The 57,671-nt window shown below is 61.8% G+C and carries 49 protein-coding genes and 4 pseudogenes (2 of these 53 cut by a window edge); 31 read left to right on the top strand and 22 right to left on the bottom strand.

Annotated features, from left to right (window positions below; genetic code table 11):
* From ACZ9H4_RS33400 to ACZ9H4_RS33385, 4 genes are all read left to right on the top strand, one after another.
* Positions 1-719 carry the 3' portion of an FAD/NAD(P)-dependent oxidoreductase gene (locus ACZ9H4_RS33400; RefSeq protein WP_476122514.1) on the top strand. 694 nt of this gene lie to the left of the window's left edge, so 719 of the gene's 1,413 nt are visible here — the last part of the coding sequence; its start codon lies beyond the left edge, outside the window; it ends in the stop codon at positions 717-719.
* Positions 716-1,870, top strand: a complete 1,155-nt coding sequence (locus tag ACZ9H4_RS33395; protein ID WP_408153520.1) for an NAD(P)/FAD-dependent oxidoreductase — start codon at positions 716-718, stop codon at positions 1,868-1,870. The genes ACZ9H4_RS33400 and ACZ9H4_RS33395 overlap by 4 nt, the downstream gene beginning before the upstream one ends.
* A gap of 11 nt (positions 1,871-1,881) precedes the next feature.
* Positions 1,882-2,313: a helix-turn-helix domain-containing protein gene (locus ACZ9H4_RS33390; protein ID WP_408153518.1), complete on the top strand. Its 432-nt coding sequence runs from the start codon at positions 1,882-1,884 to the stop codon at positions 2,311-2,313.
* Positions 2,314-2,715: 402 nt separating this feature from the next.
* On the top strand, positions 2,716-4,245 hold the full coding sequence (locus ACZ9H4_RS33385) for an ABC transporter substrate-binding protein (RefSeq protein ID WP_476122521.1): 1,530 nt from the start codon (positions 2,716-2,718) through the stop codon (positions 4,243-4,245).
* A gap of 20 nt (positions 4,246-4,265) precedes the next feature.
* Here the strand turns inward: ACZ9H4_RS33385 and ACZ9H4_RS33380 are convergent.
* Positions 4,266-4,642, bottom strand: a pseudogene (locus ACZ9H4_RS33380) (thiamine pyrophosphate-binding protein); the annotation flags it as partial.
* Between the two features lie 557 nt (positions 4,643-5,199).
* On the opposite strand from ACZ9H4_RS33380, the gene ACZ9H4_RS33375 reads away from it, so the two are divergent.
* From ACZ9H4_RS33375 to ACZ9H4_RS33320, 12 genes are all read left to right on the top strand, one after another.
* Positions 5,200-6,834, top strand: coding sequence for a methyl-accepting chemotaxis protein (locus ACZ9H4_RS33375; RefSeq protein WP_476122520.1), 1,635 nt, complete (start codon positions 5,200-5,202; stop codon positions 6,832-6,834).
* A gap of 600 nt (positions 6,835-7,434) precedes the next feature.
* Complete coding sequence (locus tag ACZ9H4_RS33370) at positions 7,435-8,205, top strand: GntR family transcriptional regulator (RefSeq protein ID WP_408153516.1); 771 nt, start codon at positions 7,435-7,437, stop codon at positions 8,203-8,205.
* 136 nt (positions 8,206-8,341) lie between these two features.
* On the top strand, positions 8,342-9,985 hold the full coding sequence (locus ACZ9H4_RS33365) for a gamma-glutamyltransferase family protein (RefSeq protein ID WP_408324715.1): 1,644 nt from the start codon (positions 8,342-8,344) through the stop codon (positions 9,983-9,985).
* A gap of 112 nt (positions 9,986-10,097) precedes the next feature.
* On the top strand, positions 10,098-11,408 hold the full coding sequence (oxlT, locus tag ACZ9H4_RS33360; protein WP_476122513.1) for an oxalate/formate MFS antiporter: 1,311 nt from the start codon (positions 10,098-10,100) through the stop codon (positions 11,406-11,408).
* A 139-nt stretch (positions 11,409-11,547) separates the two neighbouring features.
* Entirely contained in the window at positions 11,548-12,501 is a 954-nt protein-coding gene (locus tag ACZ9H4_RS33355; RefSeq protein WP_476122512.1) for a LysR family transcriptional regulator, read from the top strand.
* 127 nt (positions 12,502-12,628) lie between these two features.
* Positions 12,629-13,606, top strand: a complete 978-nt coding sequence (locus ACZ9H4_RS33350) for an isopenicillin N synthase family dioxygenase (protein ID WP_476122511.1) — start codon at positions 12,629-12,631, stop codon at positions 13,604-13,606.
* A complete protein-coding gene (locus ACZ9H4_RS33345; RefSeq protein ID WP_476122510.1) occupies positions 13,603-14,505 on the top strand; it encodes an alpha/beta fold hydrolase in 903 nt (300 codons plus the stop codon). The genes ACZ9H4_RS33350 and ACZ9H4_RS33345 overlap by 4 nt, the downstream gene beginning before the upstream one ends.
* On the top strand, positions 14,502-15,668 hold the full coding sequence (locus tag ACZ9H4_RS33340) for a BMP family ABC transporter substrate-binding protein (RefSeq protein ID WP_476122509.1): 1,167 nt from the start codon (positions 14,502-14,504) through the stop codon (positions 15,666-15,668). The genes ACZ9H4_RS33345 and ACZ9H4_RS33340 overlap by 4 nt, the downstream gene beginning before the upstream one ends.
* A gap of 13 nt (positions 15,669-15,681) precedes the next feature.
* Positions 15,682-16,713, top strand: coding sequence for an aromatic ring-hydroxylating dioxygenase subunit alpha (locus ACZ9H4_RS33335; RefSeq protein WP_476122508.1), 1,032 nt, complete (start codon positions 15,682-15,684; stop codon positions 16,711-16,713).
* Positions 16,703-17,872, top strand: coding sequence for a Rieske 2Fe-2S domain-containing protein (locus tag ACZ9H4_RS33330; protein WP_476122507.1), 1,170 nt, complete (start codon positions 16,703-16,705; stop codon positions 17,870-17,872). Before ACZ9H4_RS33335 ends, ACZ9H4_RS33330 begins: the two co-directional genes overlap by 11 nt.
* 7 nt (positions 17,873-17,879) lie before the next feature.
* Complete coding sequence (locus ACZ9H4_RS33325; RefSeq protein ID WP_408144650.1) at positions 17,880-18,536, top strand: glutathione S-transferase family protein; 657 nt, start codon at positions 17,880-17,882, stop codon at positions 18,534-18,536.
* Positions 18,537-19,134: 598 nt separating this feature from the next.
* A complete protein-coding gene (locus ACZ9H4_RS33320; protein ID WP_476122506.1) occupies positions 19,135-19,362 on the top strand; it encodes a hypothetical protein in 228 nt (75 codons plus the stop codon).
* Here ACZ9H4_RS33320 and ACZ9H4_RS33315 read toward each other — a convergent pair.
* Positions 19,359-20,126 (bottom strand): N-acyl homoserine lactonase family protein, encoded by a 768-nt coding sequence (locus tag ACZ9H4_RS33315; RefSeq protein WP_408144648.1) that lies wholly within the window; start codon positions 20,124-20,126, stop codon positions 19,359-19,361. The two genes, ACZ9H4_RS33320 and ACZ9H4_RS33315, sit on opposite strands and share 4 nt — an antisense overlap.
* A gap of 586 nt (positions 20,127-20,712) precedes the next feature.
* Here ACZ9H4_RS33315 and ACZ9H4_RS33310 point away from each other — a divergent pair.
* Both ACZ9H4_RS33310 and ACZ9H4_RS33305 read left to right on the top strand, forming a co-directional pair.
* Entirely contained in the window at positions 20,713-20,976 is a 264-nt protein-coding gene (locus ACZ9H4_RS33310; protein WP_476122505.1) for a hypothetical protein, read from the top strand.
* A 163-nt stretch (positions 20,977-21,139) separates the two neighbouring features.
* Positions 21,140-22,186 carry a LacI family DNA-binding transcriptional regulator gene (locus ACZ9H4_RS33305; RefSeq protein WP_476122504.1) on the top strand — a complete coding sequence of 349 codons (1,047 nt, stop codon included), beginning with the start codon at positions 21,140-21,142 and terminating at the stop codon, positions 22,184-22,186.
* A 121-nt stretch (positions 22,187-22,307) separates the two neighbouring features.
* Here the strand turns inward: ACZ9H4_RS33305 and ACZ9H4_RS33300 are convergent, their stop codons facing one another.
* The gene (locus ACZ9H4_RS33300; RefSeq protein ID WP_408144642.1) at positions 22,308-23,207 is read right to left on the bottom strand and encodes a LysR family transcriptional regulator; all 900 of its coding nucleotides are present in this window, start codon (positions 23,205-23,207) and stop codon (positions 22,308-22,310) included.
* Between the two features lie 170 nt (positions 23,208-23,377).
* Between ACZ9H4_RS33300 and ACZ9H4_RS33295 the strand changes: the two genes are divergently transcribed.
* Entirely contained in the window at positions 23,378-24,349 is a 972-nt protein-coding gene (locus ACZ9H4_RS33295; protein WP_476122503.1) for an amidohydrolase family protein, read from the top strand.
* Positions 24,350-24,376: 27 nt separating this feature from the next.
* Here the strand turns inward: ACZ9H4_RS33295 and ACZ9H4_RS33290 are convergent, their stop codons facing one another.
* The 5 genes from ACZ9H4_RS33290 to ACZ9H4_RS33270 form a co-directional block, all read right to left on the bottom strand.
* Positions 24,377-24,847, bottom strand: coding sequence for a RidA family protein (locus tag ACZ9H4_RS33290; protein ID WP_408324696.1), 471 nt, complete (start codon positions 24,845-24,847; stop codon positions 24,377-24,379).
* A gap of 37 nt (positions 24,848-24,884) precedes the next feature.
* Positions 24,885-25,985 (bottom strand): alanine racemase, encoded by a 1,101-nt coding sequence (locus ACZ9H4_RS33285; RefSeq protein WP_408324694.1) that lies wholly within the window; start codon positions 25,983-25,985, stop codon positions 24,885-24,887.
* A 35-nt stretch (positions 25,986-26,020) separates the two neighbouring features.
* Positions 26,021-26,962 (bottom strand): glutamate cyclase domain-containing protein, encoded by a 942-nt coding sequence (locus ACZ9H4_RS33280; protein ID WP_408144635.1) that lies wholly within the window; start codon positions 26,960-26,962, stop codon positions 26,021-26,023.
* Between the two features lie 47 nt (positions 26,963-27,009).
* The gene (locus tag ACZ9H4_RS33275) at positions 27,010-28,311 is read right to left on the bottom strand and encodes an MFS transporter (RefSeq protein WP_408144633.1); all 1,302 of its coding nucleotides are present in this window, start codon (positions 28,309-28,311) and stop codon (positions 27,010-27,012) included.
* A gap of 645 nt (positions 28,312-28,956) precedes the next feature.
* Complete coding sequence (locus ACZ9H4_RS33270; RefSeq protein ID WP_408144632.1) at positions 28,957-29,391, bottom strand: winged helix-turn-helix transcriptional regulator; 435 nt, start codon at positions 29,389-29,391, stop codon at positions 28,957-28,959.
* Positions 29,392-29,912: 521 nt separating this feature from the next.
* Between ACZ9H4_RS33270 and ACZ9H4_RS33265 the strand changes: the two are divergent.
* Positions 29,913-30,107, top strand: a pseudogene (locus tag ACZ9H4_RS33265) (class II aldolase/adducin family protein); the annotation flags it as partial.
* Here ACZ9H4_RS33265 and ACZ9H4_RS33260 read toward each other — a convergent pair.
* Positions 30,105-30,521, bottom strand: a pseudogene (locus tag ACZ9H4_RS33260) (MFS transporter); the annotation flags it as partial. The pseudogenes ACZ9H4_RS33265 and ACZ9H4_RS33260 sit on opposite strands and share 3 nt — an antisense overlap.
* Positions 30,522-30,638: 117 nt before the next feature.
* On the opposite strand from ACZ9H4_RS33260, the gene ACZ9H4_RS33255 reads away from it, so the two are divergent.
* Positions 30,639-31,457, top strand: coding sequence for a TetR/AcrR family transcriptional regulator (locus tag ACZ9H4_RS33255; RefSeq protein ID WP_408144630.1), 819 nt, complete (start codon positions 30,639-30,641; stop codon positions 31,455-31,457).
* A 195-nt stretch (positions 31,458-31,652) separates the two neighbouring features.
* On the opposite strand, the gene ACZ9H4_RS33250 is transcribed toward ACZ9H4_RS33255, so the two are convergent.
* Positions 31,653-32,816: an MFS transporter gene (locus ACZ9H4_RS33250; protein WP_408144628.1), complete on the bottom strand. Its 1,164-nt coding sequence runs from the start codon at positions 32,814-32,816 to the stop codon at positions 31,653-31,655.
* A gap of 440 nt (positions 32,817-33,256) precedes the next feature.
* Between ACZ9H4_RS33250 and ACZ9H4_RS33245 the strand changes: the two genes are divergently transcribed.
* The 4 genes from ACZ9H4_RS33245 (at position 33,257) to ACZ9H4_RS33230 (ending at position 37,378) form a co-directional block, all read left to right on the top strand.
* Positions 33,257-34,255 (top strand): aldo/keto reductase, encoded by a 999-nt coding sequence (locus ACZ9H4_RS33245; RefSeq protein WP_476122502.1) that lies wholly within the window; start codon positions 33,257-33,259, stop codon positions 34,253-34,255.
* 16 nt (positions 34,256-34,271) lie between these two features.
* Entirely contained in the window at positions 34,272-34,583 is a 312-nt protein-coding gene (locus ACZ9H4_RS33240) for a high-potential iron-sulfur protein (RefSeq protein ID WP_476122501.1), read from the top strand.
* A 75-nt stretch (positions 34,584-34,658) separates the two neighbouring features.
* On the top strand, positions 34,659-35,117 hold the full coding sequence (locus ACZ9H4_RS33235; protein WP_476122500.1) for a (2Fe-2S)-binding protein: 459 nt from the start codon (positions 34,659-34,661) through the stop codon (positions 35,115-35,117).
* A complete protein-coding gene (locus tag ACZ9H4_RS33230) occupies positions 35,114-37,378 on the top strand; it encodes a xanthine dehydrogenase family protein molybdopterin-binding subunit (RefSeq protein ID WP_476122499.1) in 2,265 nt (754 codons plus the stop codon). Before ACZ9H4_RS33235 ends, ACZ9H4_RS33230 begins: the two co-directional genes overlap by 4 nt.
* 96 nt (positions 37,379-37,474) lie before the next feature.
* Here ACZ9H4_RS33230 and ACZ9H4_RS33225 read toward each other — a convergent pair whose 3' ends face one another.
* From ACZ9H4_RS33225 to ACZ9H4_RS33205, 5 genes are all read right to left on the bottom strand, one after another.
* Positions 37,475-38,089 carry an ankyrin repeat domain-containing protein gene (locus ACZ9H4_RS33225; protein WP_408144618.1) on the bottom strand — a complete coding sequence of 205 codons (615 nt, stop codon included), beginning with the start codon at positions 38,087-38,089 and terminating at the stop codon, positions 37,475-37,477.
* Positions 38,090-38,166: 77 nt separating this feature from the next.
* Complete coding sequence (locus ACZ9H4_RS33220) at positions 38,167-39,621, bottom strand: catalase (protein ID WP_476122519.1); 1,455 nt, start codon at positions 39,619-39,621, stop codon at positions 38,167-38,169.
* A gap of 413 nt (positions 39,622-40,034) precedes the next feature.
* A complete protein-coding gene (locus tag ACZ9H4_RS33215; RefSeq protein WP_476122498.1) occupies positions 40,035-40,463 on the bottom strand; it encodes a hypothetical protein in 429 nt (142 codons plus the stop codon).
* Between the two features lie 268 nt (positions 40,464-40,731).
* A complete protein-coding gene (locus ACZ9H4_RS33210; protein ID WP_476122497.1) occupies positions 40,732-42,126 on the bottom strand; it encodes a heavy metal sensor histidine kinase in 1,395 nt (464 codons plus the stop codon).
* A complete protein-coding gene (locus tag ACZ9H4_RS33205; protein WP_408144612.1) occupies positions 42,123-42,794 on the bottom strand; it encodes a heavy metal response regulator transcription factor in 672 nt (223 codons plus the stop codon). The genes ACZ9H4_RS33210 and ACZ9H4_RS33205 overlap by 4 nt, the downstream gene beginning before the upstream one ends.
* A 706-nt stretch (positions 42,795-43,500) precedes the next feature.
* On the opposite strand from ACZ9H4_RS33205, the gene ACZ9H4_RS33200 reads away from it, so the two are divergent.
* The gene (locus ACZ9H4_RS33200; protein WP_408144610.1) at positions 43,501-43,812 is read left to right on the top strand and encodes a DUF4148 domain-containing protein; all 312 of its coding nucleotides are present in this window, start codon (positions 43,501-43,503) and stop codon (positions 43,810-43,812) included.
* Between the two features lie 300 nt (positions 43,813-44,112).
* On the opposite strand, the gene nfsB is transcribed toward ACZ9H4_RS33200, so the two are convergent.
* Positions 44,113-44,766, bottom strand: coding sequence for an oxygen-insensitive NAD(P)H nitroreductase (gene nfsB, locus ACZ9H4_RS33195; protein WP_476122496.1), 654 nt, complete (start codon positions 44,764-44,766; stop codon positions 44,113-44,115).
* A gap of 56 nt (positions 44,767-44,822) precedes the next feature.
* Entirely contained in the window at positions 44,823-45,830 is a 1,008-nt protein-coding gene (locus ACZ9H4_RS33190; protein WP_408144606.1) for a zinc-binding alcohol dehydrogenase family protein, read from the bottom strand.
* Positions 45,831-45,959: 129 nt separating this feature from the next.
* Here ACZ9H4_RS33190 and ACZ9H4_RS33185 point away from each other — a divergent pair, with 129 nt between their 5' ends.
* The gene (locus tag ACZ9H4_RS33185) at positions 45,960-46,880 is read left to right on the top strand and encodes a LysR family transcriptional regulator (RefSeq protein ID WP_476122495.1); all 921 of its coding nucleotides are present in this window, start codon (positions 45,960-45,962) and stop codon (positions 46,878-46,880) included.
* Positions 46,881-47,237: 357 nt separating this feature from the next.
* On the opposite strand, the gene ACZ9H4_RS33180 is transcribed toward ACZ9H4_RS33185, so the two are convergent.
* From ACZ9H4_RS33180 to ACZ9H4_RS33160, 5 genes are all read right to left on the bottom strand, one after another.
* Entirely contained in the window at positions 47,238-48,554 is a 1,317-nt protein-coding gene (locus ACZ9H4_RS33180; RefSeq protein ID WP_476122494.1) for an MFS transporter, read from the bottom strand.
* 304 nt (positions 48,555-48,858) lie between these two features.
* Complete coding sequence (locus ACZ9H4_RS33175) at positions 48,859-50,508, bottom strand: methyl-accepting chemotaxis protein (RefSeq protein ID WP_408144770.1); 1,650 nt, start codon at positions 50,506-50,508, stop codon at positions 48,859-48,861.
* A 289-nt stretch (positions 50,509-50,797) separates the two neighbouring features.
* The gene (locus ACZ9H4_RS33170; protein ID WP_408144602.1) at positions 50,798-51,736 is read right to left on the bottom strand and encodes a dihydrodipicolinate synthase family protein; all 939 of its coding nucleotides are present in this window, start codon (positions 51,734-51,736) and stop codon (positions 50,798-50,800) included.
* 46 nt (positions 51,737-51,782) lie between these two features.
* On the bottom strand, positions 51,783-52,511 hold the full coding sequence (locus ACZ9H4_RS33165; protein ID WP_408144600.1) for a ribonuclease activity regulator RraA: 729 nt from the start codon (positions 52,509-52,511) through the stop codon (positions 51,783-51,785).
* A 25-nt stretch (positions 52,512-52,536) separates the two neighbouring features.
* Positions 52,537-53,322: an SDR family oxidoreductase gene (locus tag ACZ9H4_RS33160; protein WP_408324828.1), complete on the bottom strand. Its 786-nt coding sequence runs from the start codon at positions 53,320-53,322 to the stop codon at positions 52,537-52,539.
* A 123-nt stretch (positions 53,323-53,445) separates the two neighbouring features.
* On the opposite strand from ACZ9H4_RS33160, the gene ACZ9H4_RS33155 reads away from it, so the two are divergent.
* From ACZ9H4_RS33155 to ACZ9H4_RS33140, 4 genes and pseudogenes are all read left to right on the top strand, one after another.
* A complete protein-coding gene (locus ACZ9H4_RS33155; RefSeq protein ID WP_408144596.1) occupies positions 53,446-54,324 on the top strand; it encodes a LysR family transcriptional regulator in 879 nt (292 codons plus the stop codon).
* Between the two features lie 531 nt (positions 54,325-54,855).
* Positions 54,856-55,863 carry a YVTN family beta-propeller repeat protein gene (locus tag ACZ9H4_RS33150; protein WP_476122493.1) on the top strand — a complete coding sequence of 336 codons (1,008 nt, stop codon included), beginning with the start codon at positions 54,856-54,858 and terminating at the stop codon, positions 55,861-55,863.
* 68 nt (positions 55,864-55,931) lie between these two features.
* Positions 55,932-56,939, top strand: coding sequence for a sterol desaturase family protein (locus ACZ9H4_RS33145; RefSeq protein ID WP_408144592.1), 1,008 nt, complete (start codon positions 55,932-55,934; stop codon positions 56,937-56,939).
* Between the two features lie 314 nt (positions 56,940-57,253).
* Positions 57,254-57,671 (top strand): annotated as a pseudogene (locus ACZ9H4_RS33140) (tyrosine-type recombinase/integrase) (it continues 793 nt past the right edge of the window).

Raw genomic sequence — 57,671 nt, 5'->3', positions numbered from 1 at the left:
ATCAGCGTGGCGTCGAAGGCGTCAGTTACCGGGATTGGAGCGGCACCGTGCAGCGGATCGTGTGCGACGCCGTCGCGCTCGGCTATCACCTGCGCCCGGAGACGCAACTCGCGGATCTGGCCGGCTGCGCGTTCACGTTCGATGCGTCGACACATCAATGGTTGCCTCAACTCGACGACATCGGCCGTAGTTCGGTCAAAACGGTCTACCTCGCCGGCGATGGCGTACGCGTGCTCGGCGCCGACGGCGCGGAAGCGGCCGGCGCGCTCGCGGCGCTGGCGGTATTGAAAGATCTCGGTCGACCGGTCGATGCGGCGCGCGTCGACGCGTTGACGCGCGAGCGAGCGAAGATGGACCGCTTTCGCGCCGGTCTCGCCGAAGCGTTTCCGTGGCCCGCGCAGCAGGCCGCCCATTTGTCGGACGACACGATCGTGTGCCGTTGCGAAGGCATCACCGCAGGCGAGCTGCGTCGCGTGACGCTCGAAGAAGGCGCGCGCGAAGCGAATCGCGCGAAGGCGTTCAGCCGCGTCGGCATGGGACGATGCCAGGGGCGATATTGCGGCCATGCGGCAGCGGAGGTGATTGCCGCCGCAGCCGGTGTGCCGCTCGGCAAGGTTGGCCGGTTGCGCGGCCAGGCGCCGGTCAAGCCGTTTGCGATTTCGACTATTCCGGTGAGCGCCATGACGCCTGAATCCACTGAGGTAGCGGAGGGAAAATGAGCCGGATCGATGCGGATGTGGTGATTGTCGGCGGCGGATTCATGGGTGTTGCCGCAGCGTTTTTCTTGCGCCGGCGAGGCCGCTCGGTGGTGCTGCTCGAACGTGGCCTCGTCGGTCAGCAGGCGAGCGGCACGAACTTCGGCAACGTGCGTCGGCAAGGACGCTTTCTGCCGCAATTGCCGCTGGCGAACCGGTCGCGCGAGATTTGGGGCAAGTTGCCCGAACTGATCGGCCATAGCGGTGAATTTCTGAAGTCCGGTCATGTGCGCGTGTGCTACCGGCAGGAACAGGACGACGCGTTCGAGATCTATGCGCGCGAAGCGGCGCAATACGGGCTCAAGCTCGATCTGTATCGTGGCGCGCAGATGCGCGCGATGTTTCCGTTTCTCGGTGACGAAGTGCTGTCCGCCTCGCATTCGGTGCAGGACGGTCACGCGAATCCGCGTCTCGCCGCGCCCGCATTCGGACGCGCCGCGGCGCGCGCCGGCGCTCGCATCGAAGAGAACACCGAAATCGCCAGCGTCGAAAAAGACGGCGATCTGTTTCGCGCGACCAGCACCGATGGCCGCACGTTCTGCGCGCCGAACCTGCTGATTACCGCGGGTGCGTGGGGCAGTCAGTTGAGCACGCAATTCGGCGAGCCGGTGCCGATTGCCATTCACGGTCCGCAAATGGCCGTGACCGAGCCGATGCCTTATGCGATCGGTCCGGTGGTAGGCGTGTCGTCGCCGTTCATCGAGGAAGTCCTGTATTTCCGGCAGGTGGAGCGCGGCAATATCGTGATCGGCGGATGTGCGCGCGGCCCGGCCTATCTCGACGAACGGCGCGCGAAAGTGTTGCCGGAAAGCACGTTGCTGCAATTCCGACAGATGGCACGCCTTGCACCGGCGTTGACGCGGCTGAACATCATTCGTGTGTGGAGCGGCGTCGAAGGTTATATGCCCGACGATCGTCCGATCATGGGACGCAGTGGCAAGGTCGACGGGCTGTATTACGCGTTTGGTTTCTGCGGTCACGGCTTCCAGTTGGGACCCGGCGTCGGCGACGTGATGGCCGAGCTGATCGACACGGGCGCGACCAGTACGCCGATCGATCCGTTCGCGATCCAGCGTTTCGCCACGACGGCGAGCGCCGTGCCGGTCGCGGCCTGACGGGTACGGCTATGGCGAAGAAGCTCGATGATGCGGCGGGAGGCTTGCCGGCTACGCCGATGGTGTTTGCGCCGGTTGTTCCGGTCCCGGCTTCGACGGCCACGTCCGATCTGCAGCGGACGACTTCGCGCGCCGTCGAGCGGGCGGTCGCGTTTATAGAAACATCTTTCGCGCAGCCCGTGAGCCTGACGATGCTCGCCACGCTCGCCGGACTGAGCGTTTCACGCTTCGCGACGCTGTTCAGGCAGGAAGTGGGCATCTCGCCGCATCGCTACCTCTGTCTCGTGCGTGTGCGGCATGCGCAACGCTTGCTGCGACATGGGACGCCGCCGTCGGTCGTGGCGACCGAGGTCGGGTTCTTCGATCAAAGTCATCTGGGCCGCCACTTCAGGCGGACTGTCGGCGTGACGCCCGGCGATTACGTCGTGCGTCCTTCGGCCTGACGAAACGATCGGGTCGAGGAAGAGGACCGCGCGAGCGAATGCAGCCCGCGTCGCCGTGCGAGCGCTGCCGATGGTCCCGCCATTCACCCGCGCTCGCCGAGCGCACAGCTATTTATGCTGAAGAGCGCTACCAAAACCACTTGCGCCGCCTGTATGCCCAGCATTAACGGGATTTCTCTTTAATTTGACGATGCTTAAATCCGTCTAGCCCGCGCGCTTTCTGCTTCACGTGCGCGTCGCTATCGCAGGGGCCTCGACGGGCCTGGCGGCCTTGACATGCATGACGCCAGGCATCGACGCAGCCCGACCACCGCAGGGTAGAAATGGATTTGTTCCACTTTGGACCAAGGAGCAGGCACCGTGAGCGACGAAAACAAACCGGGCGGCTTTAGCCGTCGTGACATGATGCGGGTATTGGCAGCGGGCGGCATGCTCGCCACCGGTGCGGGCGGGATGCTGGCGGGGGCGTCGAGTGCCTTTGCCGATACGCCGAAGAAGGGCGGCAGGATTCGCGCCGCGTACGACGCAAGCTCGACCGCGGACACGCTCGACCCGGCCAAGGGCTCGACCGGCACCGATTACATCCGCTTCTTCATGTTCTATAGCGGGCTCACGCAGTTCGACGCCAGCCTGACACCGCAACCCGCGCTGGCCGAATCGTTCACCAGTAGCGATGCGAAGGTCTGGATCATCAAATTGCGCAAGGGCGTGACGTTCCACGACGGCAAGGCGCTCGATGCCGCCGACGTCGTGTACTCGTTGATGCGACACAAGAATCCTGCGACCGGGTCGAAAGTGAAGTCGGTCGCCGATCAGTTCGACGACATCAAGGCGACCGGTCCCGACGAAATCCAGATCACGCTCACGCAGCCCAACGCCGACCTGCCGTCGATCCTCGCAACGCCGCAACTCGTGATCGTCAAGAACGGCGTCACCGATTTTTCCACTGCGGTGGGTACGGGGCCCTTCAAGCTCAAGACCTTTAAGCCGGGCGTCACGACTGTCGGAGCACGCAACGCCAACTACTGGAGACCAGGCAAGCCGTATCTGGACGAAGTGGAATTGATCGGCATCAGCGACGACGCTGCACGCGTGAACGCGTTGCTGTCCGGCGATGTGCATCTGATCGCGGCCGTCGATCCGCGCGCTACGCAGCGCGTCGCGTCGACACCCGGCTACTCGATCATGGAGACGAAGTCCGGTCTCTACACGGATTTGATCATGCGTCGCGACAATCCGCTCACCGGCAATCCGGATTTCGTGCAGGGCATGAAATACCTGTTCGACCGGGATCAGATCAAGAGTTCGGTGTTTCGCGGCTATGCCGTGATTGGCAACGATCAGCCGATTCCACCATCGCATCGATATTTCTTCGCGGGGCTGCCGCAACGGCCGTACGACCTGGATCGCGCAAAGTTTCATTTGCAGAAGGCCGGCGCCGTGGGTACTGCGGTTCCGCCGATCTTCGCCACCACGGCCGCCAACGGCTCGATTGAAATGGCGGTCCTGATGCAGCAGAGCGCGCAGAAGATAGGCGTGAACCTGACGGTGAACCGGGTTCCGACCGACGGTTACTGGTCGAATCACTGGATGAGGCATCCACTCGGATTTGGCAGCATCAATCCGCGTCCCAGTGCCGACGTGTTGTTCACGCAGTTTTTCAAGTCCGATGCTCCTTGGAACGAGTCGGGCTGGAAAAGTGCGCGGTTCGATCAGTTGCTGCTCGCCGCGCGCGCAGAGACCGACGATGCGAAGCGCAAGCAGATCTATGCGGATATGCAGACCATCGTCAGCAACGAAGGCGGAATCGGCATTCCTGCGTTCCTGAGTCTGCTCGATGGTTACGACGTGAGGGTGAAGGGCCTCGGCGCGATTCCGACAGGCGGCATGATGGGGTTTTCGTTTGCGGAAAACGTGTGGTGGAGCGCGTAGCGAATTACGGTTCCAACCTCTTTTTGCGTCCCGCGACCGCTAAGCGCGGCGCGGGCCTGTTGCCGCGTTGTCGCGAGAACGGGCATGTGATCCAGCCTCGCGTCGTAGAGACCGGTGATCAGATGCGACGCGCCGGGCCCCGAGGTGACGATGTACACGCCCAGTTCGCCCGTGAACTTCGCATGCGCGGAGGCCATGAAGGCGGCCATTTCTTCGTGACGGGCTTGAAAGAATTCGATCGCGGCGCCGGATTTGTTTCTTTCTTTTTTTCTGCGGCCTGCGCGCGGCCGAGTGCACCAAAGACACCGTTGATGCCGTCGCCGGGATAGCCGTAGATGCGGCGCACGCCCCAAGCACGCAATCGCTCGATGATGAAGTCGCCGACGGGTTGAGCCATTTAAGTTTACGAATGGTCATCCAGCAATAGGCGAGCAGTGGGACCTGATGCGTGGTGTGCACAATCATCATGGTTTCTCATTGTCAGGCTCAGGCCTGGATATCCAGTGCCTCCTTTCAGGAATTCGCGTTGGCGTCGAACTGGTAACGTTCGGCAGATACTTTCTACCAATCAGCTTCAACCAGAACGGCCGAAGCCTACGGCAACAAAGAGCTCGTCAAGCTCCATGTCCTGGTAATGGCCTCTCTTGCGTTCGCACTGAAAGACACAGAGCAAGTTTGTCTCGAGTGCTCGCGCCTCGTTCTCCACGCTTCGCCGCGCCCATAGGACCGAATTTCCCGCGCCGTTACGCGACGCAGGCGAGGACGGCCAGGGTTCGCCCACGGGCAGTGAGGCCGCGTAGTAGAGCCGGTTATGCGCTCAACGAGGGTTTGTCTCTAGAAATATCGATGCCGTGGCGGTCGATAAACGGACTGGGCAACCGCGTTTTGCACTGATCCCGGTCCACGATAGCAAGCGTGGCGATCACCAAGATATGGACTGAATGGGGAGTACGCATGCACCGATTGAGTTTCTCGCAAAAGCTCTGGCTGCCTCTGGTCGTCAGTCTGATAGCACTTCTCGTCGTGTCTGTCTCAGCGGCCTGGTTATCCCGGCTGACCCGCATCGAAGAACGCAAAAACGATCTGGTGAATGTTGCGCACGTAGGGCTCAGTATCGTGGAAGAGTACGCCCTGCTGGCGAAAAGCGGCGCCCTCAGCGAAGCGGACGCGCGCCGACAGGCGCTTGAACGGCTACAACATATACGCTATGGAGAGGACGGCTATTTTCTCGTGATCGATTCCAGGCCGCGCATGATCATGCACGCGATGAAACCGGCACTAAATGGTAAGGATCTCAGCGGCGTGACCGATGTCGACGGCCGGCATCATTACGTGGCGTTTGCATCGAAGGCGCAGACTCCAGAGGGCGGCTTTGTCGAGTACGTGTTTCCGCATCCGCACGACCCGTCCGCCGCCGCCGTCGGCAAGATTGGCTATGTAGTGCGGTACGCGTCCTGGGACTGGATCATCGCGACGGGTGCCTATGTGGACGATATCAATTCGGCGTTCAGGAAGTCGTTGTATATCGTTGGAGGAATATTCGGGACACTCGCGGTGTTACTTTCGACGTTCTGCTTCTTTGCAAACCGCAGCATCCAGCGCGCGATCGGTGGAGATCCTGCTTACGCGGCTCAAGTGGCGGGGGATATTGCCGCGGGTAACCTCGACATCGTGATCAGGATCCGTCAGAGCGACGGTTCCAGTCTTTTACACACCATGCAAGGCATGCGCGATGCGCTCGCCCGCACGATTGCAGGGATCAAGGGCGCCGCGGACAAAGTGGCCACGGGCGCAAACGAAATCGCCGCCGGCAACGCCGATCTGTCCGCGCGCACAGAAAATCAGGCGGCGTCTCTCGAGGAAACGGCTGCAAGCATGGAACAGATGACCGCGATGGTCAGGCAGACGGCCGAAAACGCACAAATGGCGAGTCAACTGACGGCTGACGCAGAGGAGATCGTCAATCAGGGTGGTTCGATGGCTGGCGACGCGGTGTCGACGATGCACGAGGTGTCGAAGGAATCGCAGCGGATGGTGGAGATCATCTCGGTGATCGAAGGAATTGCATTCCAGACTAATATTCTCGCGCTGAATGCTGCGGTAGAAGCGGCTCGGGCAGGTGAAGAGGGACGTGGATTCGCCGTTGTCGCCGGTGAGGTTCGACTACTTGCGCAGCGTAGCGCCTCCGCAGCCAAGGAGATCCGGGCGCTGATCAACAGTACGGTGGAGGGAATTCACAACGGTGCAGAACTGGTTGATAGCGCAGGCGCGAAGATTCGCGCGGCGCAGGAAGCGATTTCGAGAGTATCTGGTGTTGCGCGTGAGATAGCTTCCGCCGCGGCAGAGCAGAGTGCGGGTATCAACCAGGTGAACAATGCAGTCACTCAGATGGATAGCACTACCCAGCAAAACGCCGCGCTAGTCGAACAGGCTGCTGCGGTAGCACAAACATTGACCGAACAGGCGACACTACTGCAGTCGTCGATCAGCACGTTTCGTTTGCAGACAGCTCCAGTCGAAGCGCAATCTTCGGGGGTTATCGCCTGGAATCGGAGCAACACTTCGCCGGGACTGGTTACGTCAAGCTGAGACTTCGAGGTGCGCGTGGGTCGGCGTTCGCGATCCAGTTACATTGGGATCCGTGTTAGAACGGGTCGCTCGGCGCTGCTCCGTCGTTGTGCGATTTGAACTGCCCGGATTCTCTGATCCGCTACCGCCGTTGCAACCACAGACTGCATAGCGCGATTTCTCGACATCGCCTGGTTTCGGAATGTCGTCATCTGTACCCCGCCTTGATAAAACGCTGACGTGATCCACCTTTCGGTTACCAACGCTGCACTTGCGCTCAGTGGACCTACGCCCCGACGGGGCGGCGAAAGTTTCAGGGAAAACCTTAGTGGTTCGTCCGGCTCTTCCATGAGCGGGTGGTGAATAGCCCCGTCACCTGATGTCCTTGCACGGCAATGACCAGAGATTTGGACATTCATGTGACCAGTTACCCGAAATAGGCATCTGGGCCTGTTTCAGCGGGAGTTCGCCTGTGCGGCGTGTCGAGCCGGGTTCGCCTGTCCATGCGCTATCCTCATGTGGCCGATGACGCTCGACTAGCGATGCGCACGCCCTCGGTCGGCCAAATCGCGGTGGGCGATTCTTTTTGCCCCGCGCGCTCCTTTGATAAGCTCGCTGACCATGCCCGACATCAAGCTGAACATGACCCTCCAGGAACGCCCGCCGGCCGCGCTTTCGCGGGCGGATCGCGTCTACCACACGCTGCGCGACGAAATCTTCGACATGCACCTTCTGCCGGGCGACCGGCTCACGGAAGGCGCGATTGCCGAACGTTTCGCGGTGTCGCGCACGCCCGCGCGCGAAGCGCTGCAACGCCTGCAAAGCGATGGTCTGATGCAAGGCTACGTGCGCGGCGGCTGGGAGGTCGTGCCGATCGACAACAAGCGCTTCGACGATCTCTACGAGATGCGCCAGATGATCGAAACCTTCGCCGTGCGCAAGCTTTGCAACGGCGAAGTGCCGCAGGCCGGACTCCGTCTTCTGCTGGATTCGCTCGATCGCATCTGGAAAGTTGTGCGCGCGCAGCGCATTTCCGATGGACGCAAACTCGTCGAACTGGACGAAGCGCTGCATCATTCGCTGGTCGCGGCCGCAGCCAATGAGGAACTCACCGCCACGATGCAGCGCGTCACCGACCGCATTCGCGTCGTTCGGCGGCTCGATCTCGTACATGGCGACGGCATCGCCGAGACTTATGATGAGCATGCCGCCATTCTCGATGCCATTCGCCGCGGCGACAGCACGCTGAGCGTCGATCTCGTGTCGCGTCATATCGGCGGCAGCCAGGCCAGCGTGAGCGGACTCACCATGCAACGGCTGCTCGCCGCACGCACCGATGCGGGGCGCTCACCCGTCGCGCACGCACCGGCGAGGCCGCGGCGCACCATCTGACAGCATCCCTCGCCGCCGTTTCGCCCTCCGCAATGTATCCCCGGATCCCTTGACCAGCAACGTTTCCTAGGGTTTTTACCAAGGTCTGGCATGGATTTCGCATTGACGCTTTTCGTTGTATACAAGGAAAAGCTCGATGTCTACGGAAGTCACTGCAGCACACGCCCACGTCGCAACTGAAGCACTCAATCCCACACGCGGTTCGCGCGGTATGGCGGTCGCGCCGCACGCGCTCGCTTCGCAAAGCGCGCTCGCAGTCCTGCGCGAAGGCGGCAACGCTGTCGAGGCGATGATCGCCGCCGCCGCGACCATCGCGGTGGTATATCCGCACATGAACAGCATCGGAGGAGACGGCTTCTGGCTGATCTCGCGTCCAGGTCACGCGCCCATCGGCATCGAGGCATGCGGCGCGGCGGCGATGCGTGCCGACATCGAAACGTATCGCGCGCACGGGTTGAGCGCGATTCCCGCACGCGGTCCGCTTGCGGCCAATACGGTCGCGGGTACGGTGTCCGGTTGGGACTTCGCGCAGCGCTTCTCGAAGGACGCGCTCGGCGGCCGCGTGCCCGTCGCGCGTCTGCTCGATGATGCGATTCAGTATGCGAAGCACGGCATTCCGGTCACGCGCAGTCAGGCCGATTGCATCGCGAGCAAGCGCGGCGAACTGGAGAACGTGCCGGGCTTCGCGCAGACTTTCATGCCGGATTCGCGCGCGCCGCGCACAGGCGAGCGCTTCGTCAACGCGCGCCTCGCCGCGACGCTCCAACAACTCGCCGATGCGGGTCTCGACGACTTCTATCGCGGCGATCTCGCGCGCAGTATCGCGGGCGATCTGTCGTCGCTGGAAACGCTCATTACGCTCGACGATCTCGAACGGCATCGCGCCCGCGAACGCACGCCGCTCGCACTCAGGCACACGCTCGGCACCGTCTACAACATGCCGCCGCCCACGCAGGGCCTCGTGTCGCTGCTGATCCTCGGCGTGCTCGATCGCGTGCTCACCGACGACATGAACCCGCTCGGCCCCGAGTTCGTGCATGCGTGCGTCGAAGCGACCAAGCTTGCCTTCAAGGTGCGCGACGAACATGTGACCGATCCCGACCATATGCGTATCGACCCGGTCACGCAGCTCGATCCCGCCGCGCTCGACACGATGGCGAGCCAACTGTCGATGTCGCGTGCCGGGCCGTGGAGCAGGGGCCGCGGCCCAGGCGACACGGTCTGGATGGGCGTCATCGATGGAGATGGCGTGGCCGTGAGCTTCATCCAGAGCATTTATCACGAGTTCGGCAGCGGGATCGTGCTGCCGGGTTCGGGCATCAACTGGCAGAACCGCGGATGCAGCTTCTCGCTCGATCCGTCGTCGCTCAATCCGCTGATGCCGGGGCGCCGTCCGTTCCACACGCTCAATCCGGCCCTTGCCCATTTCGCGGACGGCCGCACGATGGTGTACGGAAACATGGGCGGCGATGGTCAGCCGCAATCGCAGAGCGCGGTGTTCTCGCGTATCGCGCGTTTCGGCTGGAATCCGCAGGCCGCGATCGACGCGCCGCGCTGGCTGCTCGGCCGCACCTGGGGGCAGTCCACGGATTCGCTCAAGCTGGAAGCGCGCTTTCCGGCGCACACCATCGACGCGTTGCGCGCGCTCGGTCACGACGTCGAAGTGCTCGCCGCCTACGACGAAGCGATGGGCCACGCCGGCGCGATCATTCGGTATCCAGATGGATTGTTCGAAGCGGGCCACGATCCGCGCAGCGACGGCGCCGCGGCAGGCTGGTAACGCCCGAAGCCGCAGTACGTAATCGAAGTGGCCTCACTATCCGGTCCCGCGTTTTGCCGGACCGGGGGGCGTCGCTCATCCTTTTTTGTCTGAATCACTACGGGGAACGCATATGAACACACGCATCCAAACGCTGCACGACGAGGCTGGCGCAAGCACGCCCGCCGTCGCGACGCATAACCGCTGGCTTCAGCTCGGCCTCGGCCTGCTCTGCATGATGGCGATCTCAAGCCCGCAATACGTGTGGACGTTGCTGACCAAGCCGCTGTCCGCGAAGCTCGGCGTGCCGTTGCCCGAATTGCAGGTGACGTTCTCGCTGCTCATCATCCTGCAGACGTTCTTCTCGCCGTTTCAGGGCAAGCTGATCGACCGCTTCGGTCCGCGTCTGCTGATCTCGCTCGGCACGGTGATGTCGGGCCTGAGCTGGGTGCTCGCGTCGATGGTCACGACCACGTCGATGCTGTATCTCACCTACGGCGTCGTCGGCGGGCTCGGCACGGGCATCGTGTATGTCGGCGTAGTCGGCCTGATGGTGCGCTGGTTCCCCGATCGTCGCGGCTTCGCGGCCGGCGCGGTGGCGGCGGGCTACGGCATGGGCGCGATCGTGACGACCTTCCCGATCTCGGCCTCGCTGTCGACGCGCGGCCTCGATGCCACGCTGTGGATCTACGGCATCGCATTCGCGGTGGTGGGCTTTCTCGCGTCGCAGGGGCTGCGTGTGCCGCGTGACGTAGCGCCGACGAGTGCGTTCGCTATCGCGGCATCGAGCGTGCCGAATCGGCGTCCGTCGCAAATGATGAAGTCGCCGCTCTTCTGGTTGATGTTCGCGATGATGACGATGATGTCCACCTCGGGCCTGATGGTCACCTCCCAGATGGCAACCTTCGCAGCGGACTTCGGCATCACGAAGGTGGTTGTGTTCGGCATGGCTGCGCTGCCGCTCGCACTGACCATCGACCGCTTCACGAATGGCCTCACGCGTCCGTTGTTCGGCTTGGTGTCGGACCGATTCGGCCGCGAAAACACGATGTTTTTCGCCTTCGCGCTCGAAGGTATTGCGATGACGCTGTGGCTGATGACGCGCGACAACGCCCTGCTGTTCGTGCTGCTCTCGGGCGTGGTCTTCTTCGGCTGGGGCGAAATCTTTTCGCTGTTTCCGGCCACGCTGACCGACACGTTCGGCACACGTCACGCCACCGAGAACTACGGCTGGCTGTACATCTCGCAGGGCATCGGCTCGATCTTCGGCGGTCCGCTCGCCGCGCTCCTGCATCAACATGCGGGTAGTTGGGTCCCGGTGTTCGGCGTGGCGATTACGCTGGATGTCGTCACCGCGGTGCTCGCAATACTTGTGCTCAAGCCGATGCGCGCGCGCTTTCTCCAGAAGTCGGTGAGCGCCGACGCGGCTGTCGCGACGCATTGATCTCGAGGCGCCTTGTGTCGGCAGTCGAAAGTCGAACCACGTGGCGCGCGGCACGTATCATCCTGTCGGCCGTCGCATCCGTCAGGGACGGCTGCGTTGATCGTCGCCAACCCGATACGCCCACCCAGCCTCCGACACCATGCCGAAGCCCATCGTCGCCGAAACGCTCGCCTCGCACATCCACGCACGCTCGCTGCGCTACTTCGATGCGATCCGCCGTTGCGGCTCGATCCGTGAAGCGGCACGGCAACTGCATCTGGCGTCGTCGGCGGTCAACCGGCAATTGTTGAAGCTCGAAGCGGAGGTCGGCACGCCGTTGTTCGAGCGGCTGGCGTCGGGGCTCGCGCTGACCGCGGCCGGCGAGGTGTTTGCGCGGCACGTGATCACGGTGTTGCAGGACGCGCGCCGTTTCGAGAGCGAAATGGACGCGCTGCGCGGCATCCGGCGCGGCGAGATCGGCATCGTCACCGTCGAGGGCCTCAACTCCAGTTTCCTTCCGGACCTCGTCGAGCGGATGCTGGCGCGTTACCCGGCGATCCGCTTCCAGGTGCACACGGCCGGGTCGGCGACGATCGCGCGCAGCATTCTCGACGGCGACGCCGACCTCGGTCTCGCGTTCTCGCTGCCGCGCACCGGCGATCTGCAACAGCTCGCGGTGGGGCGTTTTCAACTGGGCGCGATCGTCGCCGCCGATCATCCGCTCGCAAATGAAGCGAGCGTGACGTTCGCGCAGTGCGCCCGCTATCCGCTGATTCTCGGCAATGCGCAGCTGTCGATCAGCGGCCTGCTCGAACCGCTGATCCGGCATTACGGCAAGCCGCTGCAAACGGTCCTCGAAAGCGATTCGATCGAACTGATGCGGCGCATGGCGGCGCGCGGGCGAGGCGTGGGCTTTCAGACAAGGCTCGGCCTCGAACGCGATCTGGCCGACGGCACGCTCGCGCATATTCCGCTGCGCTCGCCGCGTCCGCTGATCTCCGAACTCGGCGCTTACGCACGCGCCGGCCGCACGCTGACGCCCGCGCTCGACGCGTTCGTGCGTCTGCTCGTCGAAGCGCTCGCCGATCGCGAAGGCGACGAGCCGACGCTGTGACCGCATGCTGATGCCGAAACGGCATCAGCATGGATTTTTTTCTGCTCTTTTTTGACCAGCCGCCGCGCTCTAGACTCGGATCAACACGAGTTCGAAGCCAATTGAAAGCGGGTCAAAGGGAGCTGGAATGTCCGAAGTGCTATCAGCGAGGGCCGTGCCGCATGCGAGCCTGCCCGTCATCGATGTGTCCGGCCTTGCGTCGGCGGATGCACGGCAACGCGCGGCGGTGGGCGAGGCGCTGCATGCCGCGTGTATCGACAAAGGCTTTTTCTACATCGCGAATCACGGCGTGGACGCCGCGCTGATCGACGCGGCGCGCGGCGAAGCCGAGCGTTTCTTCGCGCTCGACGAAGCCGACAAGCGCCTCGTCGACAAAGCGAAGTCGTTCTGCAATCGCGGCTACGAGCCGCTGCGCGGCCAGGTGCTGGAAGCCGGTACGCCGCCCGATCTGAAGGAAGGCTTTTATATCGGCAACGAACTGCCGCTCGATCACCCGCGCGTGGTCGCGCGCGCGTTCAACTGTGGGCCGAACCAGTGGCCGGCGCAATCGGCGGGTTTTCGTCCGGCGATGGATGCATATTTCGACGCGCTGTACGACCTGTCCAAACGCCTGACGCGCGGGCTCGCGCTATCGCTCGATTTGCCGGAAGACCATTTCGACGCGTTTTGCGACGACGCGATGGGCACGCTGCGCCTGCTGCACTATCCGCCGCAACCGCCGCAGGCGCTGCCCGAGCAGAAGGGCTGCGGCGCGCATACCGACTTCGGCTGCCTGACGCTGCTCTGGCAGGACGGCAACGGCGGCTTGCAGGTGCAGGACGGCGACGGCGGCTGGATTCACGTGCCGCCGCTGCCGGGCACGTTCGTGGTGAATCTTGGCGATCTGATCGCGCGCTGGACCAACGACCGCTATCGCTCGACGTTGCATCGCGTGGTCAACGCATCGGGCCGCGAGCGCTACTCGATGCCGTTCTTCTTTACGGGACGGCCCGACTACGTGGTCAGCTGTCTGCCGGGGTGCAGCGCGCCCGGCGACGCGCCTGCGTATCCGCCGATCACCGTCGCCGGTCATCTCGAAGCGTGCTACCGGAGGACCTACGGATGACCGCGCCCGCCACTCGCATCACACGCGCGGCGGGCATGCTGCTGATCCACGGCGCGTGGCAGGGCAGTTGGGCGTGGGACGCCTGGCTGCCGGAGATGGCCGCGCGCGGCTGGACGTGCCGCGCCGTCGATCTGCCCGGCAACGGCGCGCAACCTTCGCGCGATGGGGGCCTCGCTATGACGCTGCAAACCTATGTCGATGCGCTCACCGACGCGCTTGCCGATTTCGACGGTCCCGTCGTCGTGGTCGCGCATAGCGGTGCGGGCGTACCGGCTTCGCAACTTGCCGAGACCTTGCCCGAGCGCGTCGCGTGCATCGTGTACGTCGCGGGAATGATGCTGCCGTCCGGAATGGGCTACGCGGACCTGGTCGAGGCGAGCGCCGCCGAGGTGCCCGGCGCGGCCGGCATCGCGCCATACTTGCAATGGAGCGACGATCGCGCGACGACGTGTGTGCCGCCAGCCGCCGCGCTCGACATTTTTCTGCACGATTGCCCGCCCGACGCCGCCCGCGAAGCCGCGGCGCGCTTGACCCCGCAACAGGAAAGCGGCCGGGCGCTCGTCACGTCGTTGAGCGACGAGCGCTTCGGCAGCGTGCCGCGCATTTATGTCGAAGCGTTGCGCGACCGTTCGGTGCTGCTGCCTTTGCAGCGCAGGATGCAGGCGCTGGTGCCGGGCGCGATCGTGCGCTCGATCGACTGCGGTCACGTGCCGCAACTCGCGCGGCCCGCCGAGCTCGCGACGCTCGTGTGCGATGCGCTCGCCTGTATCGGCATCGGTTCAGGCAGAAGCGCCAGCGGCGATGCGCCGGCGTCGCCTGCAAGCACGGTTTCCAGTATGTCCGCCATCTCCCGTTCGCTCAGTACGCTCACCACGCCCACTACCGGAACCTCGTCATGATCCGACTATCTCGCCTCGGCCGGCTTGTCTCTGCGCGTCTTTCTTCCCGTTCCACGGCACGCTTCGCGCGACGCCCGGGCAGTGCGCTGCTCGCGTGTTCGTACGGCGCGCTCGCGATGCTCGCGACGTTGAGCGCACCCGCTCATGCCGTCAGCAACGCGCCGCTGGATGTCTCGATCGTCTATCTCGGCAATCCTGGCGATGCGGGCTGGACTCACGCGCACGATCTCGGCATCGGCGAGGCCGAAAAGCAGCTCGGCTCGCAGATCAAGGTCACGCGCATCGAGGACGTGCCCGAAAACGCCGACGCCGCCCGCGTGTTCCGCGACCGCGCGGCGAAGGGCGACAAGATCGTGATCGGCACGTCGTTCGGCTACATGGACTCGATGATGAAGGTCGCGCGCGACTATCCCGACACCGTGTTCCTGCATTGCTCCGGCTACAAGAGCGCGCCCAACCTCGGCAACTTCAACGGTAAGGTGTACGAGTCGGCGTACCTCGCGGGCGTCGTCGCCGGCTATGTGTCGAAGTCGCACACGCTCGGTTTTGTCGGCTCGGTGCCGATTCCGGAAGTGGTGCGCAATATCGACGCGTTCGCGCTCGGCGCGCGTTCGGTCGCGCCGCAGACCACGGTCAGGGTCGTGTGGATCAATAGCTGGTTCGATCCGGGCAAGGAACGGCAGGCGGCGGAGACGCTGGTCGGCCTGGGCGCGGACGTGCTGCTGCAAAACACCGATTCGACCGCGACGATGGCGGTCGCCGAGCAGCACAAGATTCACGCGTTCGGCTGGGACTCGGACATGAGCCACTGGGGTCCACACGCGCACCTCGGTTCGGTCGCCTACGACTGGGGCATCTACTACAGCAAGGTGATCGACGAAGTGAAGCGCGGCACATGGTCCAACAAGCCGGTGTACTGGGGCGTGAAGGAAGGCATCACCGATCTGGTGAACGTGAACACCACGGAAGTCCCCGCGAACGTGCAGCGCACGCTCGCGGAGAAGCGCGCCGCGCTGGTGGCCGGCCGGCTCGATCCGTTCGCCGGCCCGCTGAAGGACCAGAACGGCAAGCTGCGCGTCGCCGCGGGCTCGGCGCTGTCCGCGGACGACACGAACCGGATAGACTGGTTCGTCGACGGTGTGCAGGGCAGCGTCGCGAAATGACGGAGCGGTGGCTATGAGCACGGCACAGGCGCGCAATGCGCACAGCGAAGCGACGAACGGCATGGGGGACGACGCGAGCAGCGACGCCGTGGTCTGGAACGACTGGCATCCAGTGGCCGCGCTCGATGCGCTGGATGCGCTCGTCACGGCGGCTTCGTCCGGCGGCGCGCCGGTGCCGGCCACGACGGCCACCATGGCCACCACGGCCACCATGGCCACCACGGCCACCATGGCCACCACGGCCACCACGGCCACCCGGCTGCTCGGCGTGGATCTCGGCCTCGCCGTGTCGCGAGCCGGCGCGGCGGGCCGCGCCTCGCATCGTTACCGTGCGTGGCGGCTCGATACGCAGGCCGAGTGTCACGTGCAAGCGCGCTACGGCGTGCTATGGGTGTGCGTCGGTGAGCCGCGCCGCGATCTGCTCGCAATTCCCGAAGCCGCCGAGCCCGATCGCCGTCTGCTCCATGCGGGCGCGTTTCGCGTGCACGTCAGCGGCTTGCGGGCGATCGAAAACTTCCTCGACATGGGGCATTTTCCATTCGTGCATACCGGCTATCTGGGCGTCGAGCCGTACACCGAGGTCGCCCCGTACCGGATCGAGCGCGATGAACTCGACGACGAGCTGTACGCGTACGACTGCCGCTTCTATCAGCCGCGCGCGGCGATGACCGCGGACGCCGGGCTCGACGTTCAGTATGTGTACCGCGTCGCGCGCCCGTACAGCGCGATTCTCTACAAGACCTGTCCGCCGCAGCCCGAGCGCTTCGACGTGATCGCGCTGTTCGTGCAACCGGTCGACGAGGACTGGTGCGTCGCGCACACGGTGATGAGCTATCTCGACGACGCCAGCCGCGACGACGAATTGCGCGGCTTCCAGCAAACCATTTTCGCGCAGGACATCAAGATTCTCGTCAATCAGGTGCCCAAGCGCTTGCCGCTCGGCACCGGAGCCGAGCATCCGGTGCGCGCCGATGCGATGTCGGTCGCGTACCGGCGTTGGCTAGCGGCTCAGCGGGTCACCTACGGAACCACCCATGGCCGATAAAGACAGCAGCGCCTTCACCTGGTTTGCGCTATGCGACGTCGATCAACTCGGCGAGCGCGCGATCTATCGCACCGAACTGCATGGCAACGAACTCGTGGTGTGGCGCGCCGAAGACGGCGCCGTCAACGTGTGGGAGAACCGTTGCCCGCATCGCGGCGTGCGCTTGTCGATCGGCCATCATCGCGGCGACGCGTTGCAATGCCAGTATCACGGCTGGCAATTCGGCTCGGGCGACGGCGGCTGCCGCTTCGTGCCCGCGCATCCTGACGGCGCTGCGCCGCCGGTCGCGGTGAAGACGTGGCCGGTCGAGGTGCGTCATGGCTTCGTGTGGACATGTCTCGCGCAGCCGGAAGAGGCGCCGCCGTTTGCGCCGCTCGACGAACTCGAAGACGACGGGCAGCAGGTCCGCTTGCGCACCGTCGCGATCGATGCCTGCGCCGACGACGTGCAGCGCGCGCTGAGCGCATATTGTTTCGACCATGCGGACTTCGACGCATGGCGTACCACCGATTGCGTCGCGTTCCATCTCAGCACACACGCGGTATTGATCGAACAGCCCGACGACGCGGCGCAACGCGTGGTGTTTCTGACGCAGCCCGCGCGGGCAGGGCGGACGTATCTGCACGGAATCGCGCTCGGCGCGTTCGCGGGGGAAGAGCGGCTGGCTGTGCAACGGCATCATCAGCAGCGGCTCAACGCATTGCGCGATGCGCTGGAACAGCCAGCCGCACGTGATGAGCATTTATCGCGCGATCGCTTCGCGGACCAGCCGCCACCTGTCATGCCGCATGCGCAGCCGTCCACGCAACCGGTGTTTCTATCGCCCGCGATGGCCAGAGCGGTTTCCACCGAAGCGGCTTCGGCGTCCGGCACCGATGACCACGCCACCGACCACGCATTCACGGTTCATCTGGCGCGCAGCGACCGCACGCTGAATGTGCCCGCTGGCGTCAGCTTGCTGCAAACCTTGCGCGAGCATCGTATCGACGTGCCGACTTCGTGCGAGCAAGGCGTATGCGGCACGTGCCGCACGCGTGTGCTCGACGGCACGCCGCTGCATCGCGACGCTTTTCTGACGCCGCAGGAACGCGCGGAGGGAAACTGCATGATGGTGTGCGTGTCGCGCGCGTGCGGCGTTGCGCTGACTCTGGATCTGTGAGGCCGCGATGCTCAAACTCTACGACGACGAATTGTGCGGAGAAAGCTACAAGGTGCGTCTGATGCTGGGTCTGCTCGACGTCAGTTACGAACGCACGCGCGTCGAGCTTTATCCGTCGAAGCAGAACGGCACGCCGCGGTTTCTCGCGTTGAATCCACTGGGCACGCTGCCCGTACTCGATGCGGACGGCGCGTTGCTGCGCGGCGCGCACGCGATCCTCGTGTATCTCGCGCGTCGCTACGGCGCGAATGAAGGCGCGGCTGAAATAGATCGCGCGCATTGGCTGCCGGCCGACGATCCCTGGCAATTTGCGCAAGTGCAAAGCTGGCTCGACTTCGCGGCCCAGTTGAGCGACGTGGTGCTGCCGCTGCGCTCGCAAGTGCTGCATGGTGAGCCGCAGCCCGTTCATGCGTCGAGGCACGCGGCGAAGAAGCTGCTGCGCCTTCTCGACGAGACGTGCTGGTTCAACGAAGCGGCTGGCGTGCCCTTCGTCTGCGCGACGCCGAAGCCGACCATCGCCGATATCGCGTGCTTCGTGCCGGTTGCGCTGCTCGACGAAGCGCAGATCGAATCGATCGACTATCCAGCGCTTGGACGCTGGATGGTTCGACTCAAACGGCTGGAAGGTTTTACGACGATGGCCGGTGTGTATGCGGCCATTTGAGTGACCAACCACACGGCGTCATGTTTGCCGCGTCATCAACATGCTTCAGGCTTGCTAGAGGCCACGGCTCGTGCAGCGCCGCGTTTGATGAGCAGGCAATCGCTCAAGCAGGTATGCGCCTGAACGATCAATGACGCGGCGAATGTGTTCGCGCCATATCGGCCGCAGCGGCGCGCCGGATACCACGTGCTCGCGTTCACACCTGCGCGATGGAATTCAGAACCGTGCGGGCAAACCAGCTCGCACAGGCAAAATCGCGTCATTGGCGGCGGCGTTTCGCATGCAATGACGCAAACAGCCCCGCCACGATCCGAACGACAGGAAGTGGCCGCTGACTGGACCGCTCAGGACCGCGGCCAGCGAGTAGCAAAGCTGCCAAACGCCGTCCACGCGAGCGCGTTCATACGGCGCGAATCAGTTCTTCGCAAACGGCAGGAAGGTCGGGGAAGATGCGCACTTCGAACAGACCGATCGCAAAACGTGTGACCACCAGATGCGATGCGTTATGGACATGCCCGCGATCGTTCGGCGATGCCCAACTGCGCCGTCGTTGTCAGGGCGATCAGCGCTTTGCCATTCGGCGGTCGGCGAGCCAGCCGTGGATCGCTTGCGCGATGTCATAGCCGAAAAGCAGCACGCCGTGGAGGCGAAATCCAGTACCCGCGAGGTCGACGCCAACTCGCTGGCCACGCTTGGTGTCGCGAAGCCGACGTGGGTTCACTCCATCAGACCGATGATGAACGTGATCACCGTCACTTACAGCAGCCGGAACCATCTTTGTCTCATCGCCGGTTTCCGTGGAAATACTGGCCGCTCAGAGGCTTAGCGGCTCAGCAGTGGGGGATACACCGTTTGCTCGAAGATCCGTGGCTCATGGGCCGGCAGCACTGTCGCGCCAAGCGTCGCGATGCGGCGGAAACTTTCGTCATAAGCGCGCAGGTCGGTGTGGTTGCCGTTCGGGATCGGCTCGCTGCCGTCCTCCGGCCAATTCTCGTAGAGCGGAATCAGGTCGCCCGCGATGAGATACGGCCCTGCCTGCGTATCGACCAGCACACCCTGTGAGCCTGCTGTATGCCCCGGCAAGCGCAACACACGAATGCCGGGCACCACGTCGGCGTCACCGAACGCCACATCCATCCGGTCGAGAATGTCCACCCACGGCGGCGTGTGGCCGCGCTGATTGGTTTCGTAAATTGGACGCTGGAACGGCACCGGCCAGACCGCCTCTTTCAATTCCGCTTCCTGGACGTGAAAGCGCGCATTCGTGAACAACCGCGCGCCGCCAACGTGGTCGTTATGCAGATGAGTGAGAATGACCCGTTCGACGGAAGCCGGGTCGACGCCTTCGCGCGCCAGGCCGTACTGCAGCAGGTCGTCAATCCCGGCATCTGTCTCGGTGTAGCACTGCGGTGCGCGCGAGCGGGAACCCGGCCCAGCATCGACGACGATCGTATGGCGAGCGCTGCGCAGCAACCACGCGATACACGGTGCATGCAGGCGCGCGGAACCGCAGTTCTTGCGGTACAAAAAGCACGCTCGCTCATGATTGACGATATCGCCGCAGCGGATCGGTACGATGGTGAATGTCATATCTGAGTCTCACTTCAACGGTGTTGATGGTGCTGACGCCGGGTGCCTGCTGGAAGGCTCAGACCTTGGCCGAAGCTGGGCCGGGTCCGGCTTCCTGACCCGATGAACGATCACGTCGGGCAATGACGTTGCATTCGCCAACAGCGCCCTGCGTGTTCGCCTGTACCGGCCAAATCGATTGCGACGCAGCCGTGCAAAGCCGGCTGCGGGCCAGGCCGTCAAAATAGAGATTTGCACAGCGCTCGGGCAGTAGGGGCGCGGGCCGATCGGTCGCTTCCTTCCTGCGAATACATGAACATGATGACGCTGCCGTCGGACCTGGCACACGTAACCTGCCGGACGTATTCGCAGGCGATAAGGGACTCCGCCACGGTCGCCGGTATTTCGCTCGCGAAGTCACAGTGTAGGTGAATTGTGTAAGCGCTTTCTCTTGAATTTCTCGGGGTTTACCCGTAAAATACCCTGAAATTCAAGATATCTTAATCGAGTGTTGCCCGAAAATTTCAGCAATATAGAAAGCGATTACTTAAGTTGCGCGCTTGAGTGAACGCTGCCTGGCGCGTACCTCGCCCCCGGTCTCCGCAACGTGAACATCGAGCCTTGCTACAAGCTTTTCGAAGCCTCGCAGCATGCCGGCGCAAATCGCGTGATGTTCGCGAGCTTGAATCGCGCGGCGGGAGTGCATCGGCACGACCAGCTGATCTTGAATGCCGCCGCGTCATCTCTTCGTACGGCTCAACCATCGCGGCATGATGCAACTGGCGAAGCGCTGCATCGAATAACCGGCTACAACTTCGTGATCTTGCACGGTGTGTCAGGCGATGTTCATAGCCGCTGGAACAAAACGTGAGGAGCTCGGTTATGTGCCGAAAAATGAAGTTTGACGCGAGCCCCCAACGCACCAACCAGACGAAGGTCCGCGTCCGGCGGTGGCCATATCTCAAGGGGCCGCGTTATAGTATGCCGGACAGGGCAGGCGCGATGGTGCGCCTCGACACCGGGCAGGATGCAAGTTGACCAACGAGACAAAGAAAAGAGCGTCGCGTCGCAAATCGAATGCGATTTCCGTGGCAGATGTCGCGCGCGCGGCTGGGGTATCGACTGCGACCGTTTCACGCGTGTTGAACGGTAACGCAAAGGTAGCCGCAGAGCTGCAGAATCGTGTGCGCGACATCGCGCTGGAACTCGGCTATACACCGCACGCCGCGGCGCGCGCGCTGGCTTCGCAGCGTTCGAAGACAATCGGCGCGGTAATCCCATCGCTGGAAAACCAGAACTTCGCGATCGGCGTGTTCGCGCTGCAAAAGCGCATCGGTGAAGCCGGTTATACATTGCTGCTTGGATGCTCGTACTACGACCAGGAAGATGAGCTGAAGCAGGTCCGCGCCCTTATCGCGGACGGCATCGCCGGACTGATGCTCGTGGGCCGCAGTCACTCGCCCGCGCTCTACGAACTGATCGAAAAGGAACAGATTCCGCTCGTCAATGGCTGGACGGTCGATCACGACCATCCCTATGTCGGCTTCGACAACGTGGCTGTCGGCCGTCGCCTCGCCGACTATCTGCTCGATCTCGGGCACACGCGCTTCGGCATGATTACGCAAATGACGCAGCATAGCGATCGCGCGGCTGATCGCATCATCGGCGTGCGCGCGGCGCTACAGTCGCGCGGGCTGCAGTTGCGCCACGAGCATCTGATCGAGATGCCGCACAAGATCATTGAAGGCCAGATGGCGATGAAGGCGCTGATGAACGGCCCCGATCGTCCGACGGCCGTAATCTGCGGCACCGATCTGCTCGCAATCGGCGCGCTGGTCGAGGCGCGCGAGTCGGGCATCGACGTGCCGGGCGACCTGTCGATCGCGGGCATCAACGACATCGAATTTTCCAGCTTCACGTCGCCGCCGCTGACGACCATGCGGCTCGCCGCCGATGAAATCGGCGCGCGCAGCGCCGAGTATCTGCTGGCACGAATCGAAGGACGGCCGGTGAGTTCCCAGTACATCGTGCCGACCGACCTGATCGTGCGGGGCACGACGGCGCGTCCTCGCAACACTTAGGTTGCCGATGTACGGCGTCGATGACGAGGCGTTCGTTCGAAGCGCCCCGGGATTGCGCGGCTGCGATTCCGGTATTGCTCTTTGGGGCGTGCCGTAGCAATAGTCCGCGCCCTGGCGCCGACTACCCCGGAATCAGCACGCGACTGCGCGCGAGCACCTCTTTCGCCAGCTCCACGATGGTATCCGCGCCACTCAGACACTCTTCCTGATAGGCGACAAAGAACCCTTGCTGGGTGATTGGCCGTTCGGTGTTCAGCACGTGAATCAGCCCGGCATCGATCTCCGTGCGCATGATCGCGGGCGACAACACGGCCGCCGCATGTCCCGCCGCGACCAGCCGCGACATCATGGACAGGGAATTGCATGAGCTGATGTTGTCCGGAGTGCAACCGGCGCTGCGGAACCAGTTCATCACAAGCGAATGGTTCGATGACGGTTGCGAGACGGTGATGATCGGCACCGACGCAAGCTCGTGAGGCGCAACATTGCAGTTGGGCACGAGTTGCGGCGACGCCACCCAGTGTAGGTCGGTGTAGCCGATGGCGGTCTCGACCACGTGGGGCGCATTGGTGGAATCGTTGAGGATCGCTATATCCAGTTCGTGCGCACCGAGCTTGCGTCCAAGTGTGACGCCCACATCGATCGTGAGTTCGATCTTCATGTGCGGATATCGCGTCTTGAGTTGCGTGAGCAGATCGGCAAGCCCCGCGTGGGCGATGGACTCGATCGCGCCGAGACGTAGCAGTCCGTACATGGGGTCGCTACGCTTCGCAATCTGTTCGAGCTTTTCGGCGAGCTTTAGCACCTGTTCCGCATTGACGAGCGCGTCGCGGCCCGCGAGCGTGAGTTCGGAGCGCGTTCGGCTGCGCGTGAAAAGCTGCACGCCGAGATGCTCTTCGAACTCCTGGATGCGTGCCGAGATGGTCGGCTGCGTCAGGTGCTGATGACGCGCCGCCGCATGAAATCCGCCTAATCGCGCAACCCAATAAAAGGTTTCAATTTGCTGAAGAGAAATGCGCATGATCGAAGGTTTCTATCAGAGGGCGTCACTAACTTTGATTATCCCCCGGACAAATTGCATTCGTATACTGAGCCACTCTTTTCGTTGTGTCAGAACGCAGTGCGTGGTTGGTCATTTTGCTGCAGGACACTCCGTCGCTGCCATTGACCGCTGACTAAAGGAGATGCCGATTGAAGCAGGAGAAGCAAAGTCACCGTGATCAAGCTCAAGGCGACGAAGACCATCGCCGTGGCAACCGGACGACCGGCCTCGCGGCCACACCGCCCCCATCCGGCGAATCCGCTTTTGCCGAGGAACCGGCCAGCGTGGGCCGCGCCGGCCAACCGCGCTTTCCCGTTCCGCCGAAGGCAACCGACAGTCATCACCACATCTACGATGCACGGTATCCAGTCGATCCGTCTGCGCAATTGCAGCCACCTGACGCGACGGTCGCCGACTATCGCGCGCTGCAGCGCAGGCTGGGCGTCGAGCGACATGTCGTCGTTCAACCGTCGACGTATGGCACCGACAATCGTTGTCTGCTCGATGCCCTGTCGCAGTTCCGAGAGACCGCGCGCGGTATTGCGACCGTGCCCGACACCGTGACCGATGCTGAGCTGGCCGGTCTTCACGATAGGGGTGTCCGTGGGCTGCGCTTTAATCTCGAATACCTGGTCGGCGTCACGGTATCGATGATGGAGCCGCTCTCGAAGCGGATCGAACCGCTTGGCTGGCACATTCAAGTCAATGCCACTGCTGCGCAGCTACTCGCGCATCGGCCGTTGCTTGCGAGTCTGTCGTCGCCGCTCGTGATCGATCATATGGGGCAGATCCCGCAACCAGACGGCGCGGAGCATGCCGCATTCCGGGCGGTCGAGGCGCTGTTGGCGGGCGGTCGCACCTGGGTCAAATTGAGTGGTCCCTATCTTGCGTCGCGAAGCGGAGCACCGGTTTACGCGGACGCCGGCATGGTCGCGCTCAGGTTGACCCAACTTGCCGCGGACAGGATGCTGTGGGGATCGGACTGGCCTCACCCGACACAAGCAGCCGACAACAAGCCGGACGCCGCACGCTTGCTGGACGATCTGACGCTATGGATACCTGATCAATCGACGCGGCATCGAATCCTTGTTGAAAATCCTGCAAAGCTTTACGGCTTTTAGCGTGCGTGCGGCGGCTTGCCGGCAGGGTTAGCGCTCGCCGATGTAGGCAACCACGTCGATCTCCACGAGCACACCCTGGAGACCGGCTTCCACGGTTGTTCGCGCGGGCTTATGCTCGGCAAACCAGCTCGCATAGAGCGCGTTGAAGCGGCTAAAGAGCGTCAAGTCGGTCAGATAGGCGGTGACTTTGACGACGTCCTGGGGTCTCGCGCCGGCGGCGGCCAGCACCCGCTCGATGTTGGCGAGCGTGGCACGGGTCTGCTCTTCGATCGAGTTGCCGATCACATTCCGGTCGGCGTCGCGCGGCGTCTGGCCGGACAGGAAGACGAAATCGCCCGCGATCATCGCGGAAGAATAGTGCCCGCCCGGATTGAGCTCGCCTGGATTGACGCCACGCAATGCGCGGCGTGTGCCACTGTCGTTCATGTTTTTCCCTTTGCCTTGATGTCGTGTTTTTCCGAGTTGCCGCATGACGTGCGTGGCCGCGTCGCGTTGCATGGCTTCAATCGCCATTTACCGCTGCCGGGCTCGCGGCCTATCGGCGGCTCCCGAGTTGCTCACGCACTTCCCACGACCCTTCGGTGGTAAGCACCCGCGCGCTGGGGTAGAGATAGGCAGTCGTGCAAGCATGGCGCGGCAATAACATCACCCGGTCGCCGACAGCCAGATCGGTGTTTTCGACTACGACGTGCTCTTCGCTCATCATGACGATCTTGCCGTCCCAGCGAAAGCGCTCCGCCATCGGCTTGTCCGGCGAGATGGCCTTCGAGCCCGCATCGAGCGTCGCGGTTGCGCCGTTGCGTGAAATTACCGTTGCCAGTACATATGCGCTTGGCGTCCAGCCGAGCGCGGGCAACTCCAGGTCGTGCTGAGCGCTCGAATAGGTCCAACTGCCCGGGGATACGAAGTCGGCGAGCGTGTCTGGCCACAGATCGAACGTGTAGCTGCCCCCGGCGACGAGCTTTGTCGACAGTCCCTCTGCATCGGCTGCGCGCGTCAGCACGGCCACTTGTCCCACGATGGCGTCCACTCGCGCGCGGCGCGTGGCAGTATCGAGATCATGGATATGGCCGTCGTAGACATGCCATCCTCCAAAGCAGCCGAGCGCGGCAAGCGTACGGGCCAGTTGCAGCGTCGCCACTGTCATTGGCGCGCCAGTTCTGCCCATGCCGGCATCCAGGTCGATGAGCAGCGCGAGATTGGCCGGCGGCGCCTCATTCGTCGCGCGACGCCACGCGCCTACGCCTGCCGCCGAGTCGACGAGCGCATCGACCTGTGCGGCCGGATGAGCGCGCGCCAGCGCGAGCACGGTGTGGATATGAGCACTGTTCACGGTCGGATATGCCCAGAGGACGTGTTTCGCGCCGGCCTCGAGCACCATCGCCACTTCGGCGACGGTAGCGGCCTTGAACGCCGTTACGCCTTCGCGCATCAGTCTTTCTACGATCCAGCGGGCGCGATGCGTCTTCACATGCGGCATGAGCCGCTCCACCCCTCCACACGCACGGGCGGTCGCGTGCAAGTTATCGACAATGCCGCGCTCGGAGACGATGAAACACGGTGTCTGCAATTCTCCTGGCAAGCTGGCGGCCCACGACGGCGCACGTGTAAAAGTGGTACTCGAAAGGTCGGACATGGTCGGTACGTCAAGAAATTGAAAGGGCGTCACGCTCACGCGTGCGACGGCGCTGCGAGGTATCCGTCCACGTGTGCCCTGAGCTGACCCAGCACTTGCGCATGCTGTTCCCACGAGAGCCGGTCGACGCTCATCTTCGGCGTCGCCGGGCGGTCGATGCGGCTATCGTCAACCGCCTGGCCGATGTCGACGGCCGCAGTCAGATACGCCCGGTCACGCTCTGGCGTGAAATCGCTAAGCAGCCGCGCTGCCGCGTCTCGCGGCGCGACCATCGCCATCGCGGATACCAGTCCCCAGCCGCCCCAGTTCGAGACGCTGGAAACGATCAGGTAGTCCGCGGGAATGGCCGCGCTGATCAACGGGCCGTTGGGAATGTCGTCGTGGACGATTTGCTCGGGCAGCACGCCCATGCCGATTTCATTGCCGCCGTCGCCGATGCCGATCGTGACCCACGGACGCGACCACTCGGGATCCTCGAACAGAAGATGCAGCGGAGCGGTATCGTCGGACATGTCCGCGCCGTATTCCCGGTGCGGCTTGCCGTCGCTCGCGGGCGAGACCCGCTCGATCGCGATCATGTGCGTGATCGGACGTTCCGCCTCGCTTAGCCGGGCTCTCAGCGACTTGACCGATGCCGCGCTCACCGAGGTGATTTCGAACGCCACCTCTTTCGGCAATTCGGTGGTGACTGCCCAGACCGCCTTGCAGCATGGCGCGTCCGAGATCACCGTCACCGGTATGCCGAGGTTCGACAGTGCGGCGGCGAGATGGGCCATGCCGCCCAGTCCGTCCGTCTCCGGCGAGGGCGGGACGGCATTGCGTATGAAGAAACCGGTCACGATACCGACGTGGGCGTTCGGCGTGCTCATGATCGAACGCGCGGCCGCTTCCAGCTGACCTTCGACGAACCGCTTCATGCGGCCAATGTCGCGCCGGACGGTTTGGCCAATGATGTCTTCGACTTTTGCTATTCCCATTTTCCAATCTCAGTAGCAATTTTGCTTATAAGCGGCGCGGCGATCGCTCAGACTGGAATCTTCGTTTCATAATCGATTCCGATTGAACAGAGCAGCAGGCCGACGCCCATTGCGGCGAAACACATCAGCGCGAGGAAATACGAGCCCGTGAATTGAACGATCGCGCCAATCGCAATCGGGATCACCATGCCGCCAATATTCCCGCCGAAGTTGAGCATCCCGCCGAGCGTGCCCACCTTGTTGCGAGAGGCGAGCATGGCGGGGATCGACCAGTACAGGCCGCCCCACCGCAGAAAGAAGAGCGTGATGGACAGCAGGATCACGACCATGGTGGGGCTCGTCGCATGCGCCACCGAAAATACCGCGATCGTGGCAACCACGCCGGCGATGCCGAAGAAAGTACGCATGACGCGGTTCGGTGCGGCGCCGCTGGCGAGCCACTTGTCGGCGACGTAGGCACCGGAGAGTTCGCCGATGAAGCCGCAGAAGAAGATCACGAAGCTGGCGCCGCCCATTTGCTGAATGTTGAAGCCCTGCGCTTTCTGCAGATAGGTGGGCATCCAGGTCAACAGGCCGTAGTAAAGCGTTGTGCAACACATGAATCCGATGAACATCAGCCACACTGAGCGATACCTGAAGAAATCGAGCGAGTTGCCCGACAGGCTTTTGGCTTCCTTTTCGTCTTCCTTGCGCCGGGCCAGTTCGATGTGTTCCGCTTCGGCTTCATTGACGCCGGCGTGCTCGCGCGGTTGATTCTTGATGTAGTACCAGGCGCCTATCCCGCACAGGACGGTGCCGACGCCGGCGATCGCGAACGCAGTGCGCCATGAGTGCGCGACCACGATCAGCCAGGTGATCAGTACCGATCCGAGCGCGGCGCCGAGTGGCGAGCCACCGTCCATCAGCGATGCGCCACGGACGCGCTCATGCTGCGTGAGCCACATCGCATTGAGCGCACCTCCCGCCGAAGCCACGGGCGCTTCTGCCACACCAAGTCCGAGTCTTGTGGCGAGCAAGGACACCGCGTTGGTCGTCAGCGCACCAAGGCCCTGGAAGGCGCCCCAGAGCAAAGTGCACAGCGCGAGGACCAGCCGCGGCTTGAAGCGGTCGACGGCCATGCCGCCTGGAATCTGCATCAGCGTGTATGACCAGAAGAACGAACTCATAATGAGGCCCTGCATGACCGGCGTAAGCGTGAACTCGCTTGCGATCATCGGCATCGCGACGGACAGCGATGCCCGATCGATGTAGTTGACCGTCACCAGCAGCAACATGATGAAGAAAATCTTCCAGCGAACCGATGTCTTCGGCTGGGCGTACGCAACGACCGCCGCAGGTGCACCGCTCATGCCTGTTCTCCTAATGCTCTATTTGAATGTCAGATACACGCCCGGCGCGTTGCGCGTCGGCGATAGATGAACCGGTCGTCTGCTACGCGCAGGCGCCCGTTTCGTACCGGTTGAATTCGAGTATAGGTGCGCGGACCTGAGTGCAGATAATCGAAAGTGACCCGCGCAGTCGATAGAAATCGGTGATCACGTGTGCGGCGGCTTCAGCACGAAAATCGCAAGCACGGCGGTGCTCAGATCGAGCACAATCGCGCATCCGACCTTGGCAAGCAGCTACAGTGCCTGGTGAGAGCGATCGCACAGGGAGCGATGTTGAGACTTCAGAATGTTCGCACCGGCACGCGGGTTGCCGTGGGTTTGGGTTGATTCCGTTTGCGCTCATCGCGCTGGCGCTCGTAGGGATCACGCGAGTCAACAGGATCAATGCGAGCCTCGCGACCATCAACGACATCAACTCACCGGCATCGTCAAGCAGAATTCGGACAACGCCAGGCAAGCCAGTGCAGTAGCCAGGTGGTGGAGGAGATAGCTACGCGGTTCGTTGCCGACGGAGCGTCATTGACCCGCTCGTGTAACGCGTCGGCCACCGTTGTGGGCATAGAACTGCCGCATGCATTTGCCATTCAGCAGCTTCAGCCGTGCCGTCTAAAGAGTCGCCCCGTCGGGTGACCGTGAGGTGTCGGCGCGCTTTTCTCTGCCGTCGAACTGCTGCCGCGCGGCTTCCATTTCGGTCATGTGACTTTCGGCCCAATCCCAAATTCCGCAGATTTTGTCCAGAAGGCTGTTTCCGAGCGGTGTCAGCCGATAGTCGACACGCGGCGGTATCACGGGATGCACGTGGCGCGACACCAGGCCGTCGCGCTCGAGTTGGCGCAATGTTTTCGTGAGCATCTTCTGACTGACGCCGCCGATGTGTTCGCGTAGGCGCGAAAAACGCATCTCGCCATGAGTTCCCAGTGCATCGATCACCAGAATGCTCCACTTGTCGGCGATCTGCTCGATGATGTCGCGCGCAAGATCATCGGTTTTCTTTTGCGCATTGCCGTCGGCGCGAAGCGCATCGTCGCAGTTTGTTTCCATGGGGGAGGTATGGGGCCGCGAGGTGTTTGGTGGTCGCCTGATGTGGCTGACATGATCGTAAGCGTGTTCGCTTGCTCATTTAGTCAGCGTGCTTCAGTTCCTCGACAGCATCCGACCCAGGTGCGGTTTGTCAAAAAACAAGTATCGCATGACTAGCGAAACCCTTGCGATTGAATTTTTTATGTATGCCCGTTTCAAGCCTTGGACCCGGACGCGTGCTATCGGCGAAGGAAGTGGTGACGCCAATAAAGGCAATCAATTGCGGTGATCCGGCGGGCCTTCGATAAATTTGCTCAGGACACCTTCGGCAAAGCCGCGCTCGTCGCGTCGCGCTGAGTGCTGGATCATCGACCTGACGATAGGGTTGCGAGGCATACATCGTCCTTGCATATCCGGACACCAAGGTCGAGTCGTCTGCGCACGTTATGAGCGCAAGAGGCGATCTTGTGACAAATCGTCGATGGCCTGTGTCCTCTGTGCCGACGAAAATCAAGTCGTCGACCAGCACGAAGGAGTATGTCATGGGCCACGCGGAAGTCCGCGAGTTGCAGACTCCCAAACCAATCGGCGGACGCTTGCCGGAGCCACCGGTATTCGGCAGCCTCGACGATGAACGGCAGCATCGCAAGCTCAAACTCGCCGCGGCGTTTCGCATCTTTGCGCGATTTGGGCCGGCCGAAGGCATCGCCGGACATATCACGGTCCGCGATCCGGAGTTTCACTATCGAGCGCATCAGGTAACGTTTCTCGGTGCTGCGCAGCACGGCGAGGCGGCCTACCGGCATCATCATCGCGCCGCCGATTCCCTGCAGGATCCGCGAAACGGTGAATTCGACGAGGCCGTTACTCAGCCCGCAAAGTATGGAGGCGCCGGTGAACACGATGATCGCGCCGCCGAACACCGAACGTTGCCCAAAGCGGTCGGCCACCCATCCGCTAATGGGAATGAAGACCGCGAGCGCCAGCAGATAGGCAGTCATGCCGATACTCAGGCTCACGGACGTGACGCCGAATGTGGCGGCCATGTGGCGCAGGGCGGTCGCGATCACCGTCGCATCCAGATTCTCCATGAAATAGGCACTGGCGACGATCAGCGCAATGATGACTGACTGGCGGCTTGACAAAGACATGGATGGAGAACGGAATTCGGGTTGTGCGGCAGGTCCTCAAACGCGCCTCAGGTTGGAGCGTTTGCATTGGCTGGCGGCCAAAGATGGGACTCGCAGCGCGGTAGCCTGAGATAATGCATGACTGCGCCTGGGTGCCTCGCGAGGCTTTTGCTCGGACCCGGACGATATACTCTACCAAATCATAAGTCGTCATGTGGCGACTTATTTTTCGACAGTGATGGACACAGGAGCGTCATGAAGGCCAAACCCAGGGATGTTGCAGAGCCGGGCAGCAAGAGCGCAGCGGGCCGCGCGCCGGTCAAGCGGCCGATGAAAGCGCCGCAGCGCCTGCCGCGCGCCGAGCGTCAGGCGCGCGTGCTGGAGAAGGCCGCCGAATATTTTGCCGAGCACGGTTTGAACGCGCAGACTCGCGCGATTGCCGAGGCCTGCGGCGTTTCGCAACGTCTGCTGTATAGCCTGTTTCCCAGCAAGGCTGCCTTGATCGACGAAGTTTATAAGCGAGAAATTGTAGGAACCTTCAAGGCGATCTGGTTTGTTCAACTGAAAGACCGCAGTGTGCCGATTGAAAGCAGGCTCAATACTTTTTATCGCGACTACTACGACACCCTGCTGACGCGGCAGTGGCTTCGCCTGTTCCTCTACTCGTCGCTTGAAGATCTGCAGATGGCGCCGACGTACACGAATGCCGTCGTGACGCATGCGCTTGAGATCATTGTCACTGAGACGGCGCACGAATTGGGATGCGGCGTACCGGCCGATCCGGCGCATCTGACCGAGGTAGGCTGGCTGCTGCATGGCGCGGTATCGCACCTTGCGATTCGCCGCCGCATTTATTCGAACGACAACACCACGCCCAGCGACGCGGTGATTGCGATGCACGTGCGCGCCTTCCTCACGAGCGCGCCAGCGCTGCTACCGGCGCTGGAGGCTTCCTGAGCGTGACGCGCCGGCGGGCTCGCACAGCGCGGCAAACGGTCAGGAAGCGCTGCACGAAAGCGCGTGTCGTGGACCGCTTCGCCGCACGGTGTGAATTGATCGAAGTCGCCCGCAATCCATCAGGTGAATTCCGGGCGGCCGTCGCCGCCGTTTCTTCAAGCGTTTGCTGCGCTCGAACTGCGAGGGGTTTCGTCTTTAGTCACCCATTGCATGGGCGTCTGGCTCCCGGTTCGCTTGCCGGCGCATCAGCAGGAGCAGCGCGATAAGCACAAGGACTATCGTCAAGCCGACAAAGAGCAGGGTCGCGCGTTGAATGCCGGCGAGCTGCACGGCGATACCCAGACCAATCACAGGTAGTGAGATCGCCACATAAAGCACGACGAAATAGCTCGACGTGACTTCCGCTCGCCGGTGCGCGGGCGCCGCCGACGCGATCTCGCCCAACCCGGCACGGAAGCTGATGCCTTGCCCGATTCCAGCCAGGACGGTGCCGAGCAAAAGCGCGCCCAGCGAGCGTTCGGGCACGCACAGGCCCACACAGACGAGTCCCACGACGAGTCCAATGCAGCCGACCGCTTGGCGCCACCGCGCAGCAATGATCGTCTGCACGATTTGCCCGAAAGCGGAGCACGCGAACAGCAGGAACACAATCGAGCCGGTCACGATTCCGCTGTGAAAACCGAGCACGACCCGAATCAGTTGAGGGCCGACCGCCGCAAAGAAGCCCACCACGACGAAACCGGCAAACCCCGCCAGCGCGGCAGGAATGAACGCACGGCGTACCTCGACCGGAAGCGAAATTTTCTGGAAGCCGAGCTTCACCCGCGCGGGAATCGCGGCGGTCTCCGGCACACCGAGCACGGCGAGTGCGGCGATGCCGACCAGCACCAGATGGACCCCATAGGGCAACTGCGTCGGCCATGGAAATAGTTCGACCAGGATGCCGCTCAGCAAAGGACCGAAACCCAGCCCGAGCATATTGGAGGCGGTAGCCGCGAGCATGGCTTTACCGCGCCATGCAGGCGGCGCGAGTTCGATCACGGCGACGGTGGCGGTTCCTGTGAAGATGCCAGCAGAGACGCCTGACAGCAGGCGGCCCAGCATCAAAAGCGCCAACCCGTCACTGAGCAGGAACGTCAGCGCCGATGCGGCCGACGCACACAACCCCGCGATCATCATGCGACGACGGCCCAGCTGATCGGACCAGTTGCCGATCAACAGCAGCGCACCGAGCACGCCGACTGCATATGAGGCGTAGATCACGGTGATGACAGTCGGCGTAAAACCATACTGCTGTTGGTAGTACCGATAGATTGCCGTCGGTAGCGTTGTACCCATCATGTTGATCGCGAACGCCAATGCTACAGCCAGAAATGCGATCGGGGATTGCGGTGTGCCAGAAACTGATTTCATCAAATATCCCAACGGTTGCTCGAAGACCGCGGGCCATTATGGGCAATTTCTCACGGCTTTGCTGAGCGCCCGACAATGGCGGCCAGCGTCGACCTCACGTGGCGGCGGCTACGCGAGGCGATGGGCGACGACCCAGTCGTGTGAGCCGATAGCCGACCCGCGCAAGATCATTGGTTCTCCTTTGCGGGTTGTCGTGCGTGTAAGCGCCGTGGCAGCAATTAGTTTCCACGGGGAAAGTATGAAACCGTCAGGTGCCTTCTTGTGATCGGCGGATGCCGCTGAAATAATCGGCTCGCCTGCCTGTTCGATGGGCACGCCGCTATGGGTCAGATCGCATTCGACCCGGTCGCGCCGCTTGATGTAGTGCTTTGATTTGAGAGCTTCACATGACTATCGAAACAATCGCAATTGAAGGCTTAACGACCCCTGTCTCACGTGTCGGCCTGGGCACCTGGGCCATTGGCGGGTGGATGTGGGGTGGCACCGACGAGAAAGACTCGATCGCGGTGATCCGCCGGGCGCTCGACAGCGGTGTCAATCTGATCGATACGGCGCCGGTGTACGGTTTCGGCGCTTCGGAGGAGATCGTTGGCAAGGCGCTGGCCGACGGCTACCGGCACAAGGCGGTCATCGCCACCAAGGTCGCACTGGAATGGCACGACGGCGCGGTATTTCGCAATTCATCGCCGGAGCGTATTCGTCAGGAAGTGGAGGACACGCTGAGGCGCTTGCGGACAGATTACATCGATCTGTATCAGGTCCACTGGCCCGACCCGCTCGTGCCGATCGAAGAGACCGCCGCGGTGCTCGACGATCTGCGCAAGGAAGGCAAGGTGCGGGCGCTGGGCGTCAGCAACTTCACGCCTGCGCAAATGGATGCGTTCCGGCGCGTGGCACCGCTATCGGCCACACAGCCGCCGTACAACCTGTTCGAACGGGATATCGACCGTGACGTGCTGCCGTACGCCGAACAGCATGGGCTGGTCGCGCTTGCCTATGGGGCGCTGTGTCGCGGACTGCTGGCGGGGCGCATCGGCGTCGAGACGCGCTTCGAGGGCGACGATCTGCGCCAGCGCGATCCGAAGTTTTGCGCGCCGCGTCGCGAGCAATATGTCGCGGCCGTGAAAGCGCTGAACGTGTTCGCGCGCGATAACTTCGACAAGTCGGTGCTCGCGCTGGCGGTGCGCTGGGTGCTCGATCGCGGCCCGACGATCGCGCTATGGGGCGCACGTCGTCCGGCGCAACTGGACGGGGTCGAAGATGTGTTCGGCTGGCGCCTCGACGAGAAGGCGTTCGCGCAGATCGACGCGATTATCGCGAACTTCGTCAGGGAGCCCGTGGGACCGGAGTTCATGGCGCCGCCGCAACGCTTGCTCGTAGCCTGACAGGGAGGTATTGAACATGAGAACCCTTCGACGCACCTTCATGATTCATTCGATCGGCGCCGCCGCGCTGGTGGTTTCCGGACGCTCCGTCTGGGCGGCGCCGCCGCAGCTTCAGGAGAGCGATCCCGCTGCGCAGGCGCTCGGGTACAAGGCCAATGCGACCCAGGTCGACCACACGAAATATCCGCATTACCGCACCAACCAGCGCTGCGCGAACTGCCAGTTCTACCAGGGTAAGCCAGCCGACGCCAACGCGCTCTGTGCGCTGTTCGGCGCAAAGCAGGTGAGCGGCGCCGGATGGTGCAACGCCTATCAGACAAGAGCATGAACGGCGTGCGCAGATAAGGCGATGACCAGGCAGCGCCGGCAGGTGCGGCGTGCGTCCACGACAAGGAGTGAACCGATGGAACTGATTGTGAATGGCGTGCATCACAACGTCGACGTCGACGCCGACGCGAACATGCCGCTGCTGTGGGCGGTGCGGGACCTGTTGGGGCTGCATGGCACCAAGTTCGGTTGCGGCGTGGGCGCATGCGGCGCGTGCACCGTCCATCTGGATGGCGTGGCAGTGCGCTCGTGTGTCACGTCGCTTGCGGATGTACAGGGCAAGCCCGTGACGACGATCGAAGGCCTGGGCAAAGGCGGCGAACATCCCGTGCAGCGGGCGTGGAAAGCCGCGAATGTGCCGCAGTGCGGCTATTGTCAGCCGGGCCAGATGATGCAGGCCGCGTCGCTGCTCAAACAGACGCCGAAGCCGAGCGACGAGCAGATCGTCGAAGCCATGTCCGGCAATGTCTGCCGCTGCGGCACCTATCAACGCATCAAGGTTGCCATCAAGGCGGCGGCGGAGCAGACGTCATGAGCGAGATCGTCAATTTGAGCCGGCGCCGGGTACTGAAGGGCACATTGGCGGGCGGCGTGGTGCTGGGTCTGCATGTCGGCGGCGCACGCCAGGCGTTTGCGGCGACCCCGCTCGCTTCGGCAAGTGGTGTCAAAGCAGTGTTTGCGCCGAACGTCTATGTGTCGGTCGCGCCGTCTGGCGAGATCGTGCTGGTCGCGCATCGCTCCGAGATGGGCACCGGCATCCGTACCAGCCTCGCGATGATCCTCGCGGACGAACTCGATGCCGACTGGAACACAGTCAAGGTTGTGCAGGCGCAAGGCGATGCCAAGTACGGTGACCAGAATACCGATGGCTCCCGCAGCATCCGCCAGTTCTTCCAGCCATTGCGCGAGGCAGGCGCTTGCGCGCGGCAGATGCTGATCGCGGCGGCCGCTGCGCAGTGGCGCGTGAGCCCGACGAGCTGCCGGACCGAGCCCGGCCACGTGGTGCATGCGGCGAGCGGGCGGCGCGTTTCATACGGTGCGGTGGCGGAGGCTGCGGCGCGTCAGCCGGTGCCCGGCCGTGACACGCTGAAGCTGAAAAACGAGGACACATGGCGCTATATCGGCAAGTCCCTGCCAATCGTCGATCTCGACGACATCGTGCATGGCCGCGCAACGTACGGCATCGACGTCGTGTTGCCCGGGATGACGTACGCGTCGGTCGAACGTTCGCCTGTGTACGGCGCAACGCTCAAAAGCGTCGACTCGACTGAAGTGATGAAGGTGCCCGGCGTGCTGCACGTCGTGCGCATCGTTTCGGCGCCGCTGCCCGCCGGCTTCCGGCCGCTGGGCGGCGTCGCGGTGATCGCGACCAGCACCTGGGCCGCGCTGCAAGGGCGCCGGAAACTCAAGCTCGAATGGGACCTCGGGCCCAACGGCACGTACGATAGCCGGGCGTATCGCAAGGCGCTTGAAGACACTGCGCGGCAGCCTGGGAAGGTCGTGCGCAACAATGGCGATACCGCCGGCGCGTTGAAGAACGCCGCACGACATGTGTCGGCGGACTATTACGTGCCGCATATGGCGCACGCGGCGATGGAGCCGCTGGCTGCCACTGCATCGTTTGCGAACGGCGCCGTCGAAGTCTGGACCGCCACGCAGAATCCGCAGCAAGCACGCACGACCGTCGCGCAAGTACTCGGCTTGCAGGAGCAGGCCGTGACGATCAATGTCACGTTGCTCGGCGGCGGCTTCGGCCGCAAGTCGAAGCCGGACTACGTGGCCGAAGCCGCGTACCTGGCGCGCGAGGTCGGCGCTCCCGTCAAGCTGACGTGGACACGTGAGGACGACATACGCAACGATTATTTCCATGCCGTGTGCGCGCAGCACATGGAAGGCGGCCTCGATGCGCAGGGCAACACGATTGCGTGGTTGCACCGGAGCGTGTTTCCGTCCATCGGTTCGACGTTCACGCCGAACGTGATTTATGGTTCGGCGGGCGAACTCGGTCAGGGCGTGACCGACATGCCGTATGAAATCGCCAATGTGCAGTGCGAGAACGGAGCGGCGCCGGCGCATACGCGTATCGGCTGGTATCGGTCGGTGTACAACATTCCGCACGGCTTCGCACTGGGCTCGTTCGTCGACGAGCTCGCCGTTGCGGCGCGACAGGATCCGGTGAAGCATCTGCTCGCGCTGCTGGGCACTCCGCGTCATGTCGATCTGCATGCGCTGGGGGTCGATTATCCGAACTACGGCGCGTCGATCGACGAGTATCCAATCGATACCGCGCGCTATGCCGCTGTGGTCCGCGCGGCCGCGGTGCGTTCGAACTGGGCTGCGGCGTTGCCCGCTCGCCACGGGCGCGGGATCGCTGTCCATCGCAGCTTTTTGACGTACGTTGCCGCGGTCGCCCAGGTGCAGGTGGCCGACGATGGCTCGGTGCGGGTGACGCGTGTCGATCTGGCGGTCGACTGCGGACGTATCGTCAATCCCGACCGCGTGATCGCGCAGTTCGAAGGCGCGGTGGTGATGGCGCTGGGCAATACGCTATACAGCGAACTGACGTTCGGTCAGGGGGCGGCCGAGCAATCGAACTTCACCGACTATCGGGTCGCCCGCATCGACTCCGTGCCGGAAACCCATGTCTACATCGTGCCGAGCGCCGCGCCGCCCGGTGGCGTTGGCGAACCGGGTGTGCCGCCGACAGCGGCTGCGATCTGCAACGCGATCTTCAATGCGACAGGTACGCGGATTCGGGCGTTGCCGGTGGACAGCGCGCTGTTGAAGCGGGCGTGACCCGCACAGGGGTAAGGGCGCGGCTGCGCGGGTATGGCGGTCACTTTTATCTGCCGATGGTCGAGGCGGCATGAAACGCGGCTCATCGGCAACGTCTCATTGTGTCGCGCCGACGTGGCGTAGCGCTTCCTCTACCGCCGGATTGCGTTGTGCGATCGCCATTTGCAATGCGGTGCCGCCGCGCGCATCGACATGGTTCACGTTGGCGCCGTGTGCGACGAGCACCGGAATCATATCGAGTCGGCCGAACAGCGCGGCAAACGACAATGCCGTTTCCCCCGCATTGTTGGTTTGATCGATGTCGCAATGCTTGTCGAGCAGCATCGCGGCGATTTTCGGCTCGCCTTTGAAGAGCGCCCCCATCAGAGCCGTATTCCCATGCCGGTCGGCCGCACAAGCGTTGGCGCCTGCGGCAAGGAGGGCCGTTAGGGTCTCCGGGTGATTGTCGTACGCGCTCAGGATCAGCGCGGTATAGCCTTCAGGCGTCGTTGTGTCGAGCGGGAAATGGGCGGCGATCAACGCCTGAACAATATCCGTGCGCCCCGCACGCGCCGCAGCAAACCAGTCTTCGGTGTAACGCGGCATGTCCGTCACGGCCGAATACGTTCCCGACTGATACACATGCTGCGCGCAACTTGCTGTCAACAGTGCGGTCAGGCTAATGGCCGCCACGGTCCGAACAAGGCGCCGGGCAGCAAAAGAGCATCGCATTGCGTCCTCCGTGAGAAAGCGTACCTATCTACTTATCGGGTTGGGAAACCTGCTTGCGCAGGCTTCCCCAATTTGCTTCAGTTGTCGCTCAGGTGTGCCGCGGCGTCCTTCACGCGCGTGACATCCGCATGCGTGGCACGCGCGAGGCGGGTGCCGTAGTCGGCATCAGCCTTATAGAAGTACGAGAGCATCGCGTACTTGTTAGCGTCGTTGGTCACGCGGCCAAGGTCGCCCGACAGCGCCGTGATCAGGTCTGTCTTATCGGTATCGGACAGCGTCCGGTAGTACTCGCCGGCCTGACGGAAGTCGAGTGTTTTGTGAATCGCTCTTTGCTGGGTCGTCCCCTTCAGCGGCGTCTGCACGGACTTGTACGTGTCCTGTTGCGCGATTTCGGCGATTCCGGACGGCTCGTAGTTCACTTCGCCCTTTCGATCTTCCCCATTCATGAGGCCGTCCTGGTTGTTGTTGTAGATCGGGACGGCAGGACGGTTGATCGGCAACTGGTTGTAGTTCGGCCCGAGGCGATACATCTGTGTGTCGGCATAGGCGAACAGGCGGCCTTGCAACATCCGGTCCTCTGAAGGTTCAATGCCCGGTACGAGGCGCGAAGGCGCGAATGCCGATTCTTCCGTGGACTCGAAATAGTTATCCGGAATGCGGTTGAGCGTCATCGTGCCCACCTTCTGCTCGGGGATGGAAGATGGCCATACCTTCGTGTCGTCCAGCGGATCGAAATCGAACTTGTCCAGATCCTTCGGCGAGAGCACCTGGATGTAAAGGTCCCACTGCGGATACGAATGGGCCTTGACCGAGTTGTACAGATCATTGGTCATCAGATTCCAGTCGGCGCCGATCGAGTGCGGGATATCCTGGGGGCGAATGCCCTCGATACCCTGACGGCTCTTCCAGTGAAACTTCACGTAGTGAACCTCGCCTTTCGCATTGACGAACTTGAAGGCGTGCACACCGAAGCCGTCCATGTGGCGGTATGAATCCGGCATGCCCTCGTCCGTGTAAAGGTGCGTGAGCATGTTGGTTGCTTCGGGCGAATGGGCGAAAAAGTCGAACGCCAGATTCGGATCCTGCACACCGGTCACTGCCGATGGTTTGTTCGCATGCACGAAGTCAGGAAACTTGATGGCGTCCCGAATGAAGAAGATGGGCCAGTTGATGCCGACCATGTCCCAGTTCCCTTGCTGCGTGTAGAACTTGATTGCGAAGCCGCGCGGGTCGCGTGCCTGCTCGGGCGAACCACGATATCCCATCACCGTCGAGAATCGAACAAAGACTGGGGTCTTCGTTCCAGGCGTGAACACTTGGGCAGAGGTCAGGGAACTGATGTCCGTGGTCGGCACGAACTCGCCAAAGAGACCCGTGCCGCGCGCATGCACCACGCGCTCGGGTATGCGCTCCCGGTCGAAACGCTGCAGTTTCTCGATGAGATGAGAGTCCTGCAAAAGGACCGGACCTTCGGGGCCGGCGGTCTGGGAGTTCTGATTGTCGCCGACCGGCGACCCGCTATCCTGGGTCATATCCGCCGCATACGACGTTTGAGCGAGCGCCACTGCTGAGACGATCGAGAAAATGCTTGCAGCAATCTGTGTCTTCAGTACTTTCACGTTGTATTCCTGGTTAAGGAGGGAGCCGGAGGAATCCTATGACTCATCCGTTCTACTATCCAATCTCTTTTGCCTATCATTTCAATAGTCGACTAATTGCTTTGGAAAATTAAAGACATTGGAAAAAGAGAAAGAACAATGAATGTGAATTGCTATGCGGAGTGATTGAAATACAGCCGTGTGCACCACATGATCGCGATATGGGCGGCAGTCTGCACGTCTCGCGCAGTTAAAAAAACACTATTTCATCGAGTACTTTTTCATATGTATTTATGAGTATTTTATTAAAGTTGTGGAAGTCAATTAACATTGTTTCGTAAAGCGAATTAATGGCGAGAGGTAAGGGTTCTCGGAAACAGACAGATGGGCGATTTCACATGCATATTCTGATTGCGGCAGGGCACGCCATCGTAGTCGACTACAGTGCCGTGCGATGTCTGCCGGTTTCCGGTGGGATGGCGCGATTGCGATTGCGATTGCGACTGCGTCGCGCAACCGGTTAGCACGATCGCGAACGCACAAATTGCAAAAAGTCGTTTCATCACCTGTTGTATCCCGGTTGGTTTGACGCGAACGTCGAACTGCAATTTGACGTTCGCGAGCGCCTCGGGCGACAGGTCTACGGCATTGGGCAGCGCTGACTCGTTAGCCGCGGGCGAAGTCCGCGAGTGAAGGGAAAACAGCGCACCGCAAAGGACGAGGATGCCAGTTCCCTCGACAGACAGCTGCAGACGCCTGCGATAGCGAATGTTCACGAAAGCTCTCGATGGCTGAACAGACCTTGGGACACCGAGGTATCGCGACGTCTTCCCTCAGCGTTGGAGAGCGTATTTTCGTGTTGCGTGTCTGATTACGAGGTGGCGGCGAGATGTCATTTCGGACATCTTGGGAAGGCACGCGCGAAATGCATCGTCGGCTTGCCGACGCAAGACGAACGCGGGCGCGCCATCTTGCGCGGATTAGCTAACGGAACTCTGCGAGAAAAGGATGCCGCGTGATTGCGCGCGACGGCGACTCAGGCTGTTACGCGGTCGCGGAAGGAAAGTAAAGCGTGAAGGTCGTCGAGCCGGCGCGGCTGACGACGTCGACTCGGCCACGATGCAACTCCATGATCGATCGCACGATGGCGAGGCCCAGCCCCATGTTCTTCGCCGACCCTTGCCGCGCCGGATTGATTCGATAAAAGCGGTCGAAGATCTTGCCGATATGCTCCGGCGGAATGGTGTGGCCGGTGTTCGTGACTTCGACGGCGACGTACTCGTCAGACCGGTAGGCGCGCAGCTCGACCTCCGATTCGGCGTCGGCATGCTCAAGCGCGTTCGATACGAGATTGCTCAGGGCGCGTCGAAGCATGGACGGATCGGCGCGAACCTGGATTGCACCGTCGATGGCGAAATGGATGCCCTTGTTCTCGGCCACTCCTTCAAAGTACGAGGCGAGCCTCGCGAATTCTTCATGGCAATCGAACACGCCCAGCCGAAGCAGTTCCTTTGAATGGTCCGCTCGCGCGAGGAACAGCATGGTCTCGATCATCCGTTGAAGGCGCTGGCATTCTTCGATATTCGAGTCGATGAGCGCCTCGTATTCCTCGGTGGATCGCTCACGCGAAAGAGTAATTTCCGACGCGCTGATCATGTTGGCGAGCGGAGTGCGCATATCGTGCGCCAGATCGGAGGAGAACTGCGAGAGTCGCGCAAATGCACGTTGAAGCCTGTCGAGCATGCGATTCACTGGACCCGCGATGTCACGGAGTTCGACGGGACCGCCCCGAATATCGAGGCGCTCGCCAAGATTGTGGGCCTCGATGCGCGAAATTCGTTGGCCGATGGTTTTGACCGGGGATAATCCCCGCTTGGCGATGGCGTAGCCAAGTAGACCCGTCAGCGCCGAGCCGCCGAGGATCACGAGCCATACATCGCCTTGGTACTCGCGAAGGACGGAGTAACGCGTTGCCGCTTCATGGGCGAGCAGCACGCGTATCGATTCACCTGAGCGCAACTTTTCGTCGCCGAATACGCAGCGCGAAGGTCCGAGGGACGGGGGGGAGCATGAATAAGGCTGCCGTTGTGCCGGATCGCCCGACCCGATCGAGCGCAAGCGCTGGTCCCGCCGGTCCGAGTCGGCCAATACCCTTCCTTGACCATCCAGTATGGCGAAAGAAATTGCCGGATGCGCGAGCAATTCCTCGCGAAACAGGCCGCTATTGATGCCGATCGCTTCCGCCGAGCCGTATCGGCGAGCTGTCGACAGAAACTCGTCGAGCTTGACCGAAATCTCGCTGTCATCGCGGTGCATGAGTTGGCTCGACAGCGAATGATAGAGAAGGCCGCCGGCCATCGAGAGCACCAATATGGCGACGATAGTAAAAGCGAGACTCAAACGCCTGAGCAGCGAGTACGCTCCGTCCGCGGCAGTCATGCTCGCTCTTCCATCACATAGCCCATGCCACGGACCGTATGGAGCAGTTTCTTCTCGAATGGGTTGTCGATCTTTGTGCGCAGACGTCGGACAGCCACCTCAACGACGTTCGTATCGCTGTCGAAGTTCATGTCCCAGACCTGTGACGTGACGATCGCGCGCGTGACCACTTCCCCCTGCCTCTCGGCGAGGAGCTTCACCAGCGTGAATTCCTGCGCGGTCAGGTCGATGCGAACGTTACCGCGCCGCACACGGCGCCTGAGGAGGTCGATTTCCATATCGCCGACGCGCAGCACGGTGTCGACCGATTGCGTCGGTCTGCGCAGCACCGCGCGAATCCGCGCAAGAAATTCGGAGTAGACGAAGGGTTTCGCAAGATAATCGTCTGCCCCCGCTTCAAGTCCGGCGACTTTGTCCTCGACCGCATCGCGCGCCGTCAAGAGGAGTACGGGTGTGCGTTTTTGCGCTCGCAAACGCCTGAGTACCTCAAACCCGTCGATGCCCGGGAGCATCACGTCGAGTACGATGAGATCGTAGTCTTCATGGAGCGCGAGGAACAAACCATCGTTGCCATCGTTAGATACATCGACAATGAAGCTTGCCTCCATCAGGCCTTTGCGAAGGTAGGAGGCCATCTTCTGTTCGTCCTCGACGATAAGAATACGCATGATGAAAACCCTTTCGCTTAGCAAGTCGTGTATCCAATCCAGATAGTACATTACGCAAATTGCGTCAGCGCAGCGCGTTGAGGCGAAGTCAATTGGGTCGCATACGATATGTCTGCACTGCCGAGTGCGTGATTGCGCAAGGCCTCTTGTTCCTCGCGACGGCGGCAGAATGATGGGCATATAACCTGTACGTCAACACTCCATCGCGCGTGCCGGAAAACTTCTTCGCCTGCCTGCCTGCCTGCCGACAGGCAGCGCTTTGCACCGTCCGAACTATTCGCTCCCGACCATACCGGATGCGATAAGAACTACCAGGTCAATTGCCAATACTCGAAACTCTGTTGGAATCGCCTCGGCAGTGCTGTTCGACACGACAGGCAGACGATTATAGAGAGACTTCCTTGCGCCAGGATGGACGGAAGATGACAAAGAAGTCATAAAGCGGGGCGTTTTTCCAGGGCTGGCTCAGGCGCAATGGCCGAGCACAACGCAGGGAAAGAGGCTGGGAAGATGCACGGAACAACTGGCGCCTCGATCCCGGCCTCGAAATCAAAACATGACGTCGATGTAATGCGAGCGTCAGGATCCCTCCATCTTCGCCCACGCAAAATAACTGTCACCTGCTCTCGTTGCGGCGAGGAAGGAGATCAGTGGTTCCGATTACTGATCGAAGCTGACCAAACCCACGTTTATGAGGTAATTCACGATGAAGCGACATTTGTATGCTGCCCTGGTGATTGGGCTGCTCGCACTCCCGACTGCCTCCTTCGCTCAGGACGCTGGCGTGTCACTGACGCATAAGGACGTACAGGCGGACCTGATCAGATTGGAACAGGCCGGCTACCGGCCGAGCAAACTGAAATATCCCGCTGATATCCAGACGGCAGAGGCCCGCCTCGACGCGCAGGACGTCACAGCATCGAGCAACAACGATGCGGGGGGCGTGTTGGATGGGGCTTCACAAATGAGTGCTCCCAAGACGAGCGTGGGTGCCCACTCGATTTACTCCCATCACTGATACTGGTCGCGGTGACGATCCGCACTGTCAGTGCCGGTCTCCTCTGGTCTACGTCAACCGGTTTGATTAAACATGCCGGGGACACGAGCCGGTAGTCGCGTCGGCGGTGGCTGGCAGCAGTGGTATTGATACCGAGCATAGCCGCAGCGATGAGGTCCGGCGTCGGCCGGCCGCGGGCGAGGGTCGAACCGACTGGCCACGTATTCCAGGCAGGAACTCCACGCCGACATCCGGAGCGACAATCGCTGAAGCGTCCAGCGTCGGCGACAGAGAAGAACCCACGGACCTCGCCTGCTACGATCACACGAAAGTGAAGACCTGTTCACGCGGCAGGCGCGACTTCGGTAGCTTGCCGTTGAAATCCTTGTCGCTGCGGCGCCCGAAAGCCGCCAGCACGACGCTCGTAAGCCCACGTTCGCGCAGCCCAAGCTCGAGGTCTAGTGCGCGCGAATCGAAGCCTTCCATCGGCGTCGCGTCGATGCCGAGCACGGCCGCGCTGACGAGCAGTCCACCCAGCGCGAGATACACTTGCTTCTCCATCCACTGGGGCATGTCGCGCAACTCGTAGCGATGCATGTCCACATACGAGCGTCGTGTCTTATCCTGCATGTCCTTCGCTCCGTCCATCTGGAACCTCCCGTCGTGAGCTTCCTGCTTGAGGATAGTGTCGAGGTGGCCCGCATCCATATCCGTGCGCATGCACAGTGCGATCACGTGCGAGGCGTTCATCACTTTCGGTTCGTTGTATGCGTAGGCGCCTTGCGTTGCCTTGGCCATGCGCTCGCGCCCCTCTGGTGTCGATGCGACGACAAAGTGAGAAGGCTGCGAGTTGACCGAAGAGGGACTGTAGTGAAGCGCGGCGAGCAGCGCATCGACCGATGCTTGCGGCAACGAATGACCCGGCTCAAATGCTTTCACAGTGCGACGGGTTTGCACGGCGTCAATCAAATTCATGGCGATATCTTCTTATGGAGATGACAGGTAATTGAAGCAGAAAGCCAACGGGTCACTCAAAACCCTTCGAGAACGATCTTGCCGAACGCGCGATTGCTTTCGATGAGCTCGTGCGCGCGCCGCAGGTTTGCGGCGTTGATCGCCCCGAAATGCGAGCCGAGTGTCGTACGCAGCGTGCCCGCATCGATCAGCGCGGCAATGCGCTCGAGGATCTCGTGCTGGCGGATCATATCCGGCGTTTCGAACAAAGACCGCGTGAACATGAGTTCCCAGTGCAGCGAGATTGCCTTCAACTTGAGCGGCGTCGCGTCGAGCGTTTTCGGATCGTCGATGACGCCAAGCTTGCCTTGCGGCGCGAGCACCTCGACGATCTGGGGATAGCGCTCCTCGGTATGGGTGAGGCTCGCGACATAGCGCACCTGTGCAACGCCGATCCGGCGCAGCTCTTCTTGCAGCGGGCGCGTGTGATCGATGACGTCGTGCGCCCCCAGATCGCGGACCCATTCTTGCGTTTGCGGTCGTGATGCCGTGGCGATCACGCGCAGCTTCGTCAGTTGCCGCGCGAGTTGAGTGAGAATCGAGCCGACGCCGCCGGCCGCGCCGATGATCAGGAGCGCATCGCCGTCACCCCCGTTCTCGGCGACGCAGAAGCGATCAAAGAGCAGCTCCCACGCCGTGACTGAAGTGAGCGGCAACGCGGCGGCATGCGCGTCATCGAGCGTGGTGGGTTGATGACCGGCGATGCGCTCGTCGACGACGCCGTACTCGGCGTAGGCGCCGGGGCAGGCGATGGAGCCGGCGTAAAACACGCGGTCGCCAACCTTGAAGAGCGTGACCGCCGCGCCGACGGCCTCGACCGTGCCGACGGCATCCCACCCAAGCAGGCGCGGCGTGTCACCGAGCATTCCCGCACGCACCTTGGTATCGACGGGATTCACGGCGATGGCGCGAATCTTCACGAGCAGATCGCGGGGCCCCGGCTCGGGCTTCGGCAAATCGGTTTCGTAGAGTGCACGCGGATCTTCGATCGGCAGGCCGGGCTGGTCGTAAACAATGGCTTTCATTTTGTGTTTCTGACGTGCTGTTCGAGAGCGAGCCGCGTGGGGCGGCCCGGAAATAGATGTGATGATGCGCCGCACAAGCCGTTCGAAAAACAGGGAAAATTGGGTAGAACTTTCACTAGAGGAATGAAAATGATCCGGTTCGACGACCTCGCGCTGTTCGTGCGCACTGCCGCGCTCGGCAGCTTCTCGAGGGCCGCCCGCGAAGCGGACCTGCTGCCAGGCCAGGTCAGCGCGGCAATTCAGAGGCTCGAACGGGAACTCGACATTCGTTTGTTCGCGCGCTCAACGCGCAGCCTGCGGCTTACTGCTCAAGGCGAGGAATATCTGCCGTACGCGAAGCAGGTGCTCGCGACATTGCAGGAGGGGCGGGAGTGTCTGCATAGCGCGGCGGATACGCTGCAGGGGCTTTTGCAAATCGCCGCGCCGTCGGATCTGGGCCGCAATGTTCTGCTGCCTTGGATCACTGCGTTTCGCGAGGCGCATCCGAAGCTGTCGGTGCGGCTCTTTCTGTCCGATCAACTGACCGACATGTTTCGCGATCCGGTCGAGATCGCCATCCGCTACGGCCGCGCCGACAACGCGAGCTATGTCGCGCTGCCGCTCGCGAGCGACAATCGGCGTGTGCTCGTCGCTTCGCCCGCCTATCTGCAACGGCATGGCCGGCCGCGCACGCTGGACGAACTGGCGGTGCACCAATGCCTGCTCTATGTTCTGGGCGGACGTGTCTACGACAAGTGGATGTTCCCCGTGGGGGACGAACTCCGCCAGGTCGCCGTGGTCGGGTCGCTCTTTTGCGACGACGCGGACGTGGCACGGCGCTGGGCGATCGAGGGCCACGGTATCGCATACAAGTCGTGGCTCGACGTGTGCGCAGACGTGCAGGCGGGCCGACTCGAGGTGCTGATGCCCGAGCAGCCCGGCGAGGCCGCACCGCTGAATCTGATCTGCGCGCATCGCAAGCAGTTCCTTCCCGCGATCCGGCAACTGCATGAAGTGCTGAAGGAGCGCGTCTCGGTGCTGGCAGCGCTGTTGCCGACGTATGGGGCTTAGTACGGACAGCCGTAGATGGAAGGAAACCGGCGGTATGCAGCCACGGCGCCCGCAATGGCACTGCAGGGCGCTTCGAGCCGGTCGGTCACCCGATTGCCATGGCCAACCACGGACTCGCCGCCGTTCGGCAGCACGCGGGCCAAATTGTCGTTTAGAGGAGTCGACCGGATCTGAGGCTGGGAATGCGGTCGGGAAACATAATGCGATGAAAAAAGCGGAAATCGAAAAACGCCCTATCACGGGCACGGCTGGCTACGACGTGATGGCATCTTACGCGAGCACCCCGCCAACGTGACGGAGCCGCCGCGCCGCACACGGGTTGTGCGGCGCGCAGCGGCATCACGGCGACAACTCGATCTAGTGTTGACTGGCGTCGAGGACGCTAAATGACGCAGACTCTGCGTCTCGCCGCGGCCGAATGAAAAGGATCGTGACAAGCAGGGCCGCCACGCAGAAGCCGGCCAACGCGAGGAGTCCGTCTGCATAGCTATCGGACGACGTCTTGAACAGTCCCACGAGATAGGGGCCGGCGAAACCGCCCAGGTTGCCGATCGAGTTGATGAAGGCGATCCCGCCAGCAACGGCTGGGCCGCGCAAATATGAAGCCGGCAATGTCCAGAACGGACCCTTGCAACCAAAGATGCCGATTGCCGCGACGCTCAACGCCACGATAGACCAGATGGACGCCCCCAGGATACTGGCGCCGACCAACCCCGCGGCGGCCAGTACCATCGTGCCGGCGAGAAACCATCGGCGTTCGTTGAATCGATCCGACAGGTTGCCGATTACCAGCATGCCCAGGCAACCGGCGATATACGGTATCGACGTGATCAGGCCAACCGCGACGGTGCTGTAGCCTTGCTGCTTGATGATCTGCGGTAAGAAAAACGACAACCCGAGGTTCGCACCCGTTGCGCAGAAATAGATGAAGGCAAGCAGGATGACGGACGGGTTCAGCAAAGCCTTGCCCAACGCGGAGATTTTGCCGCTGGTGCCTGGCGCGGCGTCATCGGCGGCGAGTTCGCGCTTCAGCCAGTCTCGCTCCTGGTCAGTCAGCCAGCGTGCCCGATCCGGGCTGTCCGTCAGCAGTCCCAGCGCCACGAACGCGCCGAGCAAGGCAGGCAAGCCTTCAATGATGAATAGCCATTGCCAGCCCTTGAGGCCTAATGCGCCATTGATCCCGAGAACCAGTATCGAGAGCGGCGCACCCACGGCGATCGAAACCGGGATGGAAAGCATGAAAGCCGAAATGATGCGCGCCCGATAACGCACGGGAAACCAGTAGGTCAGGTACAGGATCACGCCGGGGAAAAAGCCTGCCTCGGCCACACCGAGCAGGAACCGGAGCACGATAAAGCTGACGGGCCCGGTCACGAGCGCCATCGCGCACGCCAGAACGCCCCAGGTAAAAAGAATGCGGGCGATCCATTTTCGTGCGCCCACTCGCGCCATCAGCATGTTGCTCGGGATTTCGAAAATGAAGTACCCGAAAAAGAAGATGCCTGCGCCCCAACCGAACAGGTACGGCGTGAGGCCGATATCCCGGTTCATCGTGAGGGCGGCGAATCCCACGTTGATGCGGTCGATGAACGAGATGACATACAGGACCATCAGAAGCGGAATCACACGCCAGAAAATCTTGCGTATGACCGTCTTTTCGCTGAGCTTTTGCATAGTATCCAAGGACGCGATCGTCGAAATGCCAGCTGCGCGCCGGCATGTTATTCAAGTTGCTTGCTCGCTGGCGAGGCGCCGTCTCCCGACAGGAAACCTGGAACCAGCCGCTAGTGAACGACCTCCCATTCTGTTGCCGGGATATCCGTTGCGCTCACGCTGTGCCGCAAACCGTTGCTTACGGCCTGAGCCGTCAAGAATGCAAAATCATGGCAAATCACCCGAGGTCCAGGTCATGCCGCGGCGCGTTCGCAGGCGGGAGCACGACTGCACTGACAGTGCTCCTTTCGTCGATGCCGATGAGTTAGAACCGGGTCGCAGCCAAGCGATTCAAGGCCATATCGGGCACGGCCGGTCCGTGACGCGGCGCCGCGGTATTCGCCTCGCGTGTCGCGCTGTCGCCCTTAACCTTGAATACCGCCACTGCATGTCGCAGGAGCTGAGCCTGCTCAGCCATCATCTGCGCAGTGGCGGTGGCTTCTTCGACTAGCGCGGCATTTTGTTGCGTCACGTGATCCATTTGACTGACCGCCTGATTGACCTGACCGATACCCGTGCTCTGCTCGGCCGACGCAGCCGAAATTTCGCTCATGATTGCCGTCACGCGGCTAACTGAGGCGACAACCTCTTCGATGGTGCTACCCGCTTCTTCGACAAGTTTTGATCCCGCATCGACCCGACTGACCGACTCGCTGATCAACTGCTTTATTTCCTTGGCGGCCGTCGCACTACGTTGTGCGAGGGCCCGGACTTCACCGGCCACGACGGCAAAGCCGCGACCCTGCTCGCCGGCTCGCGCCGCTTCGACGGCAGCATTGAGCGCGAGAATATTGGTCTGGAACGCAATGCCTTCAATCACGGTAATGATCTCGGCGACCTGCGCCGAACTGCCGGAGATCCCGCGCATTGTCTCGACGACCCGGCCGACGACTTCGCCGCCGCGTTGTGCGACGCGCGATGCGGTGTCGGCAATCGACGTTGCCTGGCGGGCGTTCTCAGCGTTGTGCTGAACCGCGCCGGTCAGCTGCTCCATGCTCGAAGCCGTTTGCTCCAGCGACGCGGCCTGTTCTTCCGTGCGCTGGGACAGGTCGGTGGTGCCCGCCGCAATCTGATTGGTCGCCGTTGCGATCGCGTCGGTAGACACGATGATCTTGCCGATTGTCGACGTGAGCTGTTCTTGCATCTGCTTCATGGAGTACAGCATGCTTGAACGGTCAGTCGGCGCCGTCACGACCGTCGCGCTTAGGTCGCCGCTAGCGATCTGGGTAGCGATCCGGGCGGCCAGTGACGGCTCCCCACCCAGACTCCGGCGTACACTGCGGCTGATAAGCAGCATCGCCGCTGAAACCACCGAGCCGATGCCGAGCACGATCAACAGGTATTCCAGCAACTTCTCGTAGAACGAGTCGGAAACGTCCGTCAAATAGAGGCCCGAATCGATATACCAGTCCCAGGGCTTGAACTGTTTCACGAACGCAAGCTTCGTCTCATATTTGTACCCTGAGCCGTTCGGAACGCGCCCTACGAATTCGGCATAGCCTTCGCCGTTGGTCTGCGCAGCCCGGACCTGTTCAACGAACAGCAACTTACCGTCGGGATCTTTGGCTTGGCTCACATCCTTGTTGAGCAGATCCGGGAGGGTGGGGTGCATGAGCACGGTCGGATGTGAGTCGAGGATAAAGACATAACCCCCTTTGCCGTAGCGCATCGCTTTCAACCGTGCCATTGCCTGTTTCTTTGCTTCGTCGACGGTAATCTCGTGGCGATCCGCTTGCGCGGCCAGGTCGCTGACGATTGCCGAAGCCGTTTCGACGACGCTTCGGATCGTGGCTTTACGTTCGGCGAGCATGGTCGAACGGGACTCGATCACTGCGCTGCCTGCGAGAAGCAGAAGACCCACCCACATGACGGCAAGTGCAGCCCATAACTTTGCGTTCAAACTCAGGCGACTCACTATCAATTCCTCCCCGGTGGCATGATTGAAACGAATGAACTCTGTCGGATGCCTGAGTAGTTTCCCAAGCATTCCCTAAGTGCTATCGGTCGAAGCTGGGTCATTCTTTAGACAAATCGCGCAATTTTATTTGCGTCTCGTTCAATCGCTGAAGACGGCATCGTTGGCTTACAATATGTAACTAGGATGCCTAATCAAAACATCATTTATTGCCTGGATGTCGGGTCGCATCTCGCGGGCCCTGTGAGCGCGAAAGTGCCGGTTCCGCGCGGCCAGGCGGCATTCCAGCCTACTGGATCTCTTGCAGTCGCCGAGTCTGCCGTCTCACCAGACGGTCGATGTCCGCGATGTCCGCTTCAGACAGTTTGGGGCCGGGTTTGCGCAGCGCGGCCGATGCGATCACACCGCGTTGCGCCATGAGGTATTTCCTGACTGCCAGGCCGATATTCGATTGTTGTTCATAGCGCGCGAGCGGCAAATAGGCATCGAAAATGTCATGTGCTTTTTCGATATCTCCGCTTGCATGCGCATGACAGACATCCACCATCATTTCCGGATATGCAAAACCGGTCATTGCACCGTCCGCGCCGCGCGTGAGCTCTTCAGGAAGGAACAGGCCGCCGCCGTTGCCCGTCAAGATCGACACGCGTTTCAGATCGCCTTTGTCGCTGGCCGCCCTGAGCGCCGACAGTTTGGCCAGACCGGGTGAATCTTCGTGCTTGAGCATCACACAGGCCGGGGAGTTCTTCAGCACGCGCAGCACCACGGAAGTGGACATCTGCACGCCCGTAGATACCGGATGGTCCTGCAGCACCCACGGACAGTCCGCGCCGAGTGTCGTGTTGACCATGTCGAAGTAAGCGACGATCTGGTCGTCGGTGCGCAGCGTCGGAGCGGGCGCGACCATGACACCGGAGGCGCCCAAATCCATCACGCTGGTACTCAGCTCGCGCATCGGCGCGAAGCCCGCCGCCGACGCGCCGACAATCACGGGCACGCGGCCCGCCACGCGCGCCAGTACGCGCTTGACGAAGGTGCGCGATTCTTCAGCGGTGAGTTTCGTCGCTTCCCCAAGGATGCCGAGAATCGTCAAACCTGTTGCTCTGGACTCCAGATAAAAGTCGACCATGCGATCGGTGCTGGCAAGATCGAGTTCACCGCTTTCGGTGAACGGGGTCACAGCGATCACAAACACGCCTTTGGCATCGGCGTTCAACACGTTGCTCATATGCGACTCTCAATTTTATGGAGCTGTGGCGCAGAGGATGGCGGCGTCACAGTCCTTCTCGTTGCGCGATTTCAGCTTCATAACGCGCTTTGGTCTCGGCGTTCGGCGGATAAAGTCCGGGCAGAGGAGCACCGTTCTTCACTTGTCGCACAGCCCATTCTTCAAAGCGCTCCTTGCGCGCGGCGAGCTCGACCACTTCGTCGAGCAGCGCGGCGGGGATCAGCACGGCGCCGTCTGCATCGGCGACCACGACATCGTTTGGAAATACGGCGACTCCGCCGCATGCAATCGGCTCTTGCCAGTTGACAAAGGTCAGCGCCGCGACGGAGGCGGGCGCGGCAGTGCCGCGACACCAGACCGGCAGGCCCGTGTCGATCACGCCCACCAGGTCGCGAACGACGCCGTCCGTGATAAGTGCGCTGACACCGCGTTTTTGCATCCGCGCGCACAGAATGTCGCCGAAAATCCCTGCGTCGGTGACACCCATGGCATCCACGACGGCGATGCACCCCGCGGGCATGGCTTCGATTGCTGTGCGCGTCGAGACGGGCGAAGCCCAGGCGGCCGGTGTGGCGAGATCTTCGCGTGCAGGGACGAAGCGCAGCGTAAAAGCGCGTCCGGCCTGACGCGTCCGATTGCCCGCAAGCGGTGCTGGCCCACGCATCCAGACGTTCCGAAGCCCTTTTTCCAGTAGGACCGTCGACAGGGTAGCCGTGGTAATGCCGACGAGCGCGTGCGCGATGTCGGGATGCAGTTGAAGTGTCTCGGTGGTCATAAGCAAGGTTCCGTGAACTAATTCGTCAAACGCTGGTTATCAGCCCGCCGTCGATGCGAACCACCGAGCCGGTGACATAGGCCGCCTGCACGCTCGCGAGGAAGGTGACCACAGCTGCGTACTCTTTCGGATCGCCGTAGCGCCCGACTGGAATCGACGCCACGCTTTCGCTGCTGACCTCGGCGACGCTGCGGCCTTCACGCTTTGCTTTCTGCTCGTCGAGGAAAGTGATGCGCGGCGTCGCGATGCGGCCTGGCAGGACGATGTTGGCCGTGATGCCGTCGCGGCCGACTTCGCGCGCGAGTGTCTTCGACCAGCCCACGAGGGACATCCGCAACGCATTCGAGATGCCGAGCCCCGGGATCGGGGAGACGACGCCGGACGACGTGCTGGTGATCACCCGCCCCCATTTGCGCGCGCGCATGCCGGGCAACACCCGGTCCGTGATAGCGATGACCGACAACACCATCGACTCGAAGCTCCTGGTCCATAGATCGACAGACTGTCCGGCAGCGGGCGTCGGCGGAGGACCACCGGTGTTGTTGACCAGGATGTCGACGCCACCCAACGCGTCTTCGATTGCCTGTATCCGGCGGTCTATTACGCTAAGGTCCGACAGATCCCACTGCAGCGGCAGCGCGGCAGAGCCGGTTGCACGAATATCCGTCACGGTTTGCACCAGCGCATCTTCGTTGATATCGGCAACGACGACTTTCGCGCCCTCGGCAGCGAGCGTTCGCGCAATGCCGCCGCCCAATCCGCCTGCCGCGCCAAACACTAGCGCTGTCTTTCCTGCAATTCCAAAATCCACGTTTCGAACTCCATAAGTGTGTGCCGTTTTCACGCCGACAGCGAGCAGACGCGCTAGTATAGGCAGCCAGAACTTCGATACCAAACGCATAAATTTCTGTCTAAGCATAGAAAATATCGATATATGATTCGCTATCTCCGAACCTTCGTCGTCGCTGCGGAAACGGAATCCTTTTCCGCGGCGGCCAATCGCCTGAGGCTCACCCAATCCGCAGTAAGCACACAGATCCGGCGACTCGAAGACGAGTTGGGCTACGCGTTGTTCACCCGCACCGGCAGATCGGTCACGCTCAGTGACGAAGGGGCAGACGTGCTCGAGCAGGCAGCGCGTATTCTCGAATCGTTCGAAGGATTGAAGCTGCGCAATCAGACCGGCGTAGATAGGGGCGCAATGAGTCTCGGGGTGATCGCCACTGTGCAGAACAGCTTCCTGCCGGCAGCGCTGCTGCGTTTCCGGCGCGAACAGCCCGTCGCGCATCTCAACATCGCCCCCGGCACATCGCTTCAATTGCTGACGTGGGTCGATTCGCACGAGCTGGATATGGCCGTCATGATCAAACCTCGCCTCGGCCTGACTTCCGACCTGAAATGGATCCCGCTGATGGAGGAGCGCTATGTCGGCGTGGCACCCGTGGACTGGCCGAGCGATCTGGGTGACCTGTTTCGCGAGCGGCCCTTTATCCGCTATGACCGCCGTTCTCACGGCGGCCACCTCGTTGACCGCTTTCTCAAGGAGCACGGCTTATGGACAAGGGACAGCATCGAAGTGGATGAACCCGCGGTCATTCTGAAGATGGTCAGCCAGGGACTGGGCTGTTCGATCATTCCCGGCGAACTGGTACCGGTGAGCGACACACCGGGGATCAAGGTTCTACAGTTGCCGGGCCGTCCGCTTGTCCGGGAAGTTGGGATTCTGGTCCGGCTTTCGGCCAAGAGCAGGCCGTCAACAACGATGCTCATTGAGAGTCTTGCGGCCGAAGCGCGCAACTTTCAGCGGCGGTAGCGCGGTCGGCAGCCTTTGCTGTCGCGCCTCGAGTCATCCGCTGGCCAGTCATGCGTGTCCGGCCTGGATTGGTATCGCGGACACCGGCGCTCGCAAGCACAGACGGCTCACAGGAGAGCGGTCTGGCTGGTGTGTCGAACCTCGTGTCGAAGAATGAAATCGTGGCCAACTACTAAACGGCTTCGCCAGGAATCTGCTTGCACATCCCGCTTCGTAACTGGCGCATGACAGTAGGCTCACGGCGTCTCTCCGTACGACGCGCAATACAGAACGATTTGGTCCCACACCAGGTCCCAGCCAAAGCAGCAACTCGCTCATCGAAGCGGCGAATCGGATCGCGTGAACGTTGCATTGCCAATGCAGTCGTATGCGAAACAGCCGCCGCAATTTTCGCATCTGGCCTGACCTGTCGTGTCATCGGTCGCGGCGTTACAAACGTTGAATGATGATGGTATCGACCGCGGTCGATGAGACCCTGCCATTTTCATTACATTCAACCTCAAAGTAACTTCCCTCGTGATTACGATCCCAATGCCATCTTCTTTCGTTTTCATTAAAAGGATCGGAGCGCTCGCCGCGCTGAGCGGTATCCTGGCCGTGGCGAATTGTGCGAATGCCGCTGATAACGTGATCGTTCTCGATTCAGGTGAATCGCAACTGACGCTGATCGACGAGGCCACGCATAAGGTTATCGGCACGGAGCCGACCGGCAAGGAACCGCACCATCTGATGATCACGCCCGACGGCCGCTCGCTGATCGTTGCCGATTCGGTGTCGAATAACCTGATGTTTCTCGACCCGCATAGCGGCAAGGTGCAGCGTACTGCGCAGGACATCGAAGACCCGTATCAACTTGGCTTCTCTCCTGATCACAAGTGGTTTGTCACGGCTGCGCTGCGCATGGACCGTGTCGACATCTACCGCTATGACGGCACGAATATGGCGCTGGTCAAGCATATTGAACTGGCGAAGACTCCTAGCCACATGACGTTCGCTTCGGACAACCGCACCGTGTTCGTCACGTTGCAGGATTCCGGCGAACTCGCGGCGATCGATCTGCTGACCCAGAAAGTGCTTTGGAAAATGCACGTGGGCGATGAACCCGCAGGTCTGTGGATGACCCCCGGCGACCGCTACCTGCTGGTCGGCATGACCGGCGAAGACGACGTGACCGTGGTGGACTGGCACAGGCAGCAGGTCGTCAAGAAGATCCACACGGGCCGTGGCGCGCACAATTTCCGCAACCTCGATGACGGCAAGCATGTGGTGGTCTCCAATCGCGTCGAAAGCACCATCAGCATCATCGACTACACCACGCTCACCAATACCGGCGATATCACGGGCCTGATGCCTGGGCCCGACGACATGGAACTAACGCCCGACAAGCGCTATCTATGGGTGGGGTTCCGATTCGCGAAGCACGTGGGCATCATCGATCTGACCACCCGCAAGCTGATCGACACTATTGCGGTGGGCCGCTCTCCGCACGGCATCTATTTCGACAATCGCGCGCCGGTCGTGTCGCCCAATCCGGACTAAGCTGGGCGAGTCGTCTAGAACTTGCCGTTACATGAGCAGCGGCAGAACCGAAAAACATGAGGATTCCGATGTTTCATGAAATCGTCGCACAACTCGACAATATGGTGTCCGCGCTGCAGACGCTGTTATATGTCGATGTCGTGCAGCCGTTCTTCTATCGCTTCGGCTTGATGGGTTACGATGAAGACACTTATGACGCGCTGTACTGGGTGATCATCGGCGTGCTGGAAATCGTCGTGACGTATCTCGCGTTACGGCCGCTCGAAGCGCTGCGCCCCATCGAGCTATGGCCGGATCGCAGGGCGCTGCGCGCCGACGTGATCTACACGTGGATCACCAAGCTCGGCATCATCAATATTGCGTTCTTTTTCATGCTGCAGCCTCTGTTCGATCACTGGCAGAGTCTGATCGCGATCTACGGCATACCGAACATCGATATCGACAACCTCTGGCCAGGCGTGACGGATCAGCCAGTCGTATCGTTCCTGATCTACCTGGTCGTGCTCGATTTCGCCGGCTACTGGTATCACCGCTGGCAGCATCGTTTCGGAGTGTGGTGGGAACTGCATGCGGTGCATCACAGCCAGCAGCAGATGTCGTTGTGGGCCGATGACCGCAATCACTTTCTCGACGACATCATCCAGATAGCGTTCTTTGCGGCGATCTCGCTGTTTATCGGCGTGCAGCCGAACCAGTTCGTGGTACTGGTCGCAGTCAGCAACTTCATGCAGAGTATCCAGCACGTCAATGCACGACTGCCGTATGGCTGGCTGCTCGAGCGCATCATCGTCAGCCCGATCTTTCACCGTCGCCACCATGCGGTGGGCTACGGCCATGAAGGCAGCGCTTACGGTTGCAATTTCGGTGTGCTATTTCCGTGGTGGGATATGTTGTTCCGCACCGCTTCATGGAACCCCGTCGTCGAGCCGACCGGCATCCGCGACCAACTCCCCGCGCCGCATGGTCCGGGACGTTCGTATGGCAATGGATTGATCGCGCAGCAGTGGCACGCATTCGGCAGAATTGCGAAGCGTTTGCGCGGGCAAAGAAATTACGCGGCTGGTGCCGTGGAGTGAGTGCAGCCGGCGTAGCGCACCTTGTTGTTGCGGTCGTACGGAACCGCGCAGCATGTTTGCGACTCGGCTAAAGAAGAGAGGCGGCCCCGCGATGCTGGCCCAGGGCGCAAATGTGACTGTGTCCATAACGGGAATCATGGGCAAAGTGAGCGGATTCGTCTCCGCCAGGAGTCCTTCCCGGAGCAGTCCACACTGTCTCGGGACCGACCCCGGAAGGCCGCCACATGGGCCTTTCGGGGTTTTTTCTTTTGCCGGACCTTCCCGCCCTGTCCCACTGAATGGCAAGCAGAAGTATGGGTAGAAAGGAGGCAGTCATGAGCACGACTTCACGCTCCATCCACCGTCTTTCCGCGCTCGGCGTCGCGCGTCTGAAGAAGCCTGGTTATTACTGCGATGGCGGCGGACTGTACCTTCAGGTATCCCCGGCGCGCACGCGCTCGTGGGTCTACCGCTTCAGGCGGGCCGGCCGGCTGCGCGAAATGGGCCTGGGCCCGTTGCTCACGGTGACGCTGACCGATGCGCGCGCGCGTGCTGCACTATGCAGGAAGCTGGTTCTCGACGGCGTCGATCCCATTGAGGCTCGCCAGAAGGAGCGTGCGCAGCAGCGCGTGCTTGAGGCCCGGACGAAGACATTCGACGAATGCACGACAGCCTTCATCAAGGCGAACCGCGTCGGTTGGAAAAACGAAAAGCATGTGACGCAATGGGAGAACACGCTGGCCACCTATGCTT

This window comes from Paraburkholderia sp. TE9906 (assembly GCF_056279605.1).
Note: the sequence above shows the minus strand (reverse complement) of the source record. Positions and strands in the feature narration are given on the sequence as shown.

Excerpts from the sequence above, each read along its gene's own strand:
- ACZ9H4_RS33270 (WP_408144632.1), bottom strand. The coding sequence starts at position 29,391 with ATGGAAACAAACTGCGACGATGCGCTTCGCGCCGACGGCAATGCGCAA.
- ACZ9H4_RS33235 (WP_476122500.1), top strand. The coding sequence starts at position 34,659 with ATGGAACTGATTGTGAATGGCGTGCATCACAACGTCGACGTCGACGCC.
- ACZ9H4_RS33220 (WP_476122519.1), bottom strand. The coding sequence starts at position 39,621 with ATGACCCAGGATAGCGGGTCGCCGGTCGGCGACAATCAGAACTCCCAG.
- ACZ9H4_RS33335 (WP_476122508.1), top strand. The coding sequence starts at position 15,682 with ATGAGCACGGCACAGGCGCGCAATGCGCACAGCGAAGCGACGAACGGC.
- ACZ9H4_RS33165 (WP_408144600.1), bottom strand. The coding sequence starts at position 52,511 with ATGACCACCGAGACACTTCAACTGCATCCCGACATCGCGCACGCGCTC.
- ACZ9H4_RS33155 (WP_408144596.1), top strand. The coding sequence starts at position 53,446 with ATGATTCGCTATCTCCGAACCTTCGTCGTCGCTGCGGAAACGGAATCC.
- ACZ9H4_RS33365 (WP_408324715.1), top strand. The coding sequence starts at position 8,342 with ATGTCTACGGAAGTCACTGCAGCACACGCCCACGTCGCAACTGAAGCA.
- ACZ9H4_RS33375 (WP_476122520.1), top strand. The coding sequence starts at position 5,200 with ATGCACCGATTGAGTTTCTCGCAAAAGCTCTGGCTGCCTCTGGTCGTC.
- ACZ9H4_RS33285 (WP_408324694.1), bottom strand. The coding sequence starts at position 25,985 with ATGTCCGACCTTTCGAGTACCACTTTTACACGTGCGCCGTCGTGGGCC.
- ACZ9H4_RS33395 (WP_408153520.1), top strand. The coding sequence starts at position 716 with ATGAGCCGGATCGATGCGGATGTGGTGATTGTCGGCGGCGGATTCATG.
- ACZ9H4_RS33180 (WP_476122494.1), bottom strand. The coding sequence starts at position 48,554 with ATGCAAAAGCTCAGCGAAAAGACGGTCATACGCAAGATTTTCTGGCGT.
- ACZ9H4_RS33345 (WP_476122510.1), top strand. The coding sequence starts at position 13,603 with ATGACCGCGCCCGCCACTCGCATCACACGCGCGGCGGGCATGCTGCTG.
- ACZ9H4_RS33150 (WP_476122493.1), top strand. The coding sequence starts at position 54,856 with ATGCCATCTTCTTTCGTTTTCATTAAAAGGATCGGAGCGCTCGCCGCG.
- ACZ9H4_RS33300 (WP_408144642.1), bottom strand. The coding sequence starts at position 23,207 with ATGCGCATTTCTCTTCAGCAAATTGAAACCTTTTATTGGGTTGCGCGA.
- ACZ9H4_RS33190 (WP_408144606.1), bottom strand. The coding sequence starts at position 45,830 with ATGAAAGCCATTGTTTACGACCAGCCCGGCCTGCCGATCGAAGATCCG.
- ACZ9H4_RS33290 (WP_408324696.1), bottom strand. The coding sequence starts at position 24,847 with ATGCAACGCGACGCGGCCACGCACGTCATGCGGCAACTCGGAAAAACA.
- ACZ9H4_RS33390 (WP_408153518.1), top strand. The coding sequence starts at position 1,882 with ATGGCGAAGAAGCTCGATGATGCGGCGGGAGGCTTGCCGGCTACGCCG.
- ACZ9H4_RS33225 (WP_408144618.1), bottom strand. The coding sequence starts at position 38,089 with ATGCGATGCTCTTTTGCTGCCCGGCGCCTTGTTCGGACCGTGGCGGCC.
- ACZ9H4_RS33145 (WP_408144592.1), top strand. The coding sequence starts at position 55,932 with ATGTTTCATGAAATCGTCGCACAACTCGACAATATGGTGTCCGCGCTG.
- ACZ9H4_RS33325 (WP_408144650.1), top strand. The coding sequence starts at position 17,880 with ATGCTCAAACTCTACGACGACGAATTGTGCGGAGAAAGCTACAAGGTG.
- ACZ9H4_RS33275 (WP_408144633.1), bottom strand. The coding sequence starts at position 28,311 with ATGAGCGGTGCACCTGCGGCGGTCGTTGCGTACGCCCAGCCGAAGACA.
- ACZ9H4_RS33280 (WP_408144635.1), bottom strand. The coding sequence starts at position 26,962 with ATGGGAATAGCAAAAGTCGAAGACATCATTGGCCAAACCGTCCGGCGC.
- ACZ9H4_RS33350 (WP_476122511.1), top strand. The coding sequence starts at position 12,629 with ATGTCCGAAGTGCTATCAGCGAGGGCCGTGCCGCATGCGAGCCTGCCC.
- ACZ9H4_RS33340 (WP_476122509.1), top strand. The coding sequence starts at position 14,502 with ATGATCCGACTATCTCGCCTCGGCCGGCTTGTCTCTGCGCGTCTTTCT.
- ACZ9H4_RS33230 (WP_476122499.1), top strand. The coding sequence starts at position 35,114 with ATGAGCGAGATCGTCAATTTGAGCCGGCGCCGGGTACTGAAGGGCACA.
- ACZ9H4_RS33210 (WP_476122497.1), bottom strand. The coding sequence starts at position 42,126 with ATGACTGCCGCGGACGGAGCGTACTCGCTGCTCAGGCGTTTGAGTCTC.
- ACZ9H4_RS33205 (WP_408144612.1), bottom strand. The coding sequence starts at position 42,794 with ATGCGTATTCTTATCGTCGAGGACGAACAGAAGATGGCCTCCTACCTT.
- nfsB (WP_476122496.1), bottom strand. The coding sequence starts at position 44,766 with ATGAATTTGATTGACGCCGTGCAAACCCGTCGCACTGTGAAAGCATTT.
- ACZ9H4_RS33315 (WP_408144648.1), bottom strand. The coding sequence starts at position 20,126 with ATGACATTCACCATCGTACCGATCCGCTGCGGCGATATCGTCAATCAT.
- ACZ9H4_RS33330 (WP_476122507.1), top strand. The coding sequence starts at position 16,703 with ATGGCCGATAAAGACAGCAGCGCCTTCACCTGGTTTGCGCTATGCGAC.
- oxlT (WP_476122513.1), top strand. The coding sequence starts at position 10,098 with ATGAACACACGCATCCAAACGCTGCACGACGAGGCTGGCGCAAGCACG.
- ACZ9H4_RS33355 (WP_476122512.1), top strand. The coding sequence starts at position 11,548 with ATGCCGAAGCCCATCGTCGCCGAAACGCTCGCCTCGCACATCCACGCA.
- ACZ9H4_RS33245 (WP_476122502.1), top strand. The coding sequence starts at position 33,257 with ATGACTATCGAAACAATCGCAATTGAAGGCTTAACGACCCCTGTCTCA.
- ACZ9H4_RS33385 (WP_476122521.1), top strand. The coding sequence starts at position 2,716 with ATGATGCGGGTATTGGCAGCGGGCGGCATGCTCGCCACCGGTGCGGGC.
- ACZ9H4_RS33240 (WP_476122501.1), top strand. The coding sequence starts at position 34,272 with ATGAGAACCCTTCGACGCACCTTCATGATTCATTCGATCGGCGCCGCC.
- ACZ9H4_RS33255 (WP_408144630.1), top strand. The coding sequence starts at position 30,639 with ATGACTGCGCCTGGGTGCCTCGCGAGGCTTTTGCTCGGACCCGGACGA.
- ACZ9H4_RS33185 (WP_476122495.1), top strand. The coding sequence starts at position 45,960 with ATGATCCGGTTCGACGACCTCGCGCTGTTCGTGCGCACTGCCGCGCTC.
- ACZ9H4_RS33170 (WP_408144602.1), bottom strand. The coding sequence starts at position 51,736 with ATGAGCAACGTGTTGAACGCCGATGCCAAAGGCGTGTTTGTGATCGCT.
- ACZ9H4_RS33200 (WP_408144610.1), top strand. The coding sequence starts at position 43,501 with ATGAAGCGACATTTGTATGCTGCCCTGGTGATTGGGCTGCTCGCACTC.
- ACZ9H4_RS33370 (WP_408153516.1), top strand. The coding sequence starts at position 7,435 with ATGCCCGACATCAAGCTGAACATGACCCTCCAGGAACGCCCGCCGGCC.